General features: G+C 72.4%; 40 protein-coding genes, 3 tRNA genes and 1 riboswitch. Of the genes, 16 read left to right on the top strand and 27 right to left on the bottom strand.

The genetic code is table 11. The features are described from left to right. Positions 1-485: 485 nt before the first annotated feature. On the bottom strand, positions 486-1,034 hold the full coding sequence (locus ABZ865_RS41150) for a MarR family transcriptional regulator (protein ID WP_361242414.1): 549 nt from the start codon (positions 1,032-1,034) through the stop codon (positions 486-488). Between the two features lie 134 nt (positions 1,035-1,168). Here ABZ865_RS41150 and ABZ865_RS41145 point away from each other — a divergent pair, with 134 nt between their 5' ends. After that, on the top strand, positions 1,169-2,440 hold the full coding sequence (locus ABZ865_RS41145; RefSeq protein ID WP_361242420.1) for an MFS transporter: 1,272 nt from the start codon (positions 1,169-1,171) through the stop codon (positions 2,438-2,440). Positions 2,441-2,575: 135 nt separating this feature from the next. Here ABZ865_RS41145 and ABZ865_RS41140 read toward each other — a convergent pair whose 3' ends face one another. Continuing rightward, positions 2,576-4,222 carry a SpoIIE family protein phosphatase gene (locus tag ABZ865_RS41140; RefSeq protein ID WP_361242411.1) on the bottom strand — a complete coding sequence of 549 codons (1,647 nt, stop codon included), beginning with the start codon at positions 4,220-4,222 and terminating at the stop codon, positions 2,576-2,578. Positions 4,223-4,352: 130 nt separating this feature from the next. Further along, positions 4,353-5,732 carry an NAD(P)/FAD-dependent oxidoreductase gene (locus ABZ865_RS41135; RefSeq protein WP_361242408.1) on the bottom strand — a complete coding sequence of 460 codons (1,380 nt, stop codon included), beginning with the start codon at positions 5,730-5,732 and terminating at the stop codon, positions 4,353-4,355. A gap of 379 nt (positions 5,733-6,111) precedes the next feature. On the opposite strand from ABZ865_RS41135, the gene ABZ865_RS41130 reads away from it, so the two are divergent. Both ABZ865_RS41130 and ABZ865_RS41125 read left to right on the top strand, forming a co-directional pair. Continuing rightward, positions 6,112-6,927, top strand: a complete 816-nt coding sequence (locus ABZ865_RS41130) for a helix-turn-helix domain-containing protein (RefSeq protein WP_361242405.1) — start codon at positions 6,112-6,114, stop codon at positions 6,925-6,927. A gap of 405 nt (positions 6,928-7,332) precedes the next feature. Further along, positions 7,333-9,246, top strand: a complete 1,914-nt coding sequence (locus tag ABZ865_RS41125) for a sigma-70 family RNA polymerase sigma factor (protein WP_361242402.1) — start codon at positions 7,333-7,335, stop codon at positions 9,244-9,246. 48 nt (positions 9,247-9,294) lie between these two features. Here ABZ865_RS41125 and ABZ865_RS41120 read toward each other — a convergent pair whose 3' ends face one another. After that, positions 9,295-12,687, bottom strand: coding sequence for a BTAD domain-containing putative transcriptional regulator (locus tag ABZ865_RS41120; protein WP_361242400.1), 3,393 nt, complete (start codon positions 12,685-12,687; stop codon positions 9,295-9,297). A 394-nt stretch (positions 12,688-13,081) separates the two neighbouring features. After that, positions 13,082-15,181 (bottom strand): asparagine synthase-related protein, encoded by a 2,100-nt coding sequence (locus tag ABZ865_RS41115; protein ID WP_361242397.1) that lies wholly within the window; start codon positions 15,179-15,181, stop codon positions 13,082-13,084. 700 nt (positions 15,182-15,881) lie between these two features. Here ABZ865_RS41115 and ABZ865_RS41110 point away from each other — a divergent pair. The 4 genes from ABZ865_RS41110 to ABZ865_RS41095 all read left to right on the top strand — a co-directional run bounded on the left by ABZ865_RS41110 (position 15,882) and on the right by ABZ865_RS41095 (position 20,876). Then, on the top strand, positions 15,882-17,306 hold the full coding sequence (locus tag ABZ865_RS41110; RefSeq protein ID WP_361242394.1) for an MFS transporter: 1,425 nt from the start codon (positions 15,882-15,884) through the stop codon (positions 17,304-17,306). An 84-nt stretch (positions 17,307-17,390) separates the two neighbouring features. Beyond that, positions 17,391-18,599 carry an L-2-hydroxyglutarate oxidase gene (lhgO, locus tag ABZ865_RS41105; RefSeq protein WP_361242392.1) on the top strand — a complete coding sequence of 403 codons (1,209 nt, stop codon included), beginning with the start codon at positions 17,391-17,393 and terminating at the stop codon, positions 18,597-18,599. A 168-nt stretch (positions 18,600-18,767) separates the two neighbouring features. Continuing rightward, positions 18,768-19,562, top strand: a complete 795-nt coding sequence (gene trmB, locus ABZ865_RS41100; protein ID WP_361242417.1) for a tRNA (guanosine(46)-N7)-methyltransferase TrmB — start codon at positions 18,768-18,770, stop codon at positions 19,560-19,562. Positions 19,563-19,580: 18 nt separating this feature from the next. Beyond that, the gene (locus ABZ865_RS41095) at positions 19,581-20,876 is read left to right on the top strand and encodes a PrsW family intramembrane metalloprotease (protein WP_361242389.1); all 1,296 of its coding nucleotides are present in this window, start codon (positions 19,581-19,583) and stop codon (positions 20,874-20,876) included. Between the two features lie 74 nt (positions 20,877-20,950). On the opposite strand, the gene ABZ865_RS41090 is transcribed toward ABZ865_RS41095, so the two are convergent. The 5 genes from ABZ865_RS41090 to ABZ865_RS41070 all read right to left on the bottom strand — a co-directional run bounded on the left by ABZ865_RS41090 (position 20,951) and on the right by ABZ865_RS41070 (position 26,222). Continuing rightward, positions 20,951-21,907, bottom strand: coding sequence for an aldo/keto reductase (locus tag ABZ865_RS41090; RefSeq protein WP_361242386.1), 957 nt, complete (start codon positions 21,905-21,907; stop codon positions 20,951-20,953). Positions 21,908-22,067: 160 nt separating this feature from the next. Beyond that, the gene (locus tag ABZ865_RS41085) at positions 22,068-23,111 is read right to left on the bottom strand and encodes a M23 family metallopeptidase (RefSeq protein WP_361242383.1); all 1,044 of its coding nucleotides are present in this window, start codon (positions 23,109-23,111) and stop codon (positions 22,068-22,070) included. 7 nt (positions 23,112-23,118) lie between these two features. Next, positions 23,119-23,286, bottom strand: a riboswitch (cyclic di-AMP (ydaO/yuaA leader). A 263-nt stretch (positions 23,287-23,549) separates the two neighbouring features. After that, positions 23,550-24,740: a PP2C family protein-serine/threonine phosphatase gene (locus tag ABZ865_RS41080; RefSeq protein WP_361242380.1), complete on the bottom strand. Its 1,191-nt coding sequence runs from the start codon at positions 24,738-24,740 to the stop codon at positions 23,550-23,552. Between the two features lie 208 nt (positions 24,741-24,948). Further along, positions 24,949-25,022, bottom strand: a tRNA-Met gene (locus ABZ865_RS41075). A 66-nt stretch (positions 25,023-25,088) separates the two neighbouring features. Continuing rightward, positions 25,089-26,222, bottom strand: coding sequence for a dihydrofolate reductase family protein (locus tag ABZ865_RS41070; protein ID WP_361242377.1), 1,134 nt, complete (start codon positions 26,220-26,222; stop codon positions 25,089-25,091). Positions 26,223-26,353: 131 nt separating this feature from the next. On the opposite strand from ABZ865_RS41070, the gene ABZ865_RS41065 reads away from it, so the two are divergent. After that, positions 26,354-26,884, top strand: coding sequence for a MarR family transcriptional regulator (locus ABZ865_RS41065; protein WP_361242374.1), 531 nt, complete (start codon positions 26,354-26,356; stop codon positions 26,882-26,884). A gap of 99 nt (positions 26,885-26,983) precedes the next feature. After that, complete coding sequence (gene ribA, locus ABZ865_RS41060; RefSeq protein WP_361242371.1) at positions 26,984-27,628, top strand: GTP cyclohydrolase II; 645 nt, start codon at positions 26,984-26,986, stop codon at positions 27,626-27,628. A 19-nt stretch (positions 27,629-27,647) separates the two neighbouring features. Here the strand turns inward: ribA and ABZ865_RS41055 are convergent, their stop codons facing one another. Continuing rightward, entirely contained in the window at positions 27,648-28,367 is a 720-nt protein-coding gene (locus ABZ865_RS41055) for a leucine-rich repeat domain-containing protein (protein WP_361242368.1), read from the bottom strand. 133 nt (positions 28,368-28,500) lie between these two features. Between ABZ865_RS41055 and ABZ865_RS41050 the strand changes: the two genes are divergently transcribed. Further along, positions 28,501-29,358: a hypothetical protein gene (locus tag ABZ865_RS41050; protein ID WP_361242365.1), complete on the top strand. Its 858-nt coding sequence runs from the start codon at positions 28,501-28,503 to the stop codon at positions 29,356-29,358. Positions 29,359-29,424: 66 nt separating this feature from the next. Here ABZ865_RS41050 and ABZ865_RS41045 read toward each other — a convergent pair. From ABZ865_RS41045 to ABZ865_RS41025, 5 genes are all read right to left on the bottom strand, one after another. Continuing rightward, positions 29,425-29,497 (bottom strand) — tRNA-Lys (locus ABZ865_RS41045). A gap of 110 nt (positions 29,498-29,607) precedes the next feature. Next, positions 29,608-31,128, bottom strand: a complete 1,521-nt coding sequence (locus ABZ865_RS41040; protein WP_361242362.1) for an amino acid permease — start codon at positions 31,126-31,128, stop codon at positions 29,608-29,610. A gap of 60 nt (positions 31,129-31,188) precedes the next feature. After that, a complete protein-coding gene (locus ABZ865_RS41035; protein WP_361242359.1) occupies positions 31,189-34,323 on the bottom strand; it encodes a VCBS repeat-containing protein in 3,135 nt (1,044 codons plus the stop codon). A 207-nt stretch (positions 34,324-34,530) separates the two neighbouring features. Beyond that, a complete protein-coding gene (locus ABZ865_RS41030) occupies positions 34,531-36,693 on the bottom strand; it encodes a DEAD/DEAH box helicase (protein WP_361242356.1) in 2,163 nt (720 codons plus the stop codon). Positions 36,694-36,929: 236 nt separating this feature from the next. Further along, positions 36,930-37,475 carry a hypothetical protein gene (locus tag ABZ865_RS41025; RefSeq protein ID WP_361242353.1) on the bottom strand — a complete coding sequence of 182 codons (546 nt, stop codon included), beginning with the start codon at positions 37,473-37,475 and terminating at the stop codon, positions 36,930-36,932. 123 nt (positions 37,476-37,598) lie between these two features. On the opposite strand from ABZ865_RS41025, the gene ABZ865_RS41020 reads away from it, so the two are divergent. From ABZ865_RS41020 to ABZ865_RS41010, 3 genes are all read left to right on the top strand, one after another. Then, positions 37,599-37,949, top strand: a complete 351-nt coding sequence (locus ABZ865_RS41020) for a metallopeptidase family protein (RefSeq protein ID WP_361242350.1) — start codon at positions 37,599-37,601, stop codon at positions 37,947-37,949. Between the two features lie 124 nt (positions 37,950-38,073). Continuing rightward, positions 38,074-39,591, top strand: coding sequence for a metallophosphoesterase (locus ABZ865_RS41015; RefSeq protein WP_361242347.1), 1,518 nt, complete (start codon positions 38,074-38,076; stop codon positions 39,589-39,591). 127 nt (positions 39,592-39,718) lie between these two features. Beyond that, positions 39,719-39,794: transfer RNA gene (locus ABZ865_RS41010), tRNA-Glu, on the top strand. A 55-nt stretch (positions 39,795-39,849) separates the two neighbouring features. Here ABZ865_RS41010 and ABZ865_RS41005 read toward each other — a convergent pair. Both ABZ865_RS41005 and ABZ865_RS41000 read right to left on the bottom strand, forming a co-directional pair. After that, positions 39,850-41,190, bottom strand: coding sequence for a class II 3-deoxy-7-phosphoheptulonate synthase (locus tag ABZ865_RS41005; RefSeq protein ID WP_361242344.1), 1,341 nt, complete (start codon positions 41,188-41,190; stop codon positions 39,850-39,852). A 136-nt stretch (positions 41,191-41,326) separates the two neighbouring features. Beyond that, positions 41,327-42,718, bottom strand: coding sequence for a PLP-dependent aminotransferase family protein (locus tag ABZ865_RS41000; RefSeq protein ID WP_361242341.1), 1,392 nt, complete (start codon positions 42,716-42,718; stop codon positions 41,327-41,329). A 217-nt stretch (positions 42,719-42,935) separates the two neighbouring features. On the opposite strand from ABZ865_RS41000, the gene trpD reads away from it, so the two are divergent. Then, the gene (trpD, locus tag ABZ865_RS40995; protein WP_361242338.1) at positions 42,936-44,018 is read left to right on the top strand and encodes an anthranilate phosphoribosyltransferase; all 1,083 of its coding nucleotides are present in this window, start codon (positions 42,936-42,938) and stop codon (positions 44,016-44,018) included. Positions 44,019-44,172: 154 nt separating this feature from the next. Here trpD and trpC read toward each other — a convergent pair whose 3' ends face one another. From trpC to ABZ865_RS40950, 9 genes are all read right to left on the bottom strand, one after another. Then, on the bottom strand, positions 44,173-44,976 hold the full coding sequence (trpC, locus tag ABZ865_RS40990) for an indole-3-glycerol phosphate synthase TrpC (RefSeq protein WP_361242336.1): 804 nt from the start codon (positions 44,974-44,976) through the stop codon (positions 44,173-44,175). Between the two features lie 460 nt (positions 44,977-45,436). Next, entirely contained in the window at positions 45,437-46,129 is a 693-nt protein-coding gene (locus ABZ865_RS40985) for an LmbU family transcriptional regulator (RefSeq protein WP_361242333.1), read from the bottom strand. A gap of 336 nt (positions 46,130-46,465) precedes the next feature. Then, complete coding sequence (locus ABZ865_RS40980) at positions 46,466-47,218, bottom strand: response regulator transcription factor (protein WP_361242330.1); 753 nt, start codon at positions 47,216-47,218, stop codon at positions 46,466-46,468. A 157-nt stretch (positions 47,219-47,375) separates the two neighbouring features. After that, a complete protein-coding gene (locus ABZ865_RS40975; RefSeq protein ID WP_361242328.1) occupies positions 47,376-47,663 on the bottom strand; it encodes a phosphopantetheine-binding protein in 288 nt (95 codons plus the stop codon). 269 nt (positions 47,664-47,932) lie between these two features. Continuing rightward, the gene (locus ABZ865_RS40970) at positions 47,933-48,148 is read right to left on the bottom strand and encodes a hypothetical protein (RefSeq protein ID WP_361242325.1); all 216 of its coding nucleotides are present in this window, start codon (positions 48,146-48,148) and stop codon (positions 47,933-47,935) included. A 201-nt stretch (positions 48,149-48,349) separates the two neighbouring features. Further along, positions 48,350-49,696, bottom strand: coding sequence for a SidA/IucD/PvdA family monooxygenase (locus ABZ865_RS40965; RefSeq protein ID WP_361242322.1), 1,347 nt, complete (start codon positions 49,694-49,696; stop codon positions 48,350-48,352). Between the two features lie 78 nt (positions 49,697-49,774). Beyond that, positions 49,775-50,614, bottom strand: a complete 840-nt coding sequence (ddaH, locus tag ABZ865_RS40960) for a dimethylargininase (protein ID WP_361242319.1) — start codon at positions 50,612-50,614, stop codon at positions 49,775-49,777. A gap of 98 nt (positions 50,615-50,712) precedes the next feature. Beyond that, a complete protein-coding gene (locus ABZ865_RS40955; protein WP_361242316.1) occupies positions 50,713-51,129 on the bottom strand; it encodes a hypothetical protein in 417 nt (138 codons plus the stop codon). Continuing rightward, positions 51,126-52,358, bottom strand: coding sequence for an arginine deiminase (locus tag ABZ865_RS40950; RefSeq protein WP_361242314.1), 1,233 nt, complete (start codon positions 52,356-52,358; stop codon positions 51,126-51,128). The genes ABZ865_RS40955 and ABZ865_RS40950 overlap by 4 nt, the downstream gene beginning before the upstream one ends. A 306-nt stretch (positions 52,359-52,664) precedes the next feature. On the opposite strand from ABZ865_RS40950, the gene ABZ865_RS40945 reads away from it, so the two are divergent. Continuing rightward, positions 52,665-53,321, top strand: coding sequence for an FMN-binding negative transcriptional regulator (locus ABZ865_RS40945; protein WP_361242311.1), 657 nt, complete (start codon positions 52,665-52,667; stop codon positions 53,319-53,321). Next, the gene (locus tag ABZ865_RS40940) at positions 53,318-53,473 is read left to right on the top strand and encodes a hypothetical protein (RefSeq protein ID WP_361242308.1); all 156 of its coding nucleotides are present in this window, start codon (positions 53,318-53,320) and stop codon (positions 53,471-53,473) included. The genes ABZ865_RS40945 and ABZ865_RS40940 overlap by 4 nt, the downstream gene beginning before the upstream one ends. The last annotated feature ends 208 nt before the right edge of the window (positions 53,474-53,681 follow it).

Genomic DNA, 53,681 nt, shown 5'->3' with positions numbered 1-53,681 from the left:
GCTGTTGAGTTCTCAAGGAACGGTCGCTTCCTTTGTACTCACCCTCTCGGGCTTTCCTCCGGGCGCTTCCCTTCGGTCTTGCGTTTCCGACTCTACCAGATCTTTTCTCGATCCGATTTCCTCGGTGCCTTCCAGGTTCCCGCTCTCGCGTTTCCCTTTCCGGCGTTTCCGACTCTATCAGATCCTCGCGGCGTCTGATTCCCAGTCAGAGGGGGTTGTCATCCCGGCCGTTGGGCCGTTCCGACGTCTCAAACCTTAGCGGATCAGCTCGGCAGTTCCTAATCGGGCCGCCGGGTCCCTATTCGAATTGAATTCGGGCATGCCGAAATCAATCCCGAGGGAGATCGTGCTGGTGGTGTGAGGTGCCGCTCGAGGCGGCGGAGGTGCTGCCGAAGAACCGTTACGGCTCCGTGGCAACTCGGAGAACTTTACGGATCGGGCAGGGGCGTGTCAACCGGCCCCCGTCAAGATCTTTTCCTGGCGCCTCAGTCCAGGTCGCTGAGCCGGCCGCCGGCGTCCGGCTGGGCGTGCTCCACCCGGCGGAGCAGCCTGGTCAGCACCTCGCCGAGCACCGCGCGCTCGGCGGGGGTGAGGTCCTGGAGGAGGTCCTCCTCGAAGACGGTGGCGAGGCGCATCGCCTCCAGCCACTTCTCGCGGCCCTCGGGGGTCAGCTCGACGATGACGCGGACGCGGTTGGACTCGTCGCGCTCACGGGTGACCAGTCCCTCGGCGACCATGCGGTCGATCCGGTGGGTCATCGCGGCCGGCGTGAGGCCGAGTCGCTTGGCGAGGTCGCTGGGGCCCATGCGGTACGGGGCACCGGAGAGCACCAATGCCTTGAGGACCTCCCACTCGGCGCTGCTGATGCCGAGGGCGGCGGTCTGGCGGCCGTAGGCGACGTTCATACGGCGGTTCAGGCGGGACAGCGCCGACACGATCTTCTCGACCTGAGGGTCGAGGTCATGGAACTCGCGCTGGTAGGCGGCGATCTGTTCTTCGAGCGTCGGCTCCGTGACGCCGGGACTGTCGGCCATGACCGCAGTATCGCACGGAGTCCCTTTGCCTTGAAGTCCTTCGATGTGTACTCTTTAGCTTCGAACTTTAGCTTTGAAGTCTTCAGACTTAACTAGTGAGAGAGGTGAACGTGACCAGGGCGATGGGCGCAGCGATGCGCCGGATCCACGTGGGCAACGCACTCAGCGCGTTCGGGCTCGGCTTCACGGTCCCCTACCTGTACGTCTATGTGGCGCAGGTGCGGGGCCTGGGGGCCATGACGGCGGGACTCGTGCTCGCCGTCTTCGCCGTGGCCGCGCTGATCGTGCTGCCGTTCGCCGGCAGGGCGATCGTGCGGCGCGGCCCGCTGCCGGTCCTGCTCGCCGCCCTGGTCATGGCCGCGCTGGGCGCGCTGAGCCTGGGCCTGGCGGGCAACGCCGGGGCCGTACTGCTGTCCGCTTCGGCGCTCGGGGCCGGGCAGGCCGTGATGCAGCCGGCGCTGGCGACGATGATCGTGGACTGCTCGACGGCGGAGACGCGGTCGCGGGCGTTCGCGATGCAGTTCTTCCTGCAGAACCTGGGGCTCGGCGTCGGTGGGCTCATAGGCGGCCATCTGGTTGACACGACGCGGGTCTCCTCCTTCACCCTGCTGTTCGCGATCGAGGCGGCGATGTTCCTGCTGCTGGTCGTGGTGATGGCCACCGTGCGGATGCCGCACGCGCCGCGGATCGCGGGGGTGCCGGGCGGTTCGGCCAAGGGCAGGGACAGCTGGAAGCAGCTGCTGGGCAACCGGGCGATGGTGCAGCTGTGTGTGCTGGGCTTCGTGCTGTTCTTCGCCTGCTACGGGCAGTTCGAGTCGGGGCTGAGTGCCTACGGCGTGGAGGCGGCCGGGATATCGACGTCCACGCTCGGTACGGCGCTGGCCGCGAACACGTTGATGATCGTCGTCGCGCAGTTCGCCGTGCTGAAGTTCGTCGAGCGGCGTCGGCGGTCCCGGGTGATCGCCGGTGTGGGCCTGATCTGGGCCGTGGCGTGGCTCGCGGCGGGGTACGCGGGGCTCGGGCACGGCAGCCAGGAGATGGCGACCGCTGCGTTCGTGTCGACGTATGCGCTGTTCGGGCTGGGTGAGGCGATGTTGTCGCCGACGGTTGCTCCGCTGGTGGCCGACCTGGCTCCCGAGGGGATGGCGGGGCAGTACAACTCGGCTTTCGCGCTGGTCAAGCAGCTGGCGTTGGCGGTTGGTCCGGCGGTCGGCGGGCCGCTCGGGGCGTCGCTCCACGCGCCGTACGTCGTGACGTTCCTGCTGTTCTCGCTGGGGATCACTGTGCTGGCGCTGCGGCTGGGGCGGCGGCTCACTGCTTCGCAGGACCAGCCATGGGCTGCCGCGAAGAGTCGTGTCGTGGCCCGGGGTACGACGCCTGTGGAGCCAGTGCCCACTGAGGCATAGGGCACCCTGCGCTGGGGCCGGCCGGGGGTGGGCTGTCGCTCGCCACGCTGGGTGGGTGCCGCCTTTCTTTGGGACGGGCGCCGCCCCAGCGGCACGACTGCCCGCAGCTACGGCGGCTGCGGGCGACCGCGACGCTCAGCCCTTCGGCAGCAGAAACTCGCACCACACGGCTTTGCCGCCGCCGGGGGTTCTTCTTGAGCCCCAGGTGGAGGCGATGGTCGCCACGATGGCGATGCCCCGGCCCGATTCGTCGCCCGGTTCGGCGCGGCGGCGGCGGGGGAGGTGGTCGTCGCCGTCGGTCACCTCGATGATCAGGCGGCGGTCGGTACGGCGGAGCCGCAGCCGCATGGGCGGGGTGCCGTGCTGGAGGGAGTTGGCGACCAGCTCACTCGTGGCGAGGACGCCCGCGTCGTGCAGTTCGGGCGGGAAGCGCCAGCTGGTCAGCACGCCGGAGGCGAACGCCCGGGCGCGGGGGGCCGCCTCCACGCCGCCGAGGAGTTCCAGCGCCGCGTTGCGGAAGAGGTCGCCCTCGGGGCCCGTACGCGCGGGGTGCTGGAGGACGAGGACGGCGACGTCGTCGTCGTGGTCGGCGGTGACGCCGGCCGAGCGGACCAGGCGGTCGCAGACGACCTGGGGGGTGCCGGTCGCGCCGGACAGGGCGCGCTCCAGGGAGGCGATGCCCTCGTCGAGGTCCTCGTCGCGCCGCTCGACCAGGCCGTCCGTGTAGAGGACGGCGGTCGCGCCGGGGCCGAGCGCGATGGAGCCGGACGCGTGCATCCAGCCGCCGGTGCCGAGCGGCGGACCGGTGGGTTCGTCGGCGCGCAGGACGGTGCCGTTTTCGTCGCGGACCAGGATCGGGAGATGGCCGGCGGAGGCGTACACCAGGCGGCCCTCGTTGGGGTCGTGGACGGCGTAGACGCAGGTGGCGATCTGGTTGGCGTCGATCTCGGTGGCGAGGCCGTCGAGGAGTTGCAGGACCTCGTGCGGGGGCAGGTCGAGGCGGGCGTAGGCGCGGACGGCGGTGCGGAGCTGGCCCATGACGGCGGCGGCCCGCACCCCTCGGCCCATCACGTCGCCGATCACGAGTGCCGTGCGGCCGCCGCCCAGGGTGATGACGTCGTACCAGTCGCCGCCGACCGCCGCTTCCGTGCCGCCGGGCTGGTAGGTGGCGGCGATGCGCAGGTCGTCGGGCTGCTCCAGTTCCTGCGGGAGGAGGGAGCGCTGCAGGGTCACGGCCGTCTCGCGCTGGCGGCGCTCGCTGGCGCGCAGCCGTTCCGCGGCCTCGGCGTGGTCGGTGACGTCGGTCGCGAAGAGGAGGACGCCGCCGTCGCGGTCGCCGCCCTCGGCGACGGGGGTGCAGGTGAAGGTGTAGGAGCGGCCGTCGACGGCCTTGCGGGACTTGAGGGTGCGGGGCTTGCCGCTGCGCAGCACCTGGTCGAGGAGGGGCAGGAGACCGAGTTCGGCGAGTTCGGGCAGGGCCTCGCGGGCGGGGGCGCCCGGGGGCCGGACGCCGAAGGCCGTCGCGTAGGCGTCGTTGACGTAGGCGATGCGGTGGTCCGGGCCGTGGACGAGGGCGACGAGGGCCGGGACGCGGTCGAGGACGTCGCGCGCGGGCAGTTCGTCGACGGCGGGCACGGCGAGTGTCCCGTCGGCGGGCTGTTCGGCGCGGGCCGCGGGTACGGAGCCTTCCCCCCGCCGGTCCGGGGAGACCGCCTGCTCGGTCCGCGCTGCCGCGCGGCGCTGCGTTCCGGGGAGCCGGGCGCTCCAGCGCGTGAAGTTCACAGTGGGGAAAGCCTCGTGGGTGCTGAGGGCGGGCGGGTGCCCGTCCGAGGACGTGGGGCAGTCTGGCAGGTGGCCGTCCGCGGCGACATCCGTCAGACGCCGGGGCGGGCCGGGTAGTTCCTGAGTCCGGTCAGGAGGACCCCTTCGGGTTGTCCGAGGGGCCCTGAGGAGGCTTTCCACCGGCCGCGAGTTCGAACTCCGCTCGGGGATGTTCGAGCGATCCGAGGGAGACGATCTCCCGTTTGAAGAGCCCGGCGAGGGTCCATTCCGCCAGCACGCGGGCCTTTCGGTTGAAGGTGGGCACCCTGCTGAGGTGGTACACGCGGTGCATGAACCAGGCAGGGTAGCCCTTCAGCTTGCGGCCGTAGACCTGGGCGACGCCTTTGTGCAGGCCGAGGGAGGCGACGGAGCCGACGTACTTGTGGGCGTACGTCTCCAGGGGCTCGCCGCGCAGCGCGTGGACGATGTTGTCGCCGAGGACCCTGGCCTGGCGGACCGCGTGCTGGGCGTTGGGGGCGGTCAGGCTGCCGGGTTCGGCGGCGGTGACGTCGGGGACGGCGGCGGCGTCGCCCGCGGCCCAGGCGTGCGGGGCGCCGTCGACGGCCAGCTCGGCGGTGCACTTGAGCTTGCCGCGCTCGGTGAGCGGAAGGTCGGTGGCGGCGAGCAGCGGGTGGGGCTTGACGCCGGCCGTCCACACGACCGTACGGGTCGGGAAGCGCTGGCCGTCGCTGAGGACGGCGACGCGGTCGGCGCAGGAGTCCAGGCGGGTGTCGAGGAGGACCTGGATGTTGCGACGGCGCAGCTCGGTGACGGTGTAGCGGCCCATCTCCGCGCCGACCTCCGGGAGGATGCGGTCGGAGGCCTCCACGAGGATCCACTTCATGTCCTCGGGGCGGAGGTTGTGGTAGTAGCGCGCGGTGTAGCGGGCCATGTCCTCCAGTTCGCCGAGCGCTTCGACGCCGGCATAGCCGCCGCCGACGAAGACAAAGGTGAGGGCGGCGTCGCGGACGGCAGGGTCGCGGGTGGAGGAGGCGATGTCCATCTGCTCGATGACGTGGTTGCGCAGGCCGATGGCCTCTTCGACGGTCTTGAAGCCGATGCCGTACTCGGCGAGGCCGGGGACGGGCAGGGTGCGGGAGATCGAGCCGGGGGCGAGGACGAGTTCGTCGTAGCCGAGGAGCTGGGAGGAGTTGCCCTCCTCGGCGGTGGCGAGCGTGGTGACGGCGGCCGTGCGTACGCCGTGGTCGATGGACGTGACCTCACCGATGACGATGTGGCACTGGTCCAGGACGCGGCGCAGGGGTACGACGACATGACGAGGGGAGATCGAACCGGCCGCCGCCTCGGGGAGGAAGGGCTGGTACGTCATGTAGGGGTCGGGAGTGACGACGGTGATGTCGACGTCGCCCCGCCTGATCTCCTGCTTCAGCTTCCGCTGGAGGCGCAGGGCGGTGTACATCCCGACGTAGCCGCCGCCGACAACCAGAATGCGCGCACGTTCCTTCACCATCCCATGACGCACCGGGCGCTCTTGTTTGTCCACAGCCTCGGCAATTTGTGTGACTGGAGGACGGGTGTGCGCGAGGGTGGCCGCGCGGTCCGGGGAGCGGGAAAGCGGGCTGGTCAGCGGGGGCGGGCGGGAGGGTGCGAAGGTATGGAATCCGGACATAAATGGCTCGTACTCCGATCGGGGGGCGCACTGTGCGGAACCTGCCCCTTCTGAATTGACTTCCTCTCAACTATGTTCGTGTGTCGACGGGGTGTAGGGAATGTGGCCGAAGGGGTCCGGGAGGGGCGGTCCCGCTCTCGTGGACCGGCGCCAGGGTTCCGCGCACTCCGGATCCATGGCGGGGAGTCTCCGGGGGGAGACGTCATTACCGGGGGAACACATGCATGTTCAGGACACGCATTGGGGATCGGCAGCCGCGATCGCACCGAACGGTGGCGGAGCGGTGAGCGCGGCGGTCGGCAACGGGCGCGCGGACGGGGCGCGTACGACGCCGCTGCGGGTGGACGCACAGCGCAATCTGGAGCACGTGCTGCGCGCGGCGCGTGAGGTCTTCGGCGAGCTGGGGTACGGCGCGCCGATGGAGGACGTGGCGCGGCGGGCGCGGGTCGGTGTCGGCACGGTGTACCGGCGTTTCCCGAGCAAGGACGTGCTCGTACGGAGGATCGCCGAGGAGGAGACCGCGCGGCTGACCGAGCAGGCGCGGGCGGCTCTCGGTCAGGAGGACGAGCCGTGGTCCGCGCTGGCGCGGTTCCTGCGGACGTCCGTGGCGTCGGGCGCGGGGCGGTTGCTGCCGCCGCACGTGCTGCGGGTGGGCGTCGCGGAGGAGGGCTCCGCCGGATCGGCCGGTCCGGCTGGATCGGCTGGTGCCGGTCCTGTCGCCGATGAGGCTCGGGTGCCGCAGCAGCGGTCGCAGGCCGGGGTGGGCAGTGGTGAGCTTCGGCTGGTGGCCGAGGAGCGGTCCGCCATGACGGGGGGCACCGAGGACACGGGCGCGGGCGCGCTGCTCGACGTGGTCGGGCAGTTGGTGGAGCGGGCCCGGGCCGCCGGGGAGTTGCGGGCCGATGTGTCGGTGTCCGATGTGCTGCTGGTGATCGCCACGGCGGCGCCGTCCCTGCCGGATGCGGCGCAGCAGGCGGCGGCTTCGGCTCGGCTGCTGGAGATTCTGCTGGAGGGACTGCGGTCCCGTCCGGCGTAGCGGGTCGATGGGTGCCGGTGGCCGGCCGCTGGGGGCGGGGGCTGGTCGCCGGCCGCTGGAGAGCTGGCCGCCGGCCGCGAGCCACTGAGGACCGGTCGCTGGTCGCCGGCCCGGCTCGGTTTCGCCTTCGGCGGGCTCCGGTTCTCCCAGCCTCACCACCCGTACGGCTATCGCGTGGGTGGTCCCCGCGCGGGCTGCGCGCCGCCGGCGGCTCCTGCCCCTGCCCGGATCGTGGGGCGGTGAAAGCGGTGGGCGCGGGGGGTTTGTTCGGGTGGTGTTCGGTGGGGGTGGGGATTGCGTGCTCGGATGAGTGATGGGGTGGTTGGCGGGTCCGCCGCTTCCGGGGGATGTGGCACGCTGAGCCGGTGACGGGTTGGGCTGGGCCGGTGTCGGGGGCTTTGCGCGATGAGCGTTGACGGGTGGGACGGTTCACGCGGTGATGGTGACGCGGAGCCCGGGGAGCTGACCTCGCCGCAGGTGCCCAGCCAAGGGGGCCCGGCCACGGCGAGGGGCAAGCAGGCCCCCGAGCCGGGCTTTCCGACCCAGCGGGACGGCAGTGTGCTGTTGCCGCCGCGGGAGACCGTGCCGTCCGACGGCAAGCTGATCGAGCGGATGCGGGGCGGAGACGACTCCGCGTACGAGGAGTTGTACCGCCGACACGCCGACGCGGTGCGGCGGTACGCCCGTACCTGCTGCCGCGACGGACACACCGCCGACGACCTCACCGCCGAGGTCTTCGCCCGCATGCTCCAGGCGGTGCGCGGCGGTTCGGGCCCCGAGTACGCGGTACGCGCCTATCTGCTGACCTCCGTACGGCGCGTCGCCGCGCACTGGACCAGGTCCGCGCGGCGCGAGCAGCTCGTCGACGACTTCGCGGTGTTCGCCCAGCAGGCCTCGCGCGCCTCCGAGGTATCCGACGACACCGCGTCCATGGGCTCCTTCGGAGCGGGGCACGACCTGGGCGCCGATGTGCGCGCCCTGCACGTGGCCGAGCAGTCCATGGCCGTGCAGGCCTTCCGTTCGCTGCCCGAGCGCTGGCAGGCCGTGCTGTGGCACACCGAGGTGGAGGACGAGTCGCCCAGCGAGGTGGCCGTCCTGTTCGGGCTGGACGCCAACGGCACCCGGGTGCTGGCCAGCCGCGCCCGCGAGGGACTCAAGCAGGCCTATCTGCAGGCCCACGTCAGCGCCATCCTGGCCGACGACGAGGAGTGCGCCCGCTACGCCGACCAGCTCGGCGGCTACGCCCGCCGCAAGCTGCGCATCCGCGCCGAACGGGGCCTGCGCAAGCACCTGGAGGAGTGCGCCAAGTGCCGGTTGGCGGCCGCGCAGATCGAAGAGGTCGCGAGCGGCATCCCCGGTGTCGTCCCGGTCGCGGTCATCGGTTGGTTCGGCGCCGCGGGCTACGCCAAGGCCCTCGGCATCATCGCCGGTGGCGCCGGAGTGGGCGCCGCGGGTGCCGCCGCCGCGGCGAGCGGCACCACCGGAGGCGCGAGCGCGAGCGGGGGCGCCGCGGTCTCGGAGGGGCTCGGCGCCCCGGTCAAGGCCGGTATCGCCGCCGGTGTGGTGGCGGTGGCCGCCGCCGCGGTGGCGCTGGCCCTGGTGAACGACAGCCACCCGGCCAAGGAGGTGGCCAAGCCCGCGCCGTCCGCGCCCGTGGTCCAGCAACCGCAGCCGCCCGCGCCCAAGCCCACCCCGAAGAAGCCCGCCCCGGAGCCCGTGGTGCTGGCCCCCCACCACCCGGCGCCCCCGCCGAAGCCCGAGCCGACTCCCACACCCACCCCGAAGCCGAAGCCGAAACCAAAGCCGACTCCGACGCACACGTCCGCCCCGAAGCCGAAGCCCAGGCCGACCCCGACGCCCACGCCCACTCCCCCGCCGGCTCCCGTCGTCTACGAGATGAACGAGCTGCGCTACGACGTCATGGGCGACGGCACCAAGCCCGAGGTGCGGCTGCGCGAGAGCAGCTGGGTGTGGCAGCGCTACGGCATGTCCGTCGGCGGCACGCGGTACGCGGGCGGTGTCACCGTGCACGGCCGGTCCTCCGTCACCGTCGACCTCAACCGCCAGTGCACCGCCTACGACGCCCTGGCCGGCGTGGACGACATGACGCTCGGGCTCGGCAAGGTCTCCTTCTCCGTCTACGCGGACGGGGTGCGGCTGTGGCGGTCCGGCATGGTCAAGGGCGGCGACGCGGCCGTACCCGTCCATGTGGACCTGACCGGGCGCAGGACCGTACGGCTGGTCGTGGAGCCGCACAGCAACGTCTTCGACCAGGCGGCCCTGGTGGACTGGGCGGAGTCCCGGTTCACCTGCCGGTAGCAGCCCCGTTCGGCTTCCGGGCCCGATTCGCCTGCCGAAGGCGGGAGTTCACCGGCCGGGCGTGGCGGCCTCCGCTACCGCCTCCGCCTCCGCCAGCAGTCGCAGTACGTCGTCGGGTTCGAGGGTGGCGCCCCGGGCTCGCTCGGCCGCGTAGCGGTCCGGGGGCAGGGCGGCTCGGGAGGCGGCGTCGATCCGTGCGGCGCGGGTGCGCTCCGGTTCGGGGCGGGGGTTTCCGGCGCGCCAGTGGTCGGCGGTCGCGGAGAGCCGGACCGCGCCCGGCAGATCACCGAGCCGGGCCAGCAGGTCGGCGGCGATGTCCACCAGCCCGGCCGTGATGGCCTCGGCACAGCGCCGCTCCACGGCCTCGCGCAGGGCCTCGGACACGATCGGCAGGGCCTGCCCGGGACCGGCCTCCTCGGCCGTGAGCCCGGCCTCGACCGCGCGCAGGGCGGCCGCGAACTGCGGTGGCGGGGTACCGCCCGTCGCTGCCGCGCGGGTCGCCTCGTACAGCTCGCGCGCGTGGGCGGTCTCCCCGTCCTGCAGGGCGATGTGGGCCCGCATCAGCAGGACGAACGCCCGCGCCTCCGGCGCCCCGTACCGGTCGGCGGCGCTGCCCGCCTCGTCCAGGGCGGCCAGGGCACGCGTGCGGTCGCCGGAGCGGTGGGCGACCTCGGCGAGCCGCGCCAGCAGGAACGGCGACTCGGCGTAGGCGCCGACCTCGTAGGCCAGCCGCAGTGCCTCCTCGTACTCGCCGCGGGCCGCCTCGTACCGGCCGCGCGCCATGTCCGCCTCGCCGGCCGCGCTGCACACCTGCGCCCGCATCCAGCGGTCCCCGACCCGCCGGGTGAGCGTCCTCAGCTCGGCCAGGTCCTCGTCCACGCCGCGCAGGTTGCCCGGCGAGTCGACGACCACATGGGTGCGGTACATCAGCGCGACCCCGATCTCCCAGTCGCCGCCGAAACGGCGGCAGTTGGCGACCGCCGCGGTCAGGTCGGGGGCGGCGTCCGCCAGGCCGCCCAGGAAGAAGTAGGCGGTCAGCGGCCAGATGAGGCCGGGCAGGCGGGCCGCCTGAGGGCCGCCGCGCTCGTAGAAAGCCCGCACCCGCGCGACGTACTCCTCGGCCCGCTCGCCGGCCCCGAGCTCCTCCGTGCCCGACTCGGCGGTCAGGAACAGGTCGAGCATGCGCAGGTCCATGCGCAGGTCCCGGAGGGGATGGTCCGTCTCGCCGTCGGGGGCGGCGAGGAAGGTGCTCACCGGGTCGGCGGACTCCACCAGGGACGCCAGGTCCTGGCGCGTCGCCCCCTCGGGCAGGGCGTCGAGGGCGACGCCCAGGCGCAGCACCAGCCGCACCCAGCCGATCGCCTCCTGACGATGGTTGCGCAGCCACCAGAACCAGCCGGCGGCCAGCACGATCGCGCCCGCCTCCGCCTCGTCGCCGGCGGCCACCGCCCGGTCGAGGGCCGCGCGGATGTTGTCGTGTTCGCTCTCCAGGCGGGAGATCCAGGGCATCTGGGCGGCGGACCGCAGCCGGGGCTCGGCCTCCTCGACCAGGGCGCGCACCCACGCGCGGTGGCGCCGCTCGGCCTCCGCGCGCACCTCGGGGTGCTCGGCGGCGCGTTCGGTGGCGTACTCGTGGATGGTCTCCAGCATCCGGTACCGCATGCCACCGGAGCCGCCGTGGCTGTCGGAGCCGTCGGGGCTGTCGGCGGCGTCCCGGCCGTCCCAGGCGTCCGAGCCGTCCGAGGCTGCCAGGGCGTCCGGGGTGGCCACGACGAGGGATTTGTCGACGAGCGCCCCGATCAGGTCCGCCGCCGGGCCGGTGCACACGGCCTCGGCCGCAGCGAGGTCCCAGCCGCCGGCGAACACCGACACCTCGCGCAGCACCGTCCGCTCCCGCTCGTCCAGCAGCTCCCAGGACCAGTCGACCACCGCGCGCAGGGTCTGCTGGCGGGGCAGGACCGTGCGGCTTCCGGAGGTGAGCAGGCGGAAGCGGTCGTCCAGGCGGTCGGCGATCTGCCGTGGGGTCAGCAGCCTGAGCCGGGCCGCGGCCAGCTCGATGGCGAGCGGCAGCCCGTCCAGGCGGCGGCAGATCTCCGCCACGGCCTCGGTGTCGCGGAGCACCGCGTCGGCGTCGGGACGGACGGCACGCGCGCGCTCGGCGAAGAGGCGGTGCGCCTGTTCGGGGACGAGGGGTTCGACCGGGCGCACCGACTCACCGGGGACGCCCAGGGGTTCACGGCTGGTGGCGAGGATCGTGAGCCCGGGGCAGTGGGTGAGGAGGGTCTCGGCGAGGGCGGCGGCCGCGCCGATGACGTGCTCGCAGTTGTCAAGGATCAGGAGTTGGCTGCGCGGGGCGCAGTACTCGATCAGCAGGGCGGTGGGATCGTCCTGCAAGGTCATCAGCTCGTTGGTCAGCAGCACGGTCTCGCGCAGACCGAGCGCGCTGACCACCGCGCCGGGCACCGCCTCCGGCCGGTCGAGCGGGGCCAGCTCGACCAGCCAGGCCTGGGACAGGCCCCCGGCGGCCTCCTCGGCGAGGCGGGTCTTCCCCGAGCCGCCCGGTCCGGTGAGGGTGACCAGGCGAGCCCTGTGCAGATCCGAACGAACGGCCTCGAGTTCCGGTTCCCGCCCGACGAAGGACGTGAGCCGGGGCCGCAGATTGCCGGTGCGCTCCGGGGGCCGGGCGGGGTGCCGGGGCGGCGGCGCGAAGGGTGTCTCCTCCGTCTCCTGCTGGAGCAAGGACGCGTGCAGGGCCTGGAGTTCGCGACCGGGGTCGGTGCCGAGGGTGTCGGCGAGGGTGCGGCGGGCGGACTCGTACGCGGCGAGGGCGTCGGCCGGGCGGCCGGTGTCGCGCAGGGCGCGGATGAGGAGGGCGTGCAGGGGCTCGTCGTACGGGTGGACAGTGGTCAGTTCCGTCAGCTCCGGTACGACGTCCTGGGCGCGGCCGAGGTCGAGGGCGGCGGCGGCGCGGGCGCGGGAGGCCTCCAGGCGCAAGGCGTCCGGCCGGGTGGCCGGGGCACGGTCGGGGAGGTCGGCGAGGGCGGGGCCGTGCCAGAGGGCGAGGGCGGTGGTGAGGGTGCGGTGGGCGGTGTCCGGGTCGCCTTCGGCGAGGGCGGTGGTGCCTTCGCGTACCAGCCGCTCGAAGACGAACAGGTCGACGTCGTCCTGGCGGGCGTCGAGCCGGTAGCCGCCGGGGGCGGAGGCGACGGCGTCCCTGCCGAGGGTGCGGCGGAGTCGGCCGACGAGGGCCTGGAGGGCGGCCGGGGCGTCCTCGGGCGGGTCGTCGGCCCAGATCTCGTCGATCAGGGTTTCGGGGGTGGTGGTGCGGCCGGGGCGGAGGGCCAGGGCGGTGAGGAGGGTGCGGAGGCGGGGGCCGCCGATGGGTACGGGGGTGCCCTGGTCGTCAGTCGCTTGGGTTACGCCCAGGATTCTGTACCGCACCGGGTCATTGTCGCGGTGGGTGCGGGGTGGGGCCACGTGTTTCGGTAGCCGGTGCGGGTTCGCCTGCGGCGGGGGGGCTGGTCGGCTGGGGCGGAGGGTGCTGGTTCGGCACCCGGTGCCGCGGTGGGCCAGGGGTGGGGACGCTTGCCGGCGCTGGCCGGGTGCCGCCTTTCTTTGGGACGGGCGCCGCCCCAGCGGCACGACTGCCCGCAGCTACGTGGGGACAGCGGCCGCGCGGCTGTCTGCGGCAGTGTGGCTACGACGGCTCCGCGCGGGGCGATCGGCTACGGCACCGATGCAGCGGACGACGGCACAACCCCCCAGGGGCGCGGGGAACTGCGCGATCGGCCCTCGCCGGCCCGCGGCCGAAAGACTGCGGCCAGGGCGGAGCCCGTCAGGCGCCCGGGGTCAGGGCGCCTCTTCTGGGTTGGATGCCGGAGGGGACCGCGCGGGCGCGGGCGGGGGTGCCGGTCCAGCAGGTGCCCCGGCGGGAGAGGAGGCGGCGGAGCCAGAGTTCGAGGGAGATCAGGTCGGCCAGGCCGTCGAGCGGGAGGGGCTCGCCCGCCGCCGCGGCGCGGACGGCCTTGCGGACGACGCGGGCCTCGACCAGGCCGGCGTCGGCCAGGAGGGGCGTGGAGAACAGGTCGACCAGGGAGTCCGCCGCCACTCGCAGGCCCGCGCGCGCGGCGGCGGCGGAGGACGCGTGGGAGGGGGTGCCCCAGCCGGGTGGGAGGTCGGTGATGCCGGCGCCCTCCAGGACCGTGCGCAGCACGGCGGAGCGGGCGCCCGGCTTGACGCGCAGGGCCTCGGGGAGGGCGCGGCAGGCGCGGACGACCTGGTTGTCGAGGAAGGGCGCGTGCAGCCGCTGCGAGCGGATCTCGGCGGCCTGTTCCAGGACGCGCAGGTCGGCGGCGTATCGCGCGAGCACCGCACGCGCGCGGAACTCGCCGGGGCGCTGCGCGGCGCTCCCGGAGGAGCGGTCCGCCTCGGCCTCGAGCAGAACCGATACTTCAGCCAGTGCCTCTCCGGTCAGCCAGCGCGCCGCCGGCCCCGGTCTGGCCCAGGTCAGCGCCGCGAGGGACGCGCCGACCGCGCCCTTGGGCTCCTCCAGTCGGCGCCGCATCAGCCGCTCGGCGAGCTGCTCCAGGCCGGCCCGGTACGGGGTGCGGGCCAGGCGGCGGGCCGCGCCGTACACGCGCGCGGGGACCATCACCGAGCCGTCGGCCCGGGTGAGGGCGGCGACCGGGCGGACCAGATGGCGCCGCTGCCGGTCCATCAGGAGGTCCGCGAGGCGGGCCGGGTGGGCGTCCAGGACCTGCCGGGCGCCGTGGCCGGTGAAGTGGTCGGCGCTGCCGGCGGCCAGCCGCGCGCGGTGCCGGGCCGCCGTGACCAGCGAGGGTCCCGGCTCGTCGGTGAGGGGGCCGTCGAGGTCGGCGTAGGGCAGGGTCTCCTCGCCGCCGGTGACGACGACATGGTGCAGGCGGGGGTTGGCCGCGAGCGCGCCCGCGCGCGCCAGTTCGGCCTCGCGGCCGCCGACGCCCGGGTCGTTGCCGCCGACGGCCAGGTCGTTGAAGGTGACGGCGAGCAGTCGCTCGCCCGCGCCCGTGCCGTGGCCGAGCAGCGTGCCGGGCCGGCCGGGCAGTCCGGCGGCGAGCAGGGCCAGGGTGCCGGAGGCCGGTCCGCCGGACAGGTCCGCGCCGATGCCCGGCACCGGCATCCCGCGCGCGGCCCGCCGCTCGGCGGGCCCCATGCCGGGCACCGGGCCGGGGTCGAGGTCGGGCACGTGCCGGGGTGCCGACAGCCGGGCGCGTACGGCCTCGATCAGGGCGTCCCGTACGGCGTCCACGGCGCGGCCGGGGTCGGCCGGGGGCGCGGCGACCGCGAGCGAGGCGACCGGCTCGTACCCGGCGATCTCGCGAGCCCCGGCGCGCAGAACGAGCGCGTGCCCCGGCGGAATGCGCCGTACGCCCTCGTACGGCGTGGTGTCGCGCAGCGCGGCCGGTACGTCCGGGGCGGCGAGCAGGGCCGCGAGGTGCCCGAAGTCCAGGTTGGCCTCGGCGAGATCGGCGAGCGGCAGCGCGGCGGTGGCGTAGGCGGTGCCGCCGGCCCAGGGGGTGTAGAACACCGGGCGGGCACCGGCGAGATCGCCGCAGACGGTGATGCGGCGGCCCACCTGGACGACGGCCGTGTAGCTGCCGGGCCAGGTCGTCAGATGCCGGAGCGCGCCCCCGCGCGCGGTGAACAGTCCGCGCCGCAAATCCTCGTCGGAGGCACCGCAGATGCCGAGGACGGCGATCCGGTTCTGCGCGTCGGCCTTCACCACCCGCACCTCGTCCGGCCGCCAGTCGCCGACGGCCCACAGCGGATCGGGGTCGCCCCACAGGAGGTGGGAGCCGACCGGGTGCAGCGTCTCGCCGTCGTATCCGGTGGCGCCCGCGGAACCGATCCCGGCGGCACTCGTGGCGGTGCTGCTCCAACCCACCAACCACCGCATCGACGCCTCCACAGGCTGTGGACAACCAGTGCACCGTACGAACCGGACCCCATGCTGCCATGAAGAACGCGCCGTGGAGGGGCGGCGGCACCGCCTTCGATCGGGGGAAAACCGGAGGCAAGGTGAGGGACGACCCGGCGAACGCCCGTACCGGGCACGGCGGATACGACGCGAATGCGCCCCCGAAACACTCCCCTAAAACACCCTTCGCGCCCTCAAGTCCCATGGTGGGAGCGGAAATCACCCCACAGGACGAGGGTCGGTTTTCAGCCAAATCGGCGCGGGGCGGGGAGGTTTGAGCACGCTCCGTACAGGACTGCGGAGCACACGGCGGCGCGGTCACGCGCACAGTCCGGGAGGCGGGCATCGCCTCCCGGACCGGTCCGCCACCCGCGGGGATGAAGGTGGCGGTGTCCCCCAGCCCGCTGGATCCAGTACAGCGGGCCGACCCACGCACGAGCCATGGAACCGCTCCCCCGATGGCCGGAGAAGAGCGCACGCACGGGCGCACGGCCACACGGGCGGGGGCACGCACCGGCCGGCCGTGCACGGTGCGTACAGGGCCGTACTCCCGTACGGACCACAATCCCGCCAACCGGAACAATGCCCCTTAACGCTTGGGATCCGGCGAACTACGCTGTGTTTACGAATGCCGCGTGGTTATGCCAGCGCGGCAGCCGTCTGTGTCGAGGGGTGGCGCATGTCCAGGGAGCAACGCGGGCCGAACGAAAAACTCGGCGCCGTTCTCGCCCTCGCGGGAATCAGCAACGCAGGACTCGCGCGACGTGTCAACGATCTTGGCGCGCAACGCGGGTTGACTCTTCGCTACGACAAGACGTCGGTGGCGCGCTGGGTGTCGAAGGGGATGGTGCCGCAGGGTGCGGCGCCGCACCTCATCGCGGCCGCCATCGGCCAGAAGCTCGGACGCCCGGTGCCGCTCCACGAGATCGGCCTGGCGGACGCGGATCCCGCCCCCGAGGTCGGCCTCGCCTTCCCCAGAGACGTCGGACAGGCGGTGAAGTCGGCGACGGAGCTGTACCGGCTCGACCTCGCCGGGCGCCGGGCCGGCTCCGGCGGCATCTGGCAGTCGCTCGCCGGGTCGTTCGCAGTGAGCGCATACGCAACGCCCGCCTCACGATGGCTGATAACCCCCGCCGACAGCTCGGTCGCGCGGGAGGCGAACTCCGCCGAGGGTTCCGGCGCACCGATCAAAGTCGGCCACAGCGATGTGCAGAAGCTGCGGGAGGCCGCCGAGGACGCCAGGCGCTGGGACTCCAAGTACGGAGGCGGCGACTGGCGTTCGTCCATGGTGCCGGAGTGCTTAAGGGTGGAGGCGGCGCCGCTGCTGCTCGGCTCCTACTCCGACGAGGTCGGCCGCGCGCTGTTCGGGGCGAGCGCCGAACTCACCCGGCTCGCGGGCTGGATGGCCTTCGACACCGGCCAGCAGGAGGCGGCGCAGCGGTACTACATCCAGGCGCTGCGGCTCGCGCGCGCGGCGGCCGACGTCCCGCTCGGCGGCTATGTGCTGGCCTCCATGTCGCTGCAGGCGACGTACCGGGGCTTCGGCGACGAGGGTGTCGATCTGGCGCAGGCCGCGCTGGAACGCAACCGGGGGCTGGCGACCGCCCGCACCATGAGCTTCTTCCGGCTGGTCGAGGCGCGGGCCCACGCGCGCGCGGGAGACGCGCAGGCCGCCGGCGCCGCACTGAAGGCCGCCGAGGGATGGCTCGAGCGCTCACGGGAGGGTGACAACGATCCTTCTTGGCTTGGTTTTTATGGGTACGACCGGTTCGCCGCCGACGCGGCGGAGTGCTACCGGGACCTGAAGGCTCCCCGGCAGGTGCGGAGGTTCACCGAGCAGGCCTTGTCGAAGCCTACGGAGGAGTTCGTGCGGTCGCACGGGCTGCGGCTGGTCGTCTCCGCCGTCGCCGAGTTGGAGTCCGGGAACCTGGACGCGGCGTGCGAGCAGGGGGTCCGGGCCGTGGAGGTGGCCGGGCGGATCTCGTCGGCCCGGACCACGGAGTACGTGAAGGATCTGCTGCATCGGCTGGAGCCGTACGGCGACGAGCCGAGGGTGGTGGAGCTGCGGGAGCGGGCACGGCCGCTGTTGATGGCTCCGGCGTGAGCACGCGGGCACGCGGAGCGCTTCCCCGCGTTTGAAGGCGTTGTCAGTGGCGCAGTGCACTATCGAGGTGGGAGGTGGTGCACGGTGCCGGGCGGTGCGTACGACTGTGATGTGCTCGTGGTGGGTGGCGGCATCGTCGGGCTGTCCACGGCGTATGCGCTCACCCGCGCCGCGCCGGGGACGCGGGTGACCGTGCTGGAGAAGGAGGCGGGGCCCGCCCGGCATCAGACGGGGCGCAACAGCGGGGTGATCCACAGCGGGATCTACTACCGGCCGGGCTCGCTCAAGGCGCGGTACGCGGTGCGGGGCGCCGCCGAGATGGTGAAGTTCTGCGCCGAGTACGGCATCGCGCACGCCGTCACCGGCAAGCTGATCGTCGCCACCGAGCGGGAGGAGCTGCCGCGGCTGCACGCGCTCGTGCAGCGCGGCCGGGAGAACGGGATCCCGGTGCGGGAGCTGGGCGGCCCGCAGATCGCCGACTACGAGCCCGAGGTGCGCGGACTCGCGGCCATCCACGTGGGGACGACGGGCGTGTGCGACTTCGTCGGGGTCGCACGGCAGCTGGCGCGGGCCTCGGGCGCGGACATCCGGTACGGCGCCCGGGTCGTACGGGTGGACCGGCGGCCGGAGCGGGGCGTGGCCGTGCTCACCGCGGGCGGGGACGTCGTACGCGCGCGGGTGATGGTGAACTGCGCCGGGCTGTACTGCGACGAGGTGGCCCGGCTCACCGGGGACGAGCCCGGGGTGCGGATCGTGCCGTTCCGGGGGGAGTACTACGAGCTGGCCCGGCCCGAGCTGGTGCGGGGGCTGGTGTATCCGGTGCCGGACCCGGCGTTCCCGTTCCTCGGGGTGCATCTGACCCGGGGGATCGACGGGGGTGTGCACATCGGGCCCAACGCGGTGCCGGCGCTCGCCCGGGAGGGGTACGAGTGGGGGGTCGTACGACCCCGGGAGCTGGCCGGGACGGTCGCGTGGCCGGGGTCCTGGGTGATCGCCCGGCGGCACTGGCGGTACGGGGCGGGAGAGCTGCGGCGGTCGGTGTCCAAGGGGGCGTTTCTCGGGGCCGTGCGGAGATTGCTGCCCGCGGTGGAGGAGCGGGATCTGGTGCGGGCCCCCGCCGGGGTCCGGGCGCAGGCGGTGCTGCGGGACGGGACGCTGGTGGACGACTTCCTCATCCGGGAGGGCAGCCGGGCGGTGCATGTGCTGAACGCGCCCTCGCCGGCGGCCACCGCGTCTTTGCCCATCGGCAGAGAGGTCGGGCGTCGGGCGCTGGAGATGCTCGGTTCGCTGTAGTGCCGTACCAGGGGGCTCCGCCCCCTGGACCCCCCGGTTTCCCACCCGCCCACCTGTCTCGGTACGTCGAGAAGGCACCGTAAAGAAGAGAAGCGCGCTCCCCGTAAAATCGGTGTCACTGTGACTGACTCCCTCCACGCCCCCGAAGCCTCCCGGTCCGGTGACGCCGTGCCGGTGTCCACGCATGTCCCCGGTGTGTCCGTTCGGCACAGCCGGGCCAAGGGGGAGCCGCGGTTTCCGGACGGTCCCAAGGCCGATCCGGCCGGGTCGCACTTCGAGCGGCGGATCCGGAGCTTCCAGCCGCGGCGGAGCCGGGTGACGGCGGGGCAGGCCGACGCGTTGCAGCGGCTGTGGCCCACGTGGGGGCTGGACATCGACGGGCAGCGGGTCATCGATCTCGAAGAGATGTTCGGGAACGACAATCCCGTGGTGCTGGAGATCGGCTTCGGCATGGGCGAGGCCACCGCGCGGATGGCGGCCGGCGACCCGGACACCAACATCCTCGCGGTCGACGTGCACACCCCGGGGCAGGGCAACCTGCTCAACCTCGCCGACCAGCACGGGCTGAAGAACGTCCGCGTCGGGAACGGCGACGCGATCATCCTGCTCAGGGAGATGCTCCGGCCCGACGCGCTCGACGGGCTGCGCGTCTACTTCCCCGACCCCTGGCCCAAGAAGCGGCACCACAAGCGGCGGCTGATCCAGCCCGAGTTCCTGACGCTGGCCGCGACCCGGCTGAAGCCGGGGGCGATCGTGCACTGCGCGACGGACTGGGAGCCGTACGCCGAGCAGATGCTCGAGGTGCTCACCGCCCACCCGGACTTCGAGAACACGCAGGCCGACGGCGGTTTCGCGCCGCGTCCCGAGTTCCGTCCGCTGACCCGTTTCGAGGGGCAGGGACTGGACAAGGGACATGTGGTGAACGATCTCCTCTTCCGTCGCGTACCGCATCAGGACCAGTAACGAGCAGGGGTCGATGCCGTGGCCAGCAGTCCTCCGTACCCGACCTCCTCCTACTCCCCCGGCCCCGGAAGCGGACCGCACCCTCACTGGTGGCAGCGCCCGTGGGTGCGCTACGGGTCGCTGATCACGCTGCTCGCGCTGTCCGGGCTGGTCATCCTGGCGCTGGTGCGGCGGCAGACCGGAACCGAGGGGTTCCTGGTCGGGCTGGGCCTGGCCGTACTGCCCGTGCCCTGGCTCATAGCCGCCTTCCGGTGGCTGGACCGGGTCGAACCCGGCCCCTGGCGGAACCTGGTCTTCGCGTTCGCGTGGGGGGCCTGCGCGGCGGCGCTGATCGCCATCGTCGCCAACAGCTTCGCGACCAAGTGGATCGCCACGGCCACCGCCGACCCGGCCGGTGCCGACACCCTCGGCGCGACCGTGATCGCCCCCGTCGTGGAGGAGTCCGCGAAGGCCGCGGCCGTGCTGCTGGTCTTCCTGTTCCGCAGACGCGACTTCACCGGGATCGTCGACGGGGTCGTGATAGCGGGGCTCACCGCGACCGGGTTCGCGTTCACCGAGAACATCCTCTACCTGGGCACGGCCTTCGGGACCGACCAGCTCAGCGGCGACCGCGGCATCGCCTCCGTCACCGCCGCCACCTTCTTCGTGCGCGTCGTGATGTCCCCGTTCGCGCACCCCCTGTTCACCGTGCTCACCGGCATCGGCTTCGGCGTCGCCGCGCTCTCCGCGGACGGCCGGACCGCCCGGCGCGTCCTGGTCCCGCTCGGCGGGCTACTGCTCGCGATGAGCATGCACGCCTTCTGGAACGGCTCCTCGACGTTCGGCGAGTACGGGTTCTTCGCCGTGTACGGCGCGTTCATGGTGCCCGCGTTCGGGCTGCTGACCTGGCTGGCGGTGTGGACGCGGCAGCGGGAGTTGCGGACCGTGCGGGAGGAGCTGCCCGCGTATGTGTACGCGGGGTGGCTGGGGCCCGCCGAGCCGTTCGTCCTCGGGTCCATGCGGGCGCGGCGGATGGCCCGGGACCATGCCCGGCAGCACTTCGGGGGGCGGCCGGCGGCACGGGCGGTGGCCGAGTACGAGGCGTACGCCACCTCGCTCGCGTTCCTGCGGCACCGGGGGCGGCAGGGGAAGGCCGGGGCCGACTTCATCCCGCGCGAGCGGGAGCTGCTGGGCGCGCTGTGGGAGCGGCGGGAGGTGGCCCGGCCGGCCCTGGAGTACGCGGCGGCAGTCACCGCGCCCGTGCCTGCGGCGTATCAGCCGGTTTACGGGTATCCGGTGGTGCCGTATCCCACGTACAACCCGTATCGGTCGTAGACCATCGGGCGCGCGAAGTACGGCACCGCCGGATTGCGCCGTCGTGGCTCAGCGCCGTTGCGGCGGACAGGAACTCAGGCCGAGGCCTCCGTCAGGGTCTTCAGTTCGTCGTCCGTCAAGCGGAGGTCGGCCACGCCCAGCAGGGCCGGGAGCTGGTCGACCGTCCTCGCCGAGGCGATGGGGGCCGCGATGGTCGGCTGGGCGGCCAGCCAGGCGAGGGCGACCGTGGCCACCGGGGCCTCATGGGCGGCGGCGACGGCGTCCAGGGCGGTGAGGACCTTCTGGCCGCGCTCGGTGCCGAGGTGCTTGGCGGCGGAGCCGGCGCGGGCGCTGTCGACGGTGGCGCCGGGGCGGTACTTGCCGGTGAGGAAGCCGGAGGCGAGGGCGTAGTAGGGGATGGCGGCCAGGCCCTCGCGGGCGGCGAGGTCCTGCAGCGGGCCCTCGTAGGTGTCGCGGGAGACCAGGTTGTAGTGGGGCTGGAGGGCGACGTAGCGGGCGAGGCCCTCGCGGTCGGAGAAGTCGAGCGAGGCCTCGAGGCGCTCGGCGGTGATGTTGGAGGCCCCGATGTGGCGGACCTTGCCGGCCTTCACGAGGTCGTCCAGGGCGCCGATGATCTCCTCGACCGGCACCTCGGGCTTGTCGAAGTGGGTGTAGTAGAGGTCGATGTAGTCGGTCCCCAGGCGGCGCAGGGAGGCGTCGGCGCCGGCCTTGATGTTGGCCGCGGACAGGCCCTGGTACTCGGGGTGCTGGCTCACCTTGGTCGCGACGATGACGTCGGAGCGGTTGCCGCGGGCCTTGAGCCACTTGCCGAGGATCGTCTCGGACTCACCGCCCTTGTTGCCCTCGGCCCACGCCGAGTAGACGTCGGCGGTGTCGACGAAGTTGCCGCCGGCGGCCGTGTAGGCGTCGAGGACGGCGAAGGAGGTCTCCTCGTCGGCGGTCCAGCCGAAGACGTTGCCGCCCAGGGCGAGCGGGAAGACCTCGAGGTCGGAGGAGCCGAGCTTGCGCAGAGAAGCGTGAGAAGCAGTCATGCTTCAGTTCAACCGCCACTCCCGTCCCACCCATTCCGGGATTTCCGCGAACGGTGTGTGAACGCGCCCGGATGGCGGACACCCCGGCAGCCCTGACGTCGGGGGGACGCCGCCAGGCCGCCGGGGACCGTATGTGGGGGGTGGATCAGAGACCGACCGCTCAGGGCGTGAGGCCCTTGCCGCGCAGCCACGCCATCGGGTCGATGCCGGTGGACTGGCCGTTCGGGTGGACCTCCAGGTGGAGGTGCGGGCCGGTGACGTTGCCGGTGGCGCCGACGCGGCCGATGACCTCGCCGGTGGTGACCTTCTGGCCGACGGAGACGCTGATCGAGGACTGGTGGCAGAACCACAGCTCGGTGCCGTCGTCGAGGGTGAGGATGGTGCGGTAGCCGTAGGAGCCGGCCCAGCCCGCCTCGGTGATCGTGCCGCTGTGGATGGCCTTGATCAGCGTGCCGGTGGGCGCGGCGAAGTCGAGGCCGGTGTGGTAGCCGGAGGACCACATCGAGCCGGCCTGGCCGAAGGTCGAGGTGATCGTGTACGAGGAGGTCGGCAGCGCGTACTGCTTGGCCAGCTCGGCCAGGCGCGCCTCTTCGGCCTTCCTCTTGGCCTCGGCCTCCGCCTTCTCCTTGGCGGCGGCGGCCTTGGCCTCGGCTTCCTTCTGCGCCTTGGCGGCCGCGTCGGCGGCGGCCTTCTCCGCGGCGGCAGCGGCGGCCGCGGCGGCCTTGGTCTCGGCCTTGCTCTGCTGCTGCTCGGCCTGGGCCATGATCCGGTTGCGCAGGGCCTCGCCGGCGTCGGCGCCCTTGGCGCTGTCGGCGGAGGTCACGCCGACGTTGCTGAGGGAGGCGGTGGTGGCCTTGGGCGCGTTCGACGAGTCGTCGTCGAACAGGTGGCCGACGGAGTCCACGGAGGGCAGGTCGGGCAGCGAGATGGACACCGGCGGCTTGCCGGTGTTGGCGCTGGCCATGCCGCCCGCGCCGACGGCAGCGATGACGCCGACGCCGAGGACGGTGGAGCTGCGGGCGAGTCCGCCGCCGCGCTGCTTGGAGACGCGGTGCCGGCCGCGTACCGGGCGGATGGAGTCCTCGGTGGGGTTCCACTCCTCCCAGGGGCCCTCCTCGGCACGGTAGGCGCCGTAGCCGAAGGTCTCGGATTCGCGCTGAGCGGGCACGAACGGGGCTTCTGGGGCAGGCCGGTTGGACGCCACGCGGGCGTACTCCTTTCCTTCCTCCGCCTACCGGGTTAGCTGACGGGTTCGGAGCAGGAAGGTCTCCTACGCGCGTATACCAGTCGTGGACTCAAGAGTTCACGACGGCGTCCGCGTGATTCACCCCAAGGTGGTGGTTCCCCGGTTCCCTTGCGGGATTCGGCGCGTGCGCACGGAGCCGCCTCTTGTGACGGCTGGGACGACCGCGCTGCGTTATCGAACGTTAATAGACCCAGGTGCCAGATTCCAAGCCGTTCGGCTTGATCATTAACGTTCATCGGGGTGGATATACGCGCCAGGACCGGTGGAAAACGGGCGACTTGACCAGCATTCAGGAGTCACAAGGGTTTTGATGGTGACTCAGATGTTATGCGGAGGGCTGTCGTCCGGTCACCATGAGTGATAACGAGCCCGTCGGTGCGTATGGGCGTACGGCGGTCACGGGCGCCGTACGGCCAGCAGCGCCATGTCGTCCGACATCCCGCCGCCGGAGTGCCGCCGCACCTCCGCGGCGAGGCGGCCGAGCAGGGTGCCGGGGTCCGGGAAGCCGCGTCCGGCGAGCCGGCGCGTGGGGTCGTAGAACCGGCCGTGCACGTCCCGGGCCTCCGACAGACCGTCGGTGTAGAGCAGCAGGGTGGCGCCGCCCGGGAAGCCGGTCTCGGTCGCGCGGTCGGGCCAACGGCCCAACTCGCCCATGCCGAGCGGCAGGGCGGGCTCGGCCGCCGCGACGGCGCGCAGGGTGCCGTCGGCGTGCAGCATCAGCGGCGGCGGATGGCCGCGGTTGAGGATGCGGGCGACGCCGTCGTCGTGCGGGAGTTCGGCGAGGACGGCGGTGGTGAAGCCCTCGAAGGCGTCGATCCCCTCCCGCCGGGTGCCCTCGCGGGCCAGCGCCCGCTCCAGCCGCCCGGCCACCGCCTCCAGCGTGGCCTCCTGCTCGGCCGCCTCACGGAACGCCCCGATCACCACGGCCACGGCGGCGACCGCGCTCATGCCCTTGCCGCGCACGTCCCCGACGATCAGCCGGACGCCGTGCGGACTGTCCTGGACCGCGTACAGATCGCCGCCGATGAACGCGTCCTCCTGGGCCGCCTCGTACCGCGCGGCGATGTCGAAGCCGCCGATCCGCGCGGCGGGCTCGGGCAGAACGGCGCGCTGGGCGGCCTCGGCGATCTCCCGCGCGGAGGCGAGCCGCTCGTCACCGAGGCGTACGACGCGGTTGATGACGAGGGCCAGAACGGCGACCGTGGCGACGGTGACGACCTCGGTGACGGCGCTGACGTCCGGCAGGGCGTAGCGGGCGTGCACGGCGAGGGCGGCCAGCAGGGTGGCGAGGCCGGTGAGGGCGGTGGTGCGCAGCGAGGACAGGGGCGCGGCGACCAGTGGGGCGGCCGTGAAGAACGGGACGGCGGTGAAGGCGCGCGGGGTGAGCAGGTCGTACAGGACCCCGCCGGTGATCAGGAGCGCCGGCAGGGCACGGGCGAGGACGCGCACGGTGAGACGGTGGGTGCGGCCCCGGTACGGGGAGGCGGGTGCGGGGTCGTCGCCGTGGCCGGGGGCCGGGACGCGGTCGCCGGGGACTGTGCCGTCGGCGCGTGCGTACGCATTCTCCTCCACCTCACCTGGGCGCACCGCTCGTCTCCCGTGTCATCGACGTGCGTCCAGCGTGGCGGGGCCGGGGACGGCGGGCGACCGGTGTGGACCGAGCGGATGACGGAGTGTGAGGCACGCCACTACGGGGCGCACGCGGCACTCTGTCCCGTTCCGGCGGGGTCGCTCCACTGGGGCCGGAAAACACTCAGGGCCGGAACCCTTGTGGATTCCGGCCCTGAGCCTTCAGTAGCGGGGACAGGATTTGAACCTGCGACCTCTGGGTTATGAGCCCAGCGAGCTACCGAGCTGCTCCACCCCGCGTCGTTGTGTCTCCAGTGTACGCCATGTTCGGGACGCTCAGCACACGGGTTTTCCGTGAGGTGTCACTCAGTGCAGCAGGTGGGCGTTCGGCGCCTTCGCCGCGGCCTCGTGTTCCGGGAGCAGGACGACCTCCACGCCCCCGCCCGTGAGCACGCCGGTGCCGTCTGCCGCCGTCACGAACGTGTCCGGCTCGCGCCAGGCCGTGACCACCCGGCGTACGCCCGCCCGCAGGATCAGCTCGGCGCACGGGGCCGGGCGGGAGGCGCGCCGGGAGCAGGGCTCCAGGCTGCTGTAGACGGTGGCACCGGCCAGGCGCGGGTCGGCGGGGTCGAGCTTGGCGAGGGCCGCCTCCTCCGCGTGGACGACGGGATCGTCGCCCTCGCGCGAGTGGCCGCGCGCCAGCTCGGTGCCGTCGGCGGCGACCACCACCGCGCCGACGCTGAAGGCGGTCCGCGAGGGCGGGCACTGGACGGCCAGTTCGCAGGCGGTGCGCAGCCAGTGATGGTCGGCGGCGGTGGGCAGCGGGCCGGTGCCGGGGGCGGTGGGCTCGTAGCGCATCAGGACGACGTCCTCGATCCGGCGGGTCTCGGTGAGGCGCAGCCGCCCGGCCTGGTACGACCCCGGGCCGAACAGGCGCGGGGCCGCCGGGTCGCCGACAAAGAGGGGGGCCACGACCAGCTGGAGCTCGTCGGCGAGGCCCTGCTGGAGGAGCTGGGTGTGGACGGTGCCGCCGCCCTCCACCATCAGGCGCCGTACGCCGCGCACGTCGTACAGGTGCTCCAGCAGGGCGCGCCAGTCGAGGCCGGGGCCGAGGGAGACCACGTCGGCGGTCGCGCCGAGGGCGCGTGAGGCCTGCTCGGCGCCCTTGTCCGTCGTGTAGACGAGCTTCTCGCCGCCGGTGTGCCAGAAGTTGGCGTCCGGGTCGAGGTCGCCGGTGGCGGTGACGGTGACCTTCAGCGGGTACTCGGGCCTGCCCTGCGCCCGGCGGGCCGCGCGGCGCTCCGGCGCGTTGACGAGCAGGCGGGGGTTGTCGGCGCGGATGGTGCCGGCGCCGATCAGGATGGCGTCGACCGAGGCGCGGACCGCGTCGACCCGGTCGAAGTCGGCCGGGCTGGAGAGCAGGAGGCGGTCGGGGCCGGTGTCGTCCAGGTAGCCGTCGAGGGAGACGGCGGCGGACAGGAGGACGTACGGGTACGGCATCGGCGCGGGCTCCCTGCGAGGGCTGACGGGCCCGCTTGGCCGGCGGGCCTGGCTGGCGGAACTGGCGGGCTTGGCTGGCGGAACTGACTGGCGGGCTTGGTTCAAGTTTGAAACAAACTTACACTGGCGGCATGACGACCCGCTGGCTCACTCCCGAGGAGCAGCGCGCCTGGCGCGCGTACCTCGCCGCCGCCCGGCTCCTGGACGACGCGATCGACCGGAACCTCCAGCGGGAGGCCGGCATGCCGCACCTGTTCTACTCCGTGCTGGCCTACCTCTCCGAGGCGCCCGACCGGCGGCTGCGCATGACCGATCTCGCCGAGTCCCTGAAGATCACGCGCAGCAGGCTGACATACGCGGTGACCAGGCTGGAGCGGGACGGGCTGGTGCGGCGGGAGAACTGCCGCTGGGACAAGCGCAGCAGCCTCGCGGTGCTGACCGACGAGGGGATGGCCGTTCTGGAGCGTACGGCACCCGGGCATGTGGAGACGGTGCGCGCGACCCTCTTCGACCGGCTCACGCCGGAGCAGGTGGGGCAGCTGGAGGAGATCTGCACGGGGATCACCCGCGGGCTGCAGGGCGACGACACCGAGGCCGGGGCGGACGACGTGCCGTGGCGGCGCCGTTCGTCCTGTTCGTCGTCCCGGCCGGCCGACTCCTGAGCCGCACCCGAAAACAATTGCTTCAAGTTTTAAGCATGGGATAGGGTCCCTCCGTCCGACTGCTTCAAATATGAAGCAACCGCACCCGGAGGGACCCGTATGCCCGACACCCCCGCCGCCACGCCGCGCGCCCGCGTCCGGGTACCACTGCGCTTCCACGACGGCTACGGCGTCGACACCGAGCTCGTCACCTTCCACGGCCTCGCCGACGGCCAGGAGCACGTCGCCGTCGTCCTCGGCGCTCCCGGCCCCGTCCCGCTGGTCCGGCTGCACTCCGAGTGCCTGACCGGGGACGTGTTCGGCTCGGCCCGCTGCGACTGCGGACCCCAGCTGCGCGAGGCGGTCGAGCGCATCGCCGAGCGCGGGGGCGTCCTGCTGTACCTCCGCCAGGAGGGACGCGGCATCGGCCTCTACAACAAGCTCGACGCCTACGCCCTCCAGGACCAGGGCCTCGACACCTACGAGGCGAACGCCGCGCTCGGTCTCCCGGAGGACGCCCGCGACTACACGGCCGCCGCCCAGATGCTGCGCGCCCTCGGCATCACCGAGCTGGACCTGCTGTCCAACAACCCCGACAAGGCCGAGCAGTTGCGCTCCCTCGGGGTGTCGGTGCGGGACCGGGTGCCGACCGGCGTCTTCACCACGGCCCACAACGTCCGCTACCTCCGCGCGAAGGTCCTCCAGACCCAGCACACCCTGCCGCTGGCGGAGTTGGACGGCCTGACCGGGCTGAACGCCGGCTGAGCCCCCGGCACCCCGCGCCCTACACGAGGACGACGCACCCTCGCCGCTCCAGTTCCGCCAGCAGCGGCGGGGAGGGCTCGCAAGGGTTCCAGCGCAGGTCCAGCTTCTCCAGTGCGGGCAGGTCGGCGATCCAGTCCGGCAGGCGCGTGAGGCGGTTGCTCCGTACGTCGAGTTGGCGCAGCCGGGGCAGGCCGGCCAGGGCCTCCGGGAGGTCGGCGAGGGCGTTCTCCCGCAGGTCCAGGTGGCGCAGTTCGCCCAGGCCGGCCATGGACGGCGGCAGGCTGTCGACCGCGTTGCCCCGGAGCCAGAGTTCGCGCAGATCGCGCAGGTCTCCGATGCTGTCCGGCAGCGTGGTCAGCCGGTTGTGCTGGGCGCGGAGCTCGATCAGGGCGGACATGCGGCCGATGGCCTCGGGCAGGGCGGTGAGCGCGTTCTCGCCGACGTTGAGATAGCGCAGCCGCGTCAGGTTTCCCAGTGCGTCCGGGAGCTCCGACAGCTTGTTGTCGTGCAGGTAGAGGAAGCCGCTGAGGCCGCTCAGCTCGCCCAGCTCGGCGGGCACCGAGGTGAGGTGGTTGTGGCCGAGGTCCAGCGTGGTGAGCAGGCGCAGCCCGCCGATCTCGGCCGGCAGGTCCGTGAGCCCGTTGTCCGCGAGGATCAGCACCCGCAGCCCGGTCTGCCGCCAGACCGACTCGGGCACCTTTCCCAGCTGTTGACGCCAGAGGTTCAGTACATGCGGCACGGCGTGATCCCTTCCCCGGTCCGGCGACCGGCCAGGTGAAGAATCGCAGCAGACGCCGTACGGCCGCTTCCCGCCGCGGCGGACCAGGCGTGTGCTCCCCGTGACCCTCGACGCCGAGCGTTAACGTCGGCGGGTGAGCCGATCCGAGGAGCATGCCGAGCGTGCTGAGGGAGCGGGTCCGTTCACGACCCGGTTGACCTGGCATCTCGGTGACGGGGGCACCGCGGTCTGGGAATCGCGTCGGGTGCGCAAGCGCGGGGTGCTCACCGTCCGTGCCGCGGGCGAGCGCGAGCCCCGGTCGCGGCGCGCGGACGCCGTGGCGCTTCGCCGTCTGCGGAGGCTCAACGACATCGCCGCCGTCGCGTTCGTCGCCGGCGGGCTCCTGTTCGCCCTGGGGGCCGGCATCAGCCAGTTCGGGTCCGGGGCCACGGCGACGACCGCCCCGGTCTACTTCGCCGGAGGCCTGTTCTTCACCACCGGCGGATACGCCTCCCTGCTGCAGGCGATCAACACGCCGCACCGGGACCGCCAGGCCGGTTCGCTCACCACGGAGCGCTGGCGGTGGTGGAGTTACGAACCCGAACGGATCGACTGGCTGAGTACGTTCACCCTGTTCGCGGGCACCCTCGTGTTCGGCGTCGATCTTCTGGACTCGTTCCTCAAAGGTCTCTCGGCCCGGCAGACCAACAGGCTGATCTGGTTCCCCGACCTGGTCGGATGCCTTCTGTTCCTGGTCTCGGGGCATCTGGCGGTCGTCGAGGTCTGCCATGGCCGACCGTGCCTCCACGCGCGGAGTCTCGGCTGGTGGATCGTCGCGGTCAACCAGCTGGGGTCCGCGCTCTTCCTGATCTCCGCGCTCGCCGCCTTCACCCGCCCCGCGACGGACAGCCTCGTCAATGTCACCGTCGCCAACTGGGGCACCCTGTCGGGAGCGCTGTGCTTCTCCGTCGCGGGCGTCCTGCAACTCTACGAACGCCCCGGCACCCCCTGACCCCGGGGACCTGCCGGAACACGAAGAACCCCAGCTCAGCGCGCGGCCGAGCCGGGGTTCTCGCGGTAGGCCCTGTGGGACTCGAACCCACAACCAATGGATTAAAAGTCCACTGCTCTGCCAATTGAGCTAAGGGCCCAGGCGATGTTGCCTGTCCGAGCATAGCCGGACGTGGCCGTGTCTCCGATCGAGTATCGGTGACGCGGCCGCGTCGGGGGTGGAGGGAAAGGGTGGCTGGTCAGGGTCTGGTCAGGTTTTGGCGGGGTCGGGGGCGGGGGCGTGGGCGGGATTGAGGAACCAGTGGCGGGCCGAGGTGAGCCACCAGGTCGCGGCGAAGCCGAGGACGACGAGGACGGCGACCGGGGCGTAGTTGAAGGTCTTCCAGGTGACCGGGGAGAGCTGGGGCAGCATGAAGAGGATCGTGATCGCGGCCACCCAGGTGACCGAGACGATGCCGATCGGGATCGACCAGCGGCCCAGGTGCCAGGGGCCGCGTTCGAAGGCGTCGCCCTTGCGGACGCGGAGCAGGGTCGGGACGACGTAGGCGATGTAGAGGCCGATCACGGCGATGGACGTCACGGCCGCGTAGGCCGTGGAGTTGATGAGGTAGGGCAGGCCGAGGGCGAGCGCGGCGAGGGCGGCCAGCCAGACCGCCGCCACGGGGGTGCGGGTGCGCGGGCTGACCGTGTGCCAGACGCGCGAGAAGGGCAGCGCGCCGTCGCGGGAGAAGGCGTAGATCATGCGGCTGTTGGCGGTCACGGAGGCCATGCCGCAGAAGAGCTGGGCGCCGATCACCACCAGGAGGAGGAGTTTGCCCGCCGTCGCGCCGAGTGCGTCCAGGAGGATCTGGGCGGGGGGTGCGCCGGTCGGGGACGCCAGCTCCTTGTCGTACGACTGGATGGCGAAGGTGAAGCCGAGGAGGAGGACGAAGCCGGCGATCCAGGAGGTCCAGATGGAGCGGACGATGCCCTTCGGGCCCGCCGTGGACGCGTCGTGGGTCTCCTCGGTCATGTGGGCGGAGGCGTCGTAGCCGGTGAAGGTGTACTGGGCCATGAGGAGGCCCAGGAGGACGACGTAGAAGCCGCTGCCCCAGCCGGTCTCGTTGACGAACTTCGTGAAGACGAAGGACGCCGACTGGTGGTGGTCGGGGACGAAGGCGAGGGCGCCGACGATCAGGGCCACGCCCAGGACGTGCCACCACACGCTCACGCTGTTCAGGAACGCGACGATCCGGACGCCGAAGGTGTTCAGCAGGCCGTGCAGGAGGAGGATCGCGGCGAAGAGGAGGACCGTGCGGCCGGGGGTGACGGCGAAGTCGAACTGGAGGTTCAGGTAGGCGCCCAGGAAGGAGGCCGCGCCGAAGTCGATGCCGGCCGTCACCGCCACCTGCCCCAGCACGTTGAACCAGCCCGTGAACCATGCCCAGGCCGCCGCCGAGCGCGGGGGCGCGAGCCGGTGGGCCCAGAAGTACAGGCCCGCGGAGGTGGGATAGGCGGAGCAGATCTCGGCCATCGAGAGCCCGACGAACAGCGTCATCAGGCCGACCGCCACCCAGCCCCAGGTGATCACCGCGGGTCCGCCGGTGATCATGCCGAAGAGGTACAGGGTGAGGCAGCCGGACAGGACCGAGATGATCGTGAAGGAGACGGCGTAGTTCGAGAACGCCGACATACGGCGGGCGAGGACCTGGGTGTAGCCGAGCTGGGCCAGCCGTTCCTCGTCCGACAGCCCGGTGGCTTCACTCGTTGTCACTGTCGCGTCATCTGTCATGCCCCCAGCAATTCCCTCGCCGGGGGCGTGACATGCGCCACAGGATGGCCGAAAACGGGGCTAGAAAAGGCCCTTGTAGATCTGCCAGCCCGTCGCGATCCGCGTGCGCGCGCCGAACGAGCCCTTGCCGTCGCCGTCGTTGCGGTAGAGGTTGCCCGCGGTGTCCCGCTCGACCAGGTCGCTCTTGCCGTCGCCGGTGACGTCACCGACGCCGACGATCACGTTGTACGAGGCCCCCCACTGAGAGAAGACCTTCACCCGGTCCTTCAGCAGACCGTTGCCCAGACCGTTGTAGCGGTACAGCGTGCCGGCCTTGTCCCGGGCGAGGACGTCGCCGATGCCGTCGCCGTTCAGGTCCCCGGCGCCGACGATCTTCGTGTAGCCGGTCCAGGCGGAGCGGATCTTCTTCGCGGCCGCCAGGGAGCCGTCGGACTTCGCCGCGAAGAGGTACACGTCCCCGGTGGACGCCTTGCGGGCCAGCAGGTCGGCCCGCCCGTCGCCGGTGAGGTCGCCCGGCGAGGTGAGCACGTTGTACGCGTTCCAGCCGGTGCCGAGCTTCTTGTACGCCATCGTCGGCTGCGGGGCCAGACCGCACTTGACCTTGTAGCCGCGCAGCGAGCCGTCGCTCATGCGCACCAGCACGTCGTTGCACCGGTCGCCGTCCAGGTCGCCGAACGGCACCGCCAGCGCCTTGGTCGACCAGCCGCCCCCGGACACCTTCCCGGAGAACGTGCCCTTGCCCGTGCCCTGCTGGAAGGTCAGCGTGCCCGAGGAGTTGAGCGTGAGCAGGTCGGCGGTGCCGTCCGGCAGCCCGTCGGAGCCCACGTGGTCGTGGCGTACCGGGTGGGCGTGCAGCAGCCGGACCGTGCCGCGCACCTCCAGCGGAGCGCCGGTGCCGTCGGCGGGAGTGACGGTCAGGGTCCAGTCGTAGGTGCCGTTCGGCACGAAGTCCGCCCGGGACTGCACGGGGTCGTCACCGAACCATCCGACGGTCAGCTCGCCACGCGCCGACTGCCCGCCACGGGTGCCGTCGTAGACCTTGCCGGTCGCGCGGTTGCGGACGGTCAGCTTCCAGCCCGAGGCCGGCTTCGACAGCAGCACGGTGGCCAGGGTGTCGGGCACGGTGTCGATCTCGTGCGCCTCGACGTACGACGCCCTCTCGGCCGGTGCCAGCAGGCGCAGCGGCTGCTGCGGCACGCCCGACGGTACGAGGTGGACGCGCTCCTGGTCGTCGACGTACGCGACGTTGCCGCCGGACTCGTCCACCGTCCAGCGGACGTCCCGCTGGGAGAGGCCGGTGTCGGGCAGGTCGCCGATCACCCGGCTCGCGGGGGTGCCGTCGGCGAAGGCGGTGAGGACGAGCTTCCCGGCCTGCTTGTCGTGCGTGACGACGTAGCCGTCACCGAGCTTCGCCTCGTCCACCGGGACGGACACGGACCTGCCCGCCGTACGGTCGTAGACGCCGGCCTTGCCGTCGCAGGCCCAGTAGAGCCAGCGGCCCAGCGCCTGGAGTTCGGTGGGGACGCAGCCGGCGTCGGTCGTGAGGGTCTCGGTGACCTTGCGGGTGGTCAGGTTGTAGGCGGTGAACACGCCGGGCGTGGCGGTCGCGGACCACAGGACGTCGCCGGAGAGGGCGGCGGCCACGGGGGTGCGGGTCACCGCCGCGGCACCGCTGTTGCCGATCTTGACGACCGTCTGCTGGGTGGCGGTGGTGTAGATCAGGTACTGGCCCGAGACGTCGGTGATCCGGGCGCCGGCGGGCACGCCACGCTCCCAGAGGGAGTACTGCGCGGGCCCGTCGACCCGGAGGATGTCATCGGTCCCCGAGCCCTTGCTGATCCAGGCGACCCGGCCGTCGGCCGTCCCGAAGAGCTGGGAGCAGCCGAGGTCCGTGCTCGGGCAGTCGCCCACCAGCACGTCGCGTCCGTCGAAGGACGAGCGCTCCCCGAACTCGGGGGTACCCGTCGGGGCCACCGTCCGGCCGTAGGAGTCACGGACCCCGTTGTAGCTCTCGTCGGCCACGACGAGCTGCCCGTGGTCCAGCGAGAGTCCCTGGATCGGGACCGGCGGCTTCGGCAGCGGCTTGACCATGTCGACCACCGGCCTGCCGTCCGCTCCGGCGCGGATGCGCTGGATGCCCCAGTCGTCGGCGCCGGTGCGGCCGACGACGACGGCGGTGCCGTCGGGGGCGGCGGAGACGCCGCTGTTCGAGGCGGTCAGCAGAGCGACCGGGTCACCGCCCGCGATCGGCACGGCGGTCACCCGCCCACTGGTACCGGGACGGTGGACGATCCAGTCACCGACCACGGAGATGCCGACGGACCGGCCGCCGGGCGTTCTGTCCGTGTCCAGGGGGACCTCGACCGGGGCGGCCCCCAGGTCGGCGCGGGAGAACACGAGGGCCGTGGTGCTGTCGGAGCCGCGGTACACGACGAGGTGCTCGGGCGAGAGCTTGGTCAGGGTGTAGCCGTACGGCAGCGCGGGCCTCCAGCTCACCACCTGACCGGTCTCCGGGTCGACCGCGGCCATCCGCAGGGCGCCGTCCGCTGCCTTGACGGCGACGACCAGCCCCGTGGCGTCCCCGGCCAGGGGACGCGTGAGGGTCGTGCCGGCCGGCCCGCCGTGGACGGTCACGTCGCGCGTGGTGCCGTCGGGCCCGGCGGTCAGCAGGTGGTAGATCCTGACGACGGTCCCGTCGACGCCGGTGGCCTCCTCATAGGCGGCGACCGTGCTGCCGTAGACGCCGAGGACGCTCTGTCCCTTGGGGACCTGCACCGTGCTCGTCGTGCCGTCGACGGCGTTCCACAGCTCGACCCGGCCGTCGTTGTGGCGGTAGGAGAGCACATCGCTGCTCGTCCCCCGGGCGATCACATCGACCGGGGCCGTAGGCGCGTCGAAGGACCGGCCGTCCGAGTAACGCGTCCACACCAGCCGCCCCGGGTGACCCTCCAGGTAGTGGAAGACACCCTGGGCACCGGCGCCGGTCGGGCCGTTCGCGACGTCGGCGTTGAAGAGCGACGCCGACGTGTACGTGCTGCGGTACATGGCCGGCACCACCGTCTCCTGCGGGGTGTCCGGCGCAGCCGAGGCGGACGGCAGCAGCGGGCCGAGTCCGGCCGTCAGCGCGGCCGAGGCGACGACGGCCAGCGCCGCGCGTCTCGCGCGGGAACGGCGTGCGAGGGCGTGGTGAGCCAAGGTGGGTCCTCCCCGAAGAACGGCTGGGGGACGTACGCCGCTCGCGATCTCCCCGGCCCCGGCCGTCGCGTCCCCCTCGAAAGTCGCCCGATATTACCTGTACTTCACAGGCGCTCGGAGTCATTTCCGAGCGCCTCCCGAACAGACACGCGAAAGGGCCCGTACGAACGATGTCGTACGGGCCCTTTGTCAGGTCGTCACCCGGTGTCAGCCGTTGCGCTTCCAGCGGGGCTTGTCGTCACGGCGGCCGAAGGAGCCGGTGCCGCCGCGGTGGTCGTCACGGCGGCCGAAGGGGCGCTCGTGGCCACCGGAGCGGAAGCCCGGACGGTCGTCGCGGCGGTCGCGGTTGAACGGGCGGTCGCTGCCCCGGTGCCCACCGCGCTCGTCCCGGCGGAAGCCGCCCCGGTCGTCACGGCGCTCGAAGCCACGGCCACCGCGGTCGTCACGACGGTCGAAGCCGCGGTCGGAACGGTCGTCACGGCGGTCACGGTCGAACGGGCGACGGTCGTCGCGGCGCTCGAAACCACGGCCGCCACGGTCGTCACGACGGTCGCGGTCGAAGCCACGGCCGGCGCGGTCGTCACGGCGGTCACGGTCGAACGGACGGCGGTCGTCACGACGGTCGTCGCGGCGCTCGAAGGTGCGGCCACCGCGGTCGTCACGACGGTCGAAGCCGCGGTCGGAACGGTCGTCACGGCGGTCACGGTCGAACGGGCGACGGTCGTCGCGACGCTCGAAGCCACGGCCGCCACGGTCGTCACGACGGTCGCGGTCGAAGCCACGGTCGCCGCGCTGCTCGCCGCGGTCGCGGTCGAAGGTGCGGCGCTCCCGGCGCTCCTCGCGGTCGGTCTCGCGCTCGGCCGGCTGCTCGGCGACGACCGCCTCGGCCACGGCCGACTCGGCGGAGGCCTGGGCCTCGGCCACCGCGGCCTCAGGGTCCTCGCCGCGCTCGCGGGCGACCCGGGCGACCAGCCGGTCGGCCTCCTCGCGCAGCTCGGTGGCGCGGCGCTGGGCGCGCTCCAGCTGCTTGGTGAGGTGGGCGACCTCGCGCTCGGCCTGCTGGGCGGCGTTGCCCGCGGACTCGGCCTGGACCTCGGTCATGGAGCGGGCGCCGGTGATCTCGGCGACCTCCGGGTCGAAGGCGCCGGCGCCCTGGATGATGTGGCGGGCCGCGTCGACGCCGGCGTCCTCCATGAGGCGGAAGATCTGGCGGCGCTGGTGCGGGAGGGAGAGGGAGACGACCGTGCCGGTGCGGCCGGCGCGGGCGGTGCGGCCGGCGCGGTGCAGGTAGTCCTTGTGGTCGCCGGCCGGGTCCACGTTCAGGACCAGGTCGATGCCGTCCACGTGGATGCCCCGGGCCGCGACGTCCGTGGCGACCAGGACGTTGACGTAACCGTCCTTGAAGTCCGCCAGGGTGCGGGTGCGGGCGCCCTGGGTCATGCCGCCGTGCAGCGCGTCGGCCTTCACGCCGGCGTCGCGCAGCTGCTCGGCGACGCGGTCGGCGCCCAGCTGGGTGCGGACGAAGATGATCGTGCGGCCCTTGCGGGAGGCGATCGCGGCGGTGACCGGCGCCTTGTCCTTGGGCTTCACGATGAGGATGTGGTGGGACATGGTCGTCACCGCGCCCTGGGCCGCGTCCACCTCGTGGGAGACGGGGTTGTTCAGGTAGCGGTCGACGAGGGTCTGGATCTCGTTCTCCATCGTGGCGGAGAAGAGCATGCGCTGGCCGCCCGCCGGGACCTGGTCCAGCAGCTCGGTGACCTCGGGCAGGAAGCCCAGGTCGGACATCTGGTCGGCCTCGTCGAGGACGGCGATCTGCACGTCCTCCAGGGAGCAGGCGCCGCGGTTGATGATGTCGCGCAGCCGGCCCGGGGTGGCGACGAGGATGTCGACGCCGCGCTCCAGGGCGTAGATCTGGTTGCCCATCGAGGTGCCGCCGCAGACGACCTTCATCTTCAGGCCGACGACGTCGCCGTACGGCTGGAGGGCGTCGGCCACCTGCATGGCCAGCTCGCGGGTCGGGGTGAGGATGACGGCGCGGGGCCGCTTCTTCTCGGTGCGGCCGCCGGCCAGCTGGGCCAGGGTCGGCAGGCCGAAGGAGAGGGTCTTGCCGGAGCCGGTGCGGCCACGGCCGAGGATGTCCTTGCCGGCCAGGGCGTCCGGGATGGTCGCGGCCTGGATCGGGAAGGGGGTGGTCACGCCGTTCTGCGCGAGCTTGCGCACGACGCCCTCGGGCAGGCCGAGGTCGGCAAAGGTGATCTGGGGGGTGGTGTCAGCGGCCTCGACGGCCTCGGTGACCTCGGTCGTCACGTCCACGAGCTCGTTCTCGTTCTCGGGCATGACGATCTGATCAGTACTGGACACGGACATGCGAATGCGAAACCTTCCGGAGTCTCTTCGGCACGCGCCCGTCAACTCCGTGAGTCGCATTACGACCGCCTCAATGCGGTCCGCCACGGCAAGGGAGAGTACGCGCCACACGGCGCGCTCTGTGGTGGCGCCGGGCAAATGGGATCAAACGATCTACCACCATACGCACCCTCCACCCCTCAAGGCAAACCGAGCTGCGTCACATCCGCGCGGAAAGGCCGTGAGAGTGGCGCACGTCACGCCGGGACGCCCGCCGCGGGCGCCGGCTCCCGCTCGACCAGCTGCGGGCCGGGCTCCTCGTGGGCCGAGGAGGACGGCTCGGCCGACGGCGGTTCGGAGGGCGGCGGAGGCGGGGGCGAGGCCGGCGGCTCGGGCGGGGCGGAGGTCTCCGGGGGCGGCGGCGGGGCCTTGGTCGGCTCCGGGTCGCCGGGCGTCGTGGGCTCGCCCGGCTTCGGCGGTGCCGGTGACGCGCTGCCCGCCCGGGAGGGGGAGGCGGAGGCGGAGGCCGACTTCCCCGGCTTCTTCTTGCCGCCGCGCCTGTGCTTGCCGTCGCCGGCCTCCTCCTCGCCGTACCCCTGCGCGCCGCCGCCGGCCGCCGGGCCGCCGTCGGACGCCTGGTCGCCGTGCTGCCCCGCGGAGTGGGTGGGCCGGGCCCCGCCGGAGTCGTCGCCCACGTTCACACAGCCGGCCGCGGTGGCGACGGCCAGTACCGCGGCGGCCAGTCGGACGGGTACGTACAAGGGGCGCACGGCGGCCACCTCCGGGACAGGGGAAGGATCCACCTCCCCAACTCCCGCCGCCCGCAAGAGGACACGCCCGCTGTTCGAACCGGCTCACCCGTACCCGGGGCTTCGTCCGGGCCCGGCGTACCCCCGGTCCGCGGTGTCCTCCCCGACAATGGCCTTGTGCTGGAGATGACACGCGACAGGTTCGAAGAACTGGTGAGTGAGGCCCTGGACCGGATCCCGCCGGAGCTGACGCGGGTCATGGACAACGTGGCCGTCTTCGTCGAGGACGAACCCTCGGCCGACGACCCGGAGCTGCTGGGCCTGTACGAAGGGACCCCGCTCACGGAGCGCGGGGAGTGGTACGCCGGGGTCCTCCCGGACCGCATCACGATCTACATGGGCCCGACGCTGCGCTACTGCGAGACGGCGGACGACGTCGTCGACGAGGTGGCCGTGACGGTCGTCCACGAGGTGGCCCACCACTTCGGCATCGAGGACACCCGCCTGCACGAGCTGGGCTGGGGCTGACGGCGAGCGGCCACCGGTGAGCCGGCGGCGCGCGGCCGTCGGTGAGCTGGGGACGGGCGGCCTCGTGCGATGAGAGCGGCGAAACGTCGCATATCCGGGCCGGGGCGTGGGCATACGGGCACCCATGGCCCGCGTCCTCGTCGCAGCCCTGGAGCGCCTGCCGGTCCGGATCCCGGAGCGGGTCCGCCGTGCGCGGGGGCGGCGGCGCGGGTCCGGGCGGCCGCTGCCCGTGCTCGAACTCGCCGCCCGGCCGCACCCCTGGCTGAGCGCGCTGGGACTGGTCGCGGTCGTGCTCGCGGGGGCCTGGCTGGGGTTGCTGGCCGTGGGGAACGTACGGGCGCCCGTCGGGCCGATGGACACCACGATGGCGCTGCGCCCCTCGCTCAGCGGGGGCACGAAGATCAACGTGTCGCCGCTGGGCGCGCTCACCCTGGACAGCCATGTCGCCCCCGTCCGCCTGGACGTCAATGTGGACCAGCTCGACCCGATGCGCTCCCAGGCGCTGGTCGACCACCCGGAGCGGCTGTCCGGCCTGCAGGACGAGGTCGCCCGGGACGTGCGGCACGGCACGCTCGACCTGGCGGTGCGCTCCTGCGTCGCCGTGGTCTCCGGGGCGACGGCCCTCGGGCTCGCCGTCTACCGCCGCCCGCGCCGCGCCGTGGCCGCCGGCGGCCTCGCCCTCACCCTGCTCGCGGCCTCGGGGGCGTCGGCGTACGCGACCTGGAACAAGAACTCGGTGCTGGAGCCGAGGTTCTCCGGGCTGCTGTCCTCGGCGCCGTCCGTGGTGGGCAACGCGCGCAGCATCGTCACCGAGTTCGACGTCTACCAGAAGGAACTGGCCCGTCTGGTGACCAATGTGACGAGGCTGTACGACGTCACGTCCACGCTCCCGGCCTACCAGCCGGACCCCTCCACCATCCGGGTCCTGCACGTGTCGGACATCCATCTCAACCCGGCGAGCTGGAAGATCATCGGCTCGCTGGTGGCCCAGTACAAGGTGAACGTGATCGTCGACTCCGGCGACACGATGGACCACGGCACGGCGGCCGAGAACGGCTTCCTGGACCCGGTCGCCGATCTGGGCGTGCCCTATGTGTGGGTGCGGGGCAACCACGACTCCCGGACCACCCAGCGCTACCTGGCGCGGATGGGGAACGTGCACGTCCTGGACGACGGCAGGGCGGAGACGGTCGCCGGGCTGCGCTTCGCGGGCATGGGCGACCCGCAGTTCACCCCGGACCGCTCCGTGGCGCCGGGCGGCGACGCGGCGGAGCGGCTGGCGGGCGCGCGGCTGGCGTCGGCACTGAGCGACCAGCGGGCCGCGGGCACCCCGGTGGACATCGCCGTCGCCCACGAGCCGACGGCGGCCCGTGAGACGGACGGCACGGTGCCGCTCGTGCTGTGCGGGCACCTGCACCACGAGGGAACGGAGATCCTGCCGTACGGCACCCGGCTGCGCATGGAGGGCTCGACGGGCGGCAGCGGGCTGCGCGCGGTGGAGCGCCAGTACCCGGCCCCGATCGAGGCGTCGATCCTGTACCTGGACCGCGACAGCCGCCGGCTCCAGGCGTGGGACGAGATCAGACTGGGCGGCCTCGGGCAGACGACGGCCGAGGTCAGCCGCCATCTGCCGAAGGACTGAGTCGATCAGCGGCTCCGCCGCGGGCAGCCGGGCGCCACGCCGAGCCCGTCCAGGCCGTAAACCGTTTTGGCGATACTCCCCGCCATCCGGTACGTTGTTCTAGCCCCGCAAGGGGCTGGTTCATACTGCCCTCATCGTCTAGCGGCCTAGGACGCCGCCCTTTCAAGGCGGTAGCACGGGTTCGAATCCCGTTGGGGGCACCACGACCAGCTGTACGCTTCAGCCCGCCTCGATGAAGGCGGGCTTTTGCGTTTGTACCTACGCCCGGTGCTGCCGGAACGTCTCGGCCAGCAGGAAGGCCAGGTCGAGCGACTGGGTGTGGTTGAGGCGCGGGTCGCAGGCCGTCTCGTAGCGGTGGTGCAGGTTCTCCTCGAGGATGGCGTTGCCGCCGCCGATGCACTCGGTGACGTCGTCGCCGGTGAGTTCCACGTGGATGCCGCCCGGGTGGGTGCCCAGCGCGTGGTGGACCTCCACGAAGCCGCGCACCTCGTCCAGGACGGCCTCGAAGTGGCGGGTCTTGTGGCCGCTGGGCGCGGTGACGGTGTTGCCGTGCATCGGGTCGCTGACCCAGCACACCGGGGCGTCCTCGGCCTTCGCCTTCTCCACCAGGGCGGGCAGCACGTCCCGGACCCGCTCGGCGCCGGCGCGGACGACGAAGGTGAGCCGGCCGGGCTCGCGCGCCGGGTCGAGGCGGTCGATCAGCCGCAGGACGTCGTCGGGCGTGGAGGTGGGGCCGAGCTTCACCGCGATGGGGTTGGCGATCTTCGAGAAGTACTCGACGTGGGCGCCGTCGAGCTGCCGGGTGCGCTCGCCGATCCACAGCAGGTGGCCGCTGCCCGCGTAGGTCCGTCCGGTGACCGGTTCGGTGCGGGTCAGGGCCGCCTCGTACTCCAGCAGCAGGCCCTCGTGGCCGACGAAGAACTCGGCGGTCGCCACGTTGCCCATGTCGACCCCGCAGGCCTTCATGAAGGCGAGGCTGCGGTCGATCTCGTCGGCCATCGCCTCGTAGCGCGCACCGGAGTCGGAGGCGGCCACGAAGCCCTGGTTCCAGGCGTGCACCTGGTGCAGGTCGGCGAAGCCGCCCATGGTCAGGGCGCGGACGAGGTTCAGCGTCGTGGCCGAGCTCTCGTACATGCGCTTCATCCGCCACGGGTCGGGGCGGCGGGCCTCGGCGGTGAACTCCAGCGCGTTGACGGCGTCGCCGCGGTACGACGGCAGCTCGACGCCGTCGCGCAGCTCGACGGAGCTGGAGCGCGGCTTGGCGTACTGGCCGGCCATCCGGCCCACCTTGACCACGGGCAGGGCCGCGGCGTGGGTGAGGACGACCGCCATCTGCAGCAGCGTCTGGAGCTTGCCGCGGATCGCCTCGGCGGTCAGCCGGTCGAAGGTCTCCGCGCAGTCGCCGCCCTGCAGCAGGATCGCCTCGCCGCGGGCGACCTGGGCCATCTTCCGGCGCAGCAGGTCGCATTCGGCGGCGAACACGAGCGGCGGCGCGGCGGAGAGCCACTGCGTCACGTCGCGGAGTTCTCCGGCATCGGGCCACTCCGGCTGCTGTGCCGCCGGAAACGCGCGCCAGGAGTCGGCGGGCGCATCATTCATCGCAAGTCCCTTTCGTCGGCCGGAACTTCATTCAGCTCAATGCGGGTGACCCGGCTCCGTCAAGCAATGGCGAAGTGGTCCGTATCGGGGCCGGGCGATTGGTCTGGCAGGGGTGCGGAACCGGTTGCCTCTCTGTTCAGCGGCGGGTGAGTTCGCCGAGGATCCGCACCGCCTCGGTGATGCCCGAGCGCGGCAGGTGGGCGTGGCCCAGGACCAGGGCGGGGGCGCCCGGCCGGGGGCGGGCGCGGAAGGCGGCGCCGCCGCGTACGGCGACGGACCGGCGCAGCGCCCCGGCGACCAGGGCGCCCTCGTCGGTGTGCCGGGGCAGCCGGAGGTAGGCGTGCAGCCCGGCGGCCGGGCCGAGGACGGCGGCGCCGGGCAGATGGCGGCGCACGGCCTCGTCGAGGGCCTCGCGGCGGGAGCGCACCTGGGTGTTGAGCCGGCGCAGATGGCGGTCGAGGAGCCCGGAGCGCAGCAGTTCCGCGAAGGCCAGCTGGGTGAGGGTCTCGCCGCCGAGGTCGTAGCGGGCGCGCTCGCGCAGCAGTCGGCCGACCAGTTCCGCGGGCGCGGCCAGCCAGCCCAGCCGCAGGCCGGGCGCCAGGCACTTGCTGGCGGTGCCCGCGTAGACGACGTGCTCGGGGGCGCGGCGCTGCAGCGCCAGCGGGCGGGGGCCGCGGGCGTACCACAGGCCGCCGTCGTAGTCGTCCTCGATGATCAGGCCGCCGGTGTCCCGGGCCCAGCGGACCAGGGCCTCGCGGCGCTCCTCGTGCAGGGTGGCGCCGGTCGGGTACTGGTGGGCGGGGGTGACCAGGACGGCGCGCAGTCCGGTGGCGGCCAGCGCGGCCACGTCCAGGCCGGCCTCGTCGACGGGCAGCGGGACGGGGCGCATCCCGCACTCCTCGGCGAACCGGCGCTGCCCGGGATGGCCCGGGTCCTCCACGCCGATGGCGTCCGCCCCGGCGCGCCGCAGCACCCCGCACAGCAGGCCGAGGGCCTGGGAGAACCCGCCGAGGACGACGATCTGGGCGGGCGCGGTCCGCACGCCCCGGGCCCGGCCGAGGTAGCGGGCCAGTTCCAGGCGCAGCCCGGGGTCCCCGGCCAGTGACGGGTAGGCGTGCGCCGAGGGCGCGGCGGCGCGCACGGCACGCTCGTAGCAGGTGAGCCACTCGGCGCGCGGGAAGGGCGGGAGGTTGGCGCCGCCCGGCCGCAGGTCCCAGCGGACGTCCGGGGTGCGGTCCTCGTCGAGCAGGGTCGGTACGACCTTCTCGCCGGGCGCGAGATGCCGTACGACGCGGGTGCCGGCGCCCTGCGAGGCCTCCAGGTAGCCCTCGGCGACGAGTTGGCCGTACGCCTCCACGACGACGCTGCGCGAGACGTCCAGGTCGTGCGCGAGGCGGCGGCTGGAGGGCAGGCGGGTGCCCGGGTGGAGGCCTCCCTGGGTGATCTCCCGCTTGATGAAGCTCTGTATCTGCGCGGTCAGGGAGACCTCGGAGTCCCTGACCACCTCGACCGCCATGTGCAGGGCCATGGCCGTGTGCTCCTTTCCGAACCGGCCGGCAATGGACCGTAGTTCCCGGGGGTCAGTGGTCTGGCGGCCGGATCGCGGGCGGCCGCAGAGTGGGCTGTGCGTGCGCGTTCCCTTCCGGCGCCCTCCTGCCCGGCTTCCTGTCCCGCCTTCTCTTCCAGTCCTTCTTTCGCATGCGTCGACGTACGTCTGAGCCCTTCGACGTCCGAGGAGAATTCACGTGAACGCCGTATCCGTGCCCGCCGGTTCACCGGCCCCGGCCTGGCCCGCTCTGCTGAACGCGCTGCTCGACGGCGAGGACCTGTCCGCGCGGGAGACCGACTGGGCCATGGACCAGGTGATGTCGGGTGACGCGGGGCCCGTCCGGCTGGCGGGACTGATGGTCGCGCTGCGCGCGAAGGGCGAGACCGTCGAGGAGGTCGAGGGGCTGGTGTCCGCCATGCGGCGGCATGCCGTGCCGCTCGACGTGCCCGGGCCGGCCGTGGACATCGTGGGCACCGGCGGCGACGGGTCGCACAGCGTCAACGTGTCCACCATGTCGGCGATCGTGGCGGCGGGCGCCGGGGTGCGGGTCGTCAAGCACGGCAACCGGTCCGTGTCCTCGCTCTGCGGCTCGGCCGACGTGCTGGAGGAGCTGGGCGTGGTCCTGGAGCTGCCGGCGGCGGACGTCGCGGCCGTCGCCGAGGAGGCGGGCATCACGTTCTGCTTCGCGCCGGCCTTCCATCCGGCGATGCGGCACGCGGCGGTGCCGCGCCGGGAACTCGGGGTGCGGACCGTCTTCAACGCGGTGGGGCCGCTGCTCAACCCGGCGCCGGACGTGGCGAGCGCGGTCGGGGTGGCCGACGCCCGGCTCGCCCCGCTGCTCGCGGGGGTGCTGGCGCGGCGCGGGTCCGGAGGTCTGGTGTTCCGGGGCGACGACGGGATGGACGAGCTGACGGTCACCACGACCTCCACGGTCTGGTCGGTCACGGACGGCGAGGTGCGCGAGGAAACCTTCGACCCGCGGGACCTCGGGATCGCCTTCGCGTCGGCGGAGGCGCTGCGCGGCGGCGACCGGGTGCACAACGCCGGAGTGGCACGGGAGGTGCTGGCCGGCGGGGCCCGGGGTCCGGTGCGGGACGCGGTGCTGCTGTCGGCGGCGGCGGGACTGGTGGCGGTCGGGGCGGAGGGTACGGGCGTCGGGTCGATCACCGAGCGGCTGGCGGTCGGAGTGGAGCGGGCCGCGGAGGCGGTGGATTCGGGCGCGGCGGAACGGGTGCTGGAGCGATGGGTCGAGGTGACCGGCAAACGGCGGTCGGGCTGACCGCCACCAGCCCCCGGGGTCCGCATCCCCGGACCCCGTCGGCCTGAACGGCCGCATCCCCGGACCCCCGTCGGCCTGAACGGCCGCGTCCTCGAACGCCGGACGGGCCGGGCATCCTCGTGCCGCCCGGCGTTCGGAGAGCCGCCGGGTGGTGTCAGGCCGTCGCCGGGGTCGAGGTGGTGGCCGCGAGGAGGTTCGTGACCGCGGTGCGGGGGTGGCCGTGGGTGACCAGGGCCTGGCCCACCAGCAGGGCGTCGGCGCCGGACTCGGCGTAGGCGAGGACGTCCTCGGGGCCGCGGATGCCGGACTCGGCGATGCGGACCACGTGCTCGGGGAGGTGGGGGGCGACCCGGGCGAAGGTGGCGGGGTCGACGTGGAGGGTCTTCAGGTCGCGGTTGTTGACGCCGATGACCGTGGCGCCGGCGGCGACCGCGATGTCCGCCTCGGCCTCGTCGTGCACCTCGACCAGCGCGGTCAGGCCGATCTCCCGGGCCTGGGCGAGGAGTTCGGACAGCCGGGCCGGGCGGAGGGCGGCGACGATCAGGAGGATGAGTTCGGCACCGTAGGCGCGGGCCTCCCACAGCTGGTACGGCTCGACGACGAAGTCCTTGCGCAGCACCGGGACGTCGACGCGGGCGGTCACGGCCGCCAGGTCCGCCAGCGAGCCGCCGAACCGGCGCTGCTCGGTCAGCACGCTCACCGCGGCCGCCCCGCCGGCGGCGTACTCGGCGGCCAGCGACGCGGGGTCGGGGATCTCGGCGAGCGGCCCGGCGGAGGGGCTGGCCCGCTTCACCTCGGCGATGACCCGCAGCTGCTCGTCCCGGCGCAGCAGCGGGGCGCAGTCACGCGGCGCGGGCAGGGCCGAGGCCCGGTCCCGCAGTTCCGCCTCGGGGGTGAGGGCCTGACGGGCGGCCAGGTCCTCCCGTACGCCTTCGACGATCTGGTCGAGAACACTCATCGCAGAGACTCCCGCTTTCGATACGGTTGTGAACAACTGGCTGAAAACTTTCGCCCAGGGGGCGGGATTGACTGGAAAGCTGCGCAGGACAGCGTGCGAATCCGTTGAATCCGACAAGCCGGACCTTACGCGCGCCACGCCGGAAAAGAGATGCAGAGGGCCGGCGAGGGAATGCCGAGAGGGTCCGAGGGAATGCCGAAGGATTACGAAGGACCCCCTCGGGATTGAAAACCGGATGAGCAACCGGATATCTTCTCTGAAGAAAGACCGAGAGCCGTCGGATACAGCATCGCGCCGCCCCGGGAATCAAGGGGATTCCGCATCAATGTTGCGTAAGGATTCGCCTCCCTCACACAAAGGCCGGCTGTCCTGGCGACAGGACAGCCGGCCGGAAGGTGAGGGTGGAAAAGGTGGTGATGAGGTGCGAGTGACGCGCGGGGCGCGGTCCGCCCCCGTCCGGTCAGCCCCCGACCCGTACCACCTCACGGACCTCCTCGGCACCGGAGAGCGAGGGGGCCTCGTCGGCGGTGGTCCCCTCGCCGGCCGCGGCGCCGGGCAGCTTCGGAGTCTCCGCGGACCGTGACTCGAGGACCTGCGTGACCTCGGACCCGCTCTCGATGGCCTGCTCGGCGGCGGAGTCCAGGATGCTCAGCACCCACTCGTCGACCTCGACGCCGCTGCACTCGGCAGCCTTGATCCAGCGCTCGAACCGGTCGGTGGGGACGGCGAGTTGCCGCACCGGCGCCACCGCCTTGGGCTTCGCGGTGCCGCCGCCGCGCGCCTCACGCACGGCGTTGCGCAGCTGCTTCGTCGTCCAGGACAGCTCCTCGGCCCGGCTGAGCCACTTGTCCTGCTCCTCGTTCGTCAGCGAGGCCACTTCGGCGTGGTGCTGGAAGGTCAGCCGCGCCCGGCGCCGCCCCAGGTCGAACCGGCGGGCCACCCAGGCGTAGTTGCGCAGCGTCTGGTAGCGCAGGCCTGCGGACTGTATGCCCTTCTCGTACCGGTCGGCGTAGTGGTCCTTCCCGTAGGTCAGCCAGTCGCCCAGCCACCACGAGGAGGAGTCCAGCACCCCCGCCAATTGGCGGCCGGCCCGCTCCCATTCCTCGAAGGTGAGGACATCCGGCAGTTGCAGACCGACGCGCGTGGTCAGCACCTGGTCGGCGCGTGGGTGACCTCTGCGCAGCCCGCTCGGAGGAGGAGAAATGAGCCGCCCCATCCTGGTCGGGCTGGATGGCGGCGCCTTCACTCCACCCTCGGAATTATTAGTCAAGATCACGTACACGACCCCCCGTCTGGTCATTTTGCACGCGTGTTGAATTGCTCGCAATTTACTCGGTCGAAATCCAGGTAAGCAGCCCCTTAGTTGCGTTGTCAAGATCACGAATGCGATCCCGGTTGCTTACCCTTTTCCTACGTTCGAGATTTCGCGATGTACATCCGCATCGGTCGCGGACCGGCCCAGCATATTACGGGCGCCAGACCAATTCGATCATGCGACTCGGTCGAGGATCCGCCGCACCGGCGCCCCGCCGAAGCCCACCGCCCGCGGAACCTGCCGCTCCTCCGCCGGCCGGTTCCGCTGGTCCGTCAGGTACTTCAGGACCGCCAGCACCCGCCGGTTGTCGTCCGGACTGCCGGGGATGCCGAGCTTGTCGAAGACGGACGCCACCCGCTTCTCCACCGTGCCCCGGGACACGATCAGCCGCTCGGCGATGGCGCTGTTGGTACGGCCCTGGGCCATCAGCCCGAGCACCTCCCGCTCCCGCTCGCTGAGCACGTCCAGCTCGCCCCCGCCGTCCGCGCCGCGCCCGCGCACGGTGCCGGCGGCGAGCTGGCCCACCATCCGGGGGTCGACGACCGTGCCGCCGGCGGCCACCTGGGTGAGGGCGTCCAGCAGCTCCCGGGCGTCGGTCATCCGGTCCTGGATCAGATAGCCCAGACCGCTGCCGTCGCCGGCGAACAGCCGTGCCACGTGCTGCGGTTCGGGTGTCGCGGAGAACAGCAGGACGCCGATGCCGGGGCGCCGGCGCCGGGCGTCGAGGGCGACCCCCACACCCTCGTCGGTCCACGTCGGCGCGAGCCGGACGTTGGTGAGGAGAACATCGGGGCGGTGCGTGGCGACCAGGGTGGGCAGCACCCGGGCGTCATGGACGACCGCGGCCAACTGGTGGCCGTGCTCGCCGAGTACGTGGGCCAGACCGGCCCGCAGGATCGCCGATCCCTCGGCGATGACCAGTCGCATGGCGCATCACTTCCTCGGCCATGGCCGGTCCGGGTCGCCCGGCCGGCTCGGCGGTATCAGGGACGAGTTCGAGGACCGGCCCCGCCAGGAGCGCGGCAGCCCGGTCACGCACGGCCTCGGCGTGCCCCCGCGGGGCACCTTCGCAGAGGTCCTCATCTCATCCGCCGACGGCCGTGGCCCCGACGGCGGCCGGACGGCCGTCCAGCAGGCCCGCCAGCTGCGACAGGGTGGGCGTACGGGCGAACTCGCTGACGCTCAGCCGCTGTTCCAGCGCGATCACCAGCCGGGCCGCGGCCCTCGACGTGCCGCCGATCTCGAAGAAGTTGTCCTCCCGCCCGATCCGTTCGACCGGGACGCCGAGCACATCGGCCCACAGCGCGGCCAGCCGGTGTTCGCTGTCGGTCTCGGGGCGCCCGGAGTTCTCACGGGTGTCTGCACCGGTCATGCGTGTCGCCTCCACTGGGATGTCCCACTCCACCGTGAGCCGCTCCGGCATCACGTCTTCATGCGACAACGACGTTATGCGGCGGCCTTATCGGCGGAATATCACGCCAGTTCCGTCACGAGCACGCATCTGCCCCGCGGCGATAAAGATCCGCGGTACGGGACCTCGAGCCACACCCTCGGGATATCGGCCTACACCCCGGCATATCTGCTCACACCCCTGGGATATCGGTCCACACCCTCGGGCCGTCGGTCCACAGCCTGGGGGTATCAGTCCACGCCCTCCAGGAGCCGCTGCAGCGCCCCCACGCGCCGGCCCAGTTCGGCGACCTCCGCGCGCAGCTCCCGCGCGTGGGTGTCCGCGCCGTCGGCCTGGGCCCGGCGGCCGTTCCAGGTGGCCGCGGTCCACAGCAGCCCCGCGGCGAGCAGCGATGTCGTGCTGACCAGCACCGACCCGGCGAGCAGCGCACCAGCCGTGGAATCCATTGTTCCGCCTCCCTCCGGGTCCGCAGCCGGACCCGCTCCCATGTGGATGCACTATGAATTTACCGAACCCGGAAAGGCTTCACCATGGAGGAAATCCTCCCTTTCAGCGGCACTTCCGGGATTTCCCGACCGTTCTTTTCCGGCACACCGACCGGCCCCCGGGAGAAGAATCCCCGGGGGCCGGTCCGGCAAAAGATGCGGTTATCCGGTGACGCCGGACCGCACGGCCCCGGCCGGCACCAGGTCCTGCTCCGCGCGGCGCCGCACGATCGAGTCCGCGATCTCACCGCTGCGCACGGCGATGTTGGACAGCAGCGACGAGGACAGGCCGTGCGTGTGCTCCGTACCGCCCTGGAGGTAGATGCCGCAGTTCAGGTCCGGGGTGGTCACCAGCCGGTAGTCGCGGGTGACCCGGTGCTTGCCCGACTCGTCGCGCAGGCAGTGCCGGTCCAGGTCGCCGAGCAGCTCCGCCGGGTCCATCGTGTCGTAGCCGGTGGCGAAGACGATCGCGTCGACCTCCAGCTTCTGCGGGCCCCGGCCGTGCGGGGAGCGCAGATGCACGGTCCGGCCGCGGCCGTTGCGCTCGACGGTGCGCACCTTGGTCAGGTTGAGGTAGTGGAACCGCTTCACGCCGGCCACCTCCTCGTCGTACGACACCTGGTAGAGGTGGCGGATGTCGGCGTCGTCCACCACGCCGTAGTTGGTGTTGCGGTGATAGCGCCAGAAGGCGTCCCGCTCCCGGTCGTCGCCGAAGTAGTAGTCGTCGACCGCGGCCGCGTCGAAGATCTGGTTGGCGAACGGGGTGTCGTCCGCGACCGAGTAGCCGTACGCGGGCAGGATCGCGTGCACCTGGGCGTGCGGGAGCTGCTCGTAGAAGAAGTTGGTGATCTCGGCGGCGCTCTGGCCGGCGCCGACCACCGCCACGCTGCGCAGCTCCTCCGGCTTCACCCTGCCGTACTTCTCCAGGAACTCCGAGCTGTGCCAGACCCGTTCGTCGCGCTCCACCCCCTCGGGCATGCGCGGGCGCAGGCCCGTGGAGATGACGATGTTGCGGGCGTTGACCACCCGGGTGCCGCCGCCCACGGCGTCGCTGATCTCCAGCTGCAGATGGTCGTCGGCCGGACTTCGGGCGGGCTCCGGTGGGCGTCGTATCGCGGTGACGGTGGAGCCGTAGGAGACGACGTTGGACATGCGCGCCTCGGCCCACTCCAGGTACTGGTGGAACTCGCGGCGGGTCGGGAAGAACTCCTTGCGGTTGACGAACTGGGCGAGCCGGTCCTGCTCGTGCAGGAAGGCCACGAAGCTGAACCGCGACACCGGGTTGCGGAAGGTGACCAGGTCCTTCAGGAAGGAGATCTGCATGGTCGCCGACGGCAGCAGCATGTTGCGGTGCCAGCCGAAGCAGGGCTGACGCTCGAAGAAGGTGGACGTGATGGGGGCGGTCAGGACGTTGGCGTGGTGCTCCTCCAACGAGATGGCCAGGGACAGATTGGCCGGACCGAAGCCGACGCCGACGACGTCGTACGTCTCGGGTTCACGCAGACTCATGATTGCTCTCCCGCTCGTGGGTGACGGTGAGGTGAAGGTGCTCGGCGTCCGGTGACACCGGGCGTGGGGCGGGGCGGTTCATGCCTCGGCCCGGTGGCGGATCTCCAACGTGCAGCACTTCACGCTGCCGCCCGCCTTGAGCAGTTCGGACAGGTCCACGCCGACGGGTTCGAACCCGCGCTCGCGCAGCTGCCGGGCCAGTCCCGTCGCGGTGTCCGGCAGGAAGACGTGCAGCCCGTCGGAGACCGCGTTGAGACCGAAGACATCGGCGTCCGCCTCGTCGACGAGGACGGCGTCGGGGTACAGCTCGCGCAGCACGGCCAGGCTCTCCGGGGAGAAGGCCCCCGGGTAGTACATGACCTCGGTGTCCGAGAGCACGGCCAGCGCGGTGTCCAGGTGGTAGAAGCGCGGGTCGACCAGGTTGAGGGTGACGACCCGGCGGCCCAGGGTCCGCTCCAGTTCGGTGTGGGCGCGGGGGTCGGTACGGAAACCGGTGCCGGCCAGGATGGTGTCGCCGAGGACCATGTAGTCGCCCTCGGCCTCGTTGACGTACTCGGCGTGGTGGACCTCGTCGTAGCCCTGCAGGGTGAACCACGCGTAGTACGCCGGGGCCTCCGCGGCGCGCTCGCCGTGCCGGAACCGGGCCACCAGCACCCGGTCGTCCACGACGGTGGCGCCGTTCGCCGAGAACACCATGTCCGGCAGCCCGTCGATCGGTTCGATCAGGTCGACGGTGTGCCCGTACTCCAGGTACAGCCGGCGTAGCTGCTCCCACTGCTCGATGGCCAGGTCGGTGTCGACCGGCTTGCCGGGGTCCATCCAGGGGTTGATCGCGTAGGTGACGTCGAAGTGGGTGGGGCGGCACATCAGGTAGTGCCGGGGGGTGGCCTCGCGGACGGGGGTGGTCGTCGGGGACAAGGCAGTGGATCCTCTCGGTCGGTGCGGTCGGTGTGACGGGGTGTCGTGCCGCGCGGGCCGGTGCGACCGCTCCTCCGCGGCGGCCTCCGGCGGCCGGCTCAGGACGCCGGGCACGGGCGGTGGTGGGGCGAGGTCGGCCCGGACGGCGCCGGGTCCGGGGCCGGTCCGTACGACACCGGACGCGGTGTCGGTTCGGACGGCGCGCGGCGCAGGGCCGTCAGGTGCGGTGCCGGGTGCCAGGGCGGGATGTACGGCCCCGGCCGCAGCGGCGTCACGTGCGAGGCGGCCAGGTGCCACGCCCGCAGGTGGGGCGAGAGGTGCCAGGCCGGTTCGGACGACGCCGGGGGCGTGAGGGGTTCCGCGGCGGGATGCGCGGCGGGATTCGTGGCGGGTTTCGTGGCGGGTTCGCACAGCTCCGGCTCCGGGGGCGCGGCCGGCTCGTACGGCTCCTCGTGCGTGACCGGTGCGACCGGTGCGGGGGTCGGCGCCCGCGGGGTCAGGGTCAGGGTGCTCATGCCGCGTCCCGCTGGATCGGGCAGCTCATGCAGCGCGGACCGCCGCGGCCCCGGCCGAGCTGGTCGCCGCGGATGCGCAGCACCTCGATGCCGTTGTCCTCCAGCATCCGGTTGCCGGCCTCGTTCACCTCGTAGGCGACGACGGTGCCCGGTGAGACGGCGAGCAGGTTGCAGCCGTCGTTCCACTGCTCGCGCTCTGCGGCGTAGGAGTCCTGACGGGTCTGCAGCACACGGACGGTGTCGAGGCCCAGCGCCGAGCCGATCGCGCCGAAGAAGTCCCGGTTCTCGGTGACGGCGGGAGCGCGGCCGGCGCCCGGAGTCAGCGTCCAGGACCGCAGGGCGTGGCGGTCGAGGCCGGCGAAGAGCGTGAAGGCGTCGGTGTCCACCATCGTCAGCACGGTGTCCAGGTGCATCAGCGCCCGCGCCTTGGGCAGTTCCACCGCGATCACGCGCTGCGCGGAGCCCGCCTGGAACAGCCGGCGCGCCAGGATCTCCACACCCGCCGGGGTGGTCCGCTCGCCGAGGCCGATCAGGACGGTGCCGTTGCCGATCACCTCGACGTCACCGCCCTCGATCGCGGCCGGCGCCATGGCCTCGCCGTCGATCCAGCGCCGCGCGCCGGCACCGGCGAACATCGGGTGGAAGGTGTAGATCGCCTCGTAGTTGACGGTCTCGCGCTTGCGGCCCGCCTTCATCATCGGATTGACCGAGACGCCGTCGTAGACCCAGCAGCTGGTGTCGCGGGTGAACAGCGAGTTGGGCAGCGGCGGCAGGATGAAGTCGTCGTCGGCAAGCAGGTCCAGGCCCAGCGAGCGGCCGTACCGCCGTTCGCCCAGCGCCTGCACCAGCTCCCGCTTGTTCAGGCCGCCCAGCAGATGGGTGGCCAGCTCGTCCGGGCCCATCCCGGCCAGCACGCGCTGAGTCAGATCGGCGAGGCCGGCGCCGAGGTGGGGCTGGCGTTCGTCCAGGATCCGGTCGAGCACGAAAGCCGTCGCCTCCTCGTCCTTGACGGTCTCGGCGAGCAGATCCCGCAGCAGATGGACGGTCGTCCCCCGGTCGCGGAGCAGTTGCTGGAAGGCGCGGTGCTCCTCCTGGGCCCGCGACACCCATACGACGTCGTCGAAAAGCAGATGGTCCTTGTTGCTCGGCGTCAGACGCTCGAAGTCCAGGCCGGGCTCGTGCAGGATCACGTGTTTCAGGGCACCGACCTCAGAATTCACATGGAACATGTTTTCTCCTGACTTCGATCCTGGGCAGTGACTCGGTCTTCGAAGCTATCCGCGCCGCTTTCCTTTTCGTTATCGAAGTCTTTTCAGCCAAAGACGGCGGGCCACCGTGGCCGAAGATCGTCGGCCGTTCCCGGCCCGCCGCCGGCCGCGCTCCCGGAGCATCCCGCTGTCGTATGCAACCGCCCGTTGTCCAGCGGTACTCGATCGCCGAAGTCCGATCGATAACGACGCGAAAAGCGGGGTCACTAGCTTTCTCGGCGTACCGCACAGCCGCAGCTCATCCGTAGCCGAGAGGAGCGGAGCACGATGTTCGTTCCACCGCCCTACCGGGAACCGGACGGTTCCTGGCTGGTCGACCTGATCCGTACCAACCCCCTGGCCCTGCTGGTGAGCAACGGCACCAGCCCGGACAGCGTCCCCTTCGCGACCCACCTGCCCGTGATCCCCGACCCGGACGCCCCGGGTGACGGACCGTCCGAGCTGGTCGGCGCCACGCTGCTCGGTCACATGAACCGCGCGAACCCGCACTGGGCGGCACTCCGCCCGGGCGCCACCGTGCTGCTGACCTTCACCGGTCCGCACGCCTATGTGTCGCCGACGGTGTACGAGAAGACGCCGGCCGCGCCGACCTGGGACTTCACCTCCGTGCACGCCCACGGGACGCTGGAGAAGATCGAGGAGGACGAGCCCGGCGAGCAGACGCTGCACGTCGTCAAGTCCACGGTGCGCGCCTTCGAGAAGGAGTTCGGCGCCGACTGGGACATGACCGAGTCGATCTCCTACTTCCGCCAGATCATGCCGGCCGTCGGCGCCTTCCGGTTCACCGTCACGAACGCCGACGGAATGTTCAAACTGAGCCAGGAACAGCAGCCCGAGGTTCGTGACCGCGTGCACCGCGCGTTCAGTGAGAGCCCGTGCACCCGGCACCGCGAGACCGCCGCGATGATGGGGAGGCTGTCGTGATTCCCCCGATGTTCGACGTGGGATTCCGTCACACGTCCATGGCGGCGGCCCGCATCATCACGACCGGTCTGCGCAGGGTTTCCAAGCGCACCGCACGCCGCCGCGTGGCGGCATCACGCAAGCAGGGCGCGCCGAATTCGGTTCTCTCGTGAGACCCGTAAGACCCGTAAGACCCGTGCGACACGCGGGACGGCCTTACCGCCGGCTTTCCACGGCCGGCCGTAATCGACCTGCTTTATCCCCCCCCCACGTTTTGAGGAGAAACTGAGATGACGAGTGCGGCGATTTCGGTTGTCGGGCTGCGGAAGGCGTATGGCGAGCACCGGGTGCTGGACGGGGTGGATCTGTCGATCCCGGCGG

The sequence above is a fragment of the Streptomyces sp. NPDC047085 genome (genome assembly GCF_040643735.1).
Lineage (GTDB): Bacteria > Actinomycetota > Actinomycetes > Streptomycetales > Streptomycetaceae > Streptomyces.
The sequence above is the reverse complement of the archived record's forward strand: the minus strand, read 5'-3'. Positions and strand labels throughout refer to the sequence as shown.

Excerpts from the sequence above, each read along its gene's own strand:
- ABZ865_RS41150 (WP_361242414.1), bottom strand. The coding sequence starts at position 1,034 with ATGGCCGACAGTCCCGGCGTCACGGAGCCGACGCTCGAAGAACAGATC.
- ABZ865_RS41145 (WP_361242420.1), top strand. The coding sequence starts at position 1,169 with ATGCGCCGGATCCACGTGGGCAACGCACTCAGCGCGTTCGGGCTCGGC.
- ABZ865_RS41135 (WP_361242408.1), bottom strand. The coding sequence starts at position 5,732 with ATGGTGAAGGAACGTGCGCGCATTCTGGTTGTCGGCGGCGGCTACGTC.
- ABZ865_RS41130 (WP_361242405.1), top strand. The coding sequence starts at position 6,112 with ATGCATGTTCAGGACACGCATTGGGGATCGGCAGCCGCGATCGCACCG.
- ABZ865_RS41125 (WP_361242402.1), top strand. The coding sequence starts at position 7,333 with ATGAGCGTTGACGGGTGGGACGGTTCACGCGGTGATGGTGACGCGGAG.
- ABZ865_RS41115 (WP_361242397.1), bottom strand. The coding sequence starts at position 15,181 with ATGCGGTGGTTGGTGGGTTGGAGCAGCACCGCCACGAGTGCCGCCGGG.
- ABZ865_RS41110 (WP_361242394.1), top strand. The coding sequence starts at position 15,882 with ATGTCCAGGGAGCAACGCGGGCCGAACGAAAAACTCGGCGCCGTTCTC.
- ABZ865_RS41090 (WP_361242386.1), bottom strand. The coding sequence starts at position 21,907 with ATGACTGCTTCTCACGCTTCTCTGCGCAAGCTCGGCTCCTCCGACCTC.
- ABZ865_RS41070 (WP_361242377.1), bottom strand. The coding sequence starts at position 26,222 with ATGCCGTACCCGTACGTCCTCCTGTCCGCCGCCGTCTCCCTCGACGGC.
- ABZ865_RS41065 (WP_361242374.1), top strand. The coding sequence starts at position 26,354 with ATGACGACCCGCTGGCTCACTCCCGAGGAGCAGCGCGCCTGGCGCGCG.
- ribA (WP_361242371.1), top strand. The coding sequence starts at position 26,984 with ATGCCCGACACCCCCGCCGCCACGCCGCGCGCCCGCGTCCGGGTACCA.
- ABZ865_RS41040 (WP_361242362.1), bottom strand. The coding sequence starts at position 31,128 with ATGACAGATGACGCGACAGTGACAACGAGTGAAGCCACCGGGCTGTCG.
- ABZ865_RS41030 (WP_361242356.1), bottom strand. The coding sequence starts at position 36,693 with ATGTCCGTGTCCAGTACTGATCAGATCGTCATGCCCGAGAACGAGAAC.
- ABZ865_RS41015 (WP_361242347.1), top strand. The coding sequence starts at position 38,074 with ATGGCCCGCGTCCTCGTCGCAGCCCTGGAGCGCCTGCCGGTCCGGATC.
- ABZ865_RS41005 (WP_361242344.1), bottom strand. The coding sequence starts at position 41,190 with ATGAATGATGCGCCCGCCGACTCCTGGCGCGCGTTTCCGGCGGCACAG.
- ABZ865_RS41000 (WP_361242341.1), bottom strand. The coding sequence starts at position 42,718 with ATGGCCCTGCACATGGCGGTCGAGGTGGTCAGGGACTCCGAGGTCTCC.
- trpC (WP_361242336.1), bottom strand. The coding sequence starts at position 44,976 with ATGAGTGTTCTCGACCAGATCGTCGAAGGCGTACGGGAGGACCTGGCC.
- ABZ865_RS40980 (WP_361242330.1), bottom strand. The coding sequence starts at position 47,218 with ATGCGACTGGTCATCGCCGAGGGATCGGCGATCCTGCGGGCCGGTCTG.
- ABZ865_RS40975 (WP_361242328.1), bottom strand. The coding sequence starts at position 47,663 with ATGACCGGTGCAGACACCCGTGAGAACTCCGGGCGCCCCGAGACCGAC.
- ABZ865_RS40970 (WP_361242325.1), bottom strand. The coding sequence starts at position 48,148 with ATGGATTCCACGGCTGGTGCGCTGCTCGCCGGGTCGGTGCTGGTCAGC.
- ABZ865_RS40965 (WP_361242322.1), bottom strand. The coding sequence starts at position 49,696 with ATGAGTCTGCGTGAACCCGAGACGTACGACGTCGTCGGCGTCGGCTTC.
- ABZ865_RS40955 (WP_361242316.1), bottom strand. The coding sequence starts at position 51,129 with ATGAGCACCCTGACCCTGACCCCGCGGGCGCCGACCCCCGCACCGGTC.
- ABZ865_RS40950 (WP_361242314.1), bottom strand. The coding sequence starts at position 52,358 with ATGTTCCATGTGAATTCTGAGGTCGGTGCCCTGAAACACGTGATCCTG.
- ABZ865_RS40945 (WP_361242311.1), top strand. The coding sequence starts at position 52,665 with ATGTTCGTTCCACCGCCCTACCGGGAACCGGACGGTTCCTGGCTGGTC.